The 44,588-nt window shown below is 38.7% G+C and carries 43 protein-coding genes (1 of these 43 running past the window's edge); 26 read left to right on the top strand and 17 right to left on the bottom strand.

From position 1 onward, the window contains the following. Positions 1-878: 878 nt before the first annotated feature. The 6 genes from U1E44_RS04860 to U1E44_RS04835 form a co-directional block, all read right to left on the bottom strand. Positions 879-2,042 carry a DUF3179 domain-containing (seleno)protein gene (locus U1E44_RS04860; protein ID WP_322929929.1) on the bottom strand — a complete coding sequence of 388 codons (1,164 nt, stop codon included), beginning with the start codon at positions 2,040-2,042 and terminating at the stop codon, positions 879-881. Positions 2,043-2,241: 199 nt separating this feature from the next. Then, the gene (locus U1E44_RS04855; protein ID WP_322929928.1) at positions 2,242-2,670 is read right to left on the bottom strand and encodes a DUF2147 domain-containing protein; all 429 of its coding nucleotides are present in this window, start codon (positions 2,668-2,670) and stop codon (positions 2,242-2,244) included. Positions 2,671-2,918: 248 nt separating this feature from the next. Continuing rightward, positions 2,919-3,071, bottom strand: coding sequence for an FAD-dependent oxidoreductase (locus U1E44_RS04850; protein WP_322929927.1), 153 nt, complete (start codon positions 3,069-3,071; stop codon positions 2,919-2,921). A gap of 87 nt (positions 3,072-3,158) precedes the next feature. After that, entirely contained in the window at positions 3,159-3,860 is a 702-nt protein-coding gene (locus U1E44_RS04845) for a YiaD family glycine zipper/OmpA-like lipoprotein (RefSeq protein ID WP_322929926.1), read from the bottom strand. Positions 3,861-3,984: 124 nt separating this feature from the next. Further along, positions 3,985-4,464 carry a lipocalin family protein gene (locus tag U1E44_RS04840; RefSeq protein WP_322929925.1) on the bottom strand — a complete coding sequence of 160 codons (480 nt, stop codon included), beginning with the start codon at positions 4,462-4,464 and terminating at the stop codon, positions 3,985-3,987. A gap of 111 nt (positions 4,465-4,575) precedes the next feature. Then, on the bottom strand, positions 4,576-6,552 hold the full coding sequence (locus U1E44_RS04835; RefSeq protein WP_322929924.1) for an alpha-ketoacid dehydrogenase subunit alpha/beta: 1,977 nt from the start codon (positions 6,550-6,552) through the stop codon (positions 4,576-4,578). A 120-nt stretch (positions 6,553-6,672) separates the two neighbouring features. Between U1E44_RS04835 and U1E44_RS04830 the strand changes: the two genes are divergently transcribed. The 6 genes from U1E44_RS04830 (at position 6,673) to U1E44_RS04805 (ending at position 11,379) form a co-directional block, all read left to right on the top strand. Continuing rightward, positions 6,673-7,623 (top strand): isopenicillin N synthase family dioxygenase, encoded by a 951-nt coding sequence (locus tag U1E44_RS04830; RefSeq protein ID WP_322929923.1) that lies wholly within the window; start codon positions 6,673-6,675, stop codon positions 7,621-7,623. 3 nt (positions 7,624-7,626) lie between these two features. Next, a complete protein-coding gene (locus U1E44_RS04825; RefSeq protein WP_322929922.1) occupies positions 7,627-7,956 on the top strand; it encodes a translation initiation factor in 330 nt (109 codons plus the stop codon). A 73-nt stretch (positions 7,957-8,029) separates the two neighbouring features. Continuing rightward, positions 8,030-8,962 (top strand): DUF1835 domain-containing protein, encoded by a 933-nt coding sequence (locus tag U1E44_RS04820; protein ID WP_322929921.1) that lies wholly within the window; start codon positions 8,030-8,032, stop codon positions 8,960-8,962. Position 8,963: 1 nt separating this feature from the next. Continuing rightward, positions 8,964-9,836, top strand: coding sequence for a nucleoside phosphorylase (locus tag U1E44_RS04815; protein ID WP_322929920.1), 873 nt, complete (start codon positions 8,964-8,966; stop codon positions 9,834-9,836). Positions 9,837-9,950: 114 nt separating this feature from the next. Further along, positions 9,951-10,802 carry a substrate-binding domain-containing protein gene (locus U1E44_RS04810; RefSeq protein WP_322929919.1) on the top strand — a complete coding sequence of 284 codons (852 nt, stop codon included), beginning with the start codon at positions 9,951-9,953 and terminating at the stop codon, positions 10,800-10,802. Between the two features lie 175 nt (positions 10,803-10,977). Then, the gene (locus U1E44_RS04805) at positions 10,978-11,379 is read left to right on the top strand and encodes a hypothetical protein (RefSeq protein WP_322929918.1); all 402 of its coding nucleotides are present in this window, start codon (positions 10,978-10,980) and stop codon (positions 11,377-11,379) included. A gap of 8 nt (positions 11,380-11,387) precedes the next feature. On the opposite strand, the gene U1E44_RS04800 is transcribed toward U1E44_RS04805, so the two are convergent. Beyond that, complete coding sequence (locus tag U1E44_RS04800; protein WP_322929917.1) at positions 11,388-12,053, bottom strand: uracil-DNA glycosylase; 666 nt, start codon at positions 12,051-12,053, stop codon at positions 11,388-11,390. A 283-nt stretch (positions 12,054-12,336) separates the two neighbouring features. On the opposite strand from U1E44_RS04800, the gene U1E44_RS04795 reads away from it, so the two are divergent. Both U1E44_RS04795 and U1E44_RS04790 read left to right on the top strand, forming a co-directional pair. After that, the gene (locus tag U1E44_RS04795; RefSeq protein ID WP_322929916.1) at positions 12,337-14,508 is read left to right on the top strand and encodes an endonuclease MutS2; all 2,172 of its coding nucleotides are present in this window, start codon (positions 12,337-12,339) and stop codon (positions 14,506-14,508) included. 223 nt (positions 14,509-14,731) lie between these two features. Then, positions 14,732-15,139 (top strand): thiol-disulfide oxidoreductase DCC family protein, encoded by a 408-nt coding sequence (locus tag U1E44_RS04790; RefSeq protein WP_322929915.1) that lies wholly within the window; start codon positions 14,732-14,734, stop codon positions 15,137-15,139. Between the two features lie 9 nt (positions 15,140-15,148). On the opposite strand, the gene U1E44_RS04785 is transcribed toward U1E44_RS04790, so the two are convergent. Continuing rightward, a complete protein-coding gene (locus tag U1E44_RS04785) occupies positions 15,149-16,321 on the bottom strand; it encodes a flavohemoglobin expression-modulating QEGLA motif protein (protein ID WP_322929914.1) in 1,173 nt (390 codons plus the stop codon). 174 nt (positions 16,322-16,495) lie between these two features. Here U1E44_RS04785 and U1E44_RS04780 point away from each other — a divergent pair, with 174 nt between their 5' ends. Continuing rightward, positions 16,496-17,263, top strand: a complete 768-nt coding sequence (locus U1E44_RS04780; RefSeq protein WP_322929913.1) for a hypothetical protein — start codon at positions 16,496-16,498, stop codon at positions 17,261-17,263. Then, complete coding sequence (locus U1E44_RS04775) at positions 17,260-17,742, top strand: PIN domain-containing protein (RefSeq protein WP_322929912.1); 483 nt, start codon at positions 17,260-17,262, stop codon at positions 17,740-17,742. The genes U1E44_RS04780 and U1E44_RS04775 overlap by 4 nt, the downstream gene beginning before the upstream one ends. 49 nt (positions 17,743-17,791) lie before the next feature. On the opposite strand, the gene U1E44_RS04770 is transcribed toward U1E44_RS04775, so the two are convergent. Then, complete coding sequence (locus U1E44_RS04770) at positions 17,792-19,111, bottom strand: dicarboxylate/amino acid:cation symporter (protein ID WP_322929911.1); 1,320 nt, start codon at positions 19,109-19,111, stop codon at positions 17,792-17,794. Between the two features lie 48 nt (positions 19,112-19,159). Beyond that, positions 19,160-20,221, bottom strand: coding sequence for a chorismate synthase (gene aroC, locus U1E44_RS04765; protein WP_322929910.1), 1,062 nt, complete (start codon positions 20,219-20,221; stop codon positions 19,160-19,162). 175 nt (positions 20,222-20,396) lie between these two features. On the opposite strand from aroC, the gene U1E44_RS04760 reads away from it, so the two are divergent. Continuing rightward, positions 20,397-21,245 carry a UDP-2,3-diacylglucosamine diphosphatase gene (locus tag U1E44_RS04760; protein ID WP_322929909.1) on the top strand — a complete coding sequence of 283 codons (849 nt, stop codon included), beginning with the start codon at positions 20,397-20,399 and terminating at the stop codon, positions 21,243-21,245. Here the strand turns inward: U1E44_RS04760 and U1E44_RS04755 are convergent. Next, positions 21,238-24,147, bottom strand: coding sequence for an FAD-binding and (Fe-S)-binding domain-containing protein (locus tag U1E44_RS04755; protein ID WP_322929908.1), 2,910 nt, complete (start codon positions 24,145-24,147; stop codon positions 21,238-21,240). The two genes, U1E44_RS04760 and U1E44_RS04755, sit on opposite strands and share 8 nt — an antisense overlap. Positions 24,148-24,219: 72 nt before the next feature. Between U1E44_RS04755 and U1E44_RS04750 the strand changes: the two genes are divergently transcribed. Together U1E44_RS04750 and U1E44_RS04745 are read left to right on the top strand one after the other, a co-directional pair. Next, positions 24,220-24,717: a hypothetical protein gene (locus U1E44_RS04750; protein ID WP_322929907.1), complete on the top strand. Its 498-nt coding sequence runs from the start codon at positions 24,220-24,222 to the stop codon at positions 24,715-24,717. Positions 24,718-24,958: 241 nt separating this feature from the next. Beyond that, the gene (locus U1E44_RS04745) at positions 24,959-26,068 is read left to right on the top strand and encodes a TlpA disulfide reductase family protein (protein WP_322929906.1); all 1,110 of its coding nucleotides are present in this window, start codon (positions 24,959-24,961) and stop codon (positions 26,066-26,068) included. Between the two features lie 316 nt (positions 26,069-26,384). Here U1E44_RS04745 and U1E44_RS04740 read toward each other — a convergent pair whose 3' ends face one another. Next, entirely contained in the window at positions 26,385-27,038 is a 654-nt protein-coding gene (locus U1E44_RS04740) for a rhomboid family intramembrane serine protease (RefSeq protein ID WP_322929905.1), read from the bottom strand. Positions 27,039-27,097: 59 nt separating this feature from the next. Between U1E44_RS04740 and U1E44_RS04735 the strand changes: the two genes are divergently transcribed. The 3 genes from U1E44_RS04735 to U1E44_RS04725 all read left to right on the top strand — a co-directional run bounded on the left by U1E44_RS04735 (position 27,098) and on the right by U1E44_RS04725 (position 30,115). After that, on the top strand, positions 27,098-27,985 hold the full coding sequence (locus U1E44_RS04735; RefSeq protein ID WP_322929904.1) for a lysophospholipid acyltransferase family protein: 888 nt from the start codon (positions 27,098-27,100) through the stop codon (positions 27,983-27,985). A 291-nt stretch (positions 27,986-28,276) separates the two neighbouring features. Next, positions 28,277-29,059: an alpha/beta fold hydrolase gene (locus U1E44_RS04730; RefSeq protein ID WP_322929903.1), complete on the top strand. Its 783-nt coding sequence runs from the start codon at positions 28,277-28,279 to the stop codon at positions 29,057-29,059. A gap of 72 nt (positions 29,060-29,131) precedes the next feature. Further along, positions 29,132-30,115, top strand: coding sequence for a sterol desaturase family protein (locus U1E44_RS04725; RefSeq protein ID WP_322929902.1), 984 nt, complete (start codon positions 29,132-29,134; stop codon positions 30,113-30,115). 59 nt (positions 30,116-30,174) lie between these two features. On the opposite strand, the gene glmM is transcribed toward U1E44_RS04725, so the two are convergent. Continuing rightward, positions 30,175-31,563: a phosphoglucosamine mutase gene (gene glmM / locus U1E44_RS04720; RefSeq protein WP_322929901.1), complete on the bottom strand. Its 1,389-nt coding sequence runs from the start codon at positions 31,561-31,563 to the stop codon at positions 30,175-30,177. A 92-nt stretch (positions 31,564-31,655) separates the two neighbouring features. On the opposite strand from glmM, the gene U1E44_RS04715 reads away from it, so the two are divergent. The 7 genes from U1E44_RS04715 (at position 31,656) to U1E44_RS04685 (ending at position 38,791) form a co-directional block, all read left to right on the top strand. Beyond that, entirely contained in the window at positions 31,656-32,249 is a 594-nt protein-coding gene (locus U1E44_RS04715; RefSeq protein WP_322929900.1) for an acyl carrier protein phosphodiesterase, read from the top strand. Next, positions 32,237-33,919: a gamma-glutamyltransferase gene (ggt, locus tag U1E44_RS04710; RefSeq protein ID WP_322929899.1), complete on the top strand. Its 1,683-nt coding sequence runs from the start codon at positions 32,237-32,239 to the stop codon at positions 33,917-33,919. The genes U1E44_RS04715 and ggt overlap by 13 nt, the downstream gene beginning before the upstream one ends. Positions 33,920-34,148: 229 nt before the next feature. Beyond that, positions 34,149-35,366, top strand: coding sequence for a glycoside hydrolase family 18 protein (locus U1E44_RS04705; RefSeq protein ID WP_322929898.1), 1,218 nt, complete (start codon positions 34,149-34,151; stop codon positions 35,364-35,366). An 847-nt stretch (positions 35,367-36,213) separates the two neighbouring features. Then, entirely contained in the window at positions 36,214-36,351 is a 138-nt protein-coding gene (locus U1E44_RS04700; RefSeq protein ID WP_322929897.1) for a hypothetical protein, read from the top strand. Between the two features lie 89 nt (positions 36,352-36,440). Further along, positions 36,441-37,085, top strand: a complete 645-nt coding sequence (locus U1E44_RS04695) for a hypothetical protein (protein ID WP_322929896.1) — start codon at positions 36,441-36,443, stop codon at positions 37,083-37,085. A 116-nt stretch (positions 37,086-37,201) separates the two neighbouring features. Next, positions 37,202-38,401, top strand: a complete 1,200-nt coding sequence (locus tag U1E44_RS04690) for an alanine dehydrogenase (RefSeq protein ID WP_322929895.1) — start codon at positions 37,202-37,204, stop codon at positions 38,399-38,401. Between the two features lie 3 nt (positions 38,402-38,404). Then, a complete protein-coding gene (locus U1E44_RS04685; protein ID WP_322929894.1) occupies positions 38,405-38,791 on the top strand; it encodes a hypothetical protein in 387 nt (128 codons plus the stop codon). Positions 38,792-38,807: 16 nt separating this feature from the next. Here the strand turns inward: U1E44_RS04685 and U1E44_RS04680 are convergent, their stop codons facing one another. Then, complete coding sequence (locus U1E44_RS04680) at positions 38,808-39,977, bottom strand: proline dehydrogenase family protein (RefSeq protein WP_322929893.1); 1,170 nt, start codon at positions 39,975-39,977, stop codon at positions 38,808-38,810. A gap of 91 nt (positions 39,978-40,068) precedes the next feature. Between U1E44_RS04680 and aroB the strand changes: the two genes are divergently transcribed. Beyond that, positions 40,069-41,130 carry a 3-dehydroquinate synthase gene (gene aroB, locus U1E44_RS04675; RefSeq protein ID WP_322929892.1) on the top strand — a complete coding sequence of 354 codons (1,062 nt, stop codon included), beginning with the start codon at positions 40,069-40,071 and terminating at the stop codon, positions 41,128-41,130. 99 nt (positions 41,131-41,229) lie between these two features. Next, positions 41,230-41,580 carry a hypothetical protein gene (locus U1E44_RS04670; protein ID WP_322929891.1) on the top strand — a complete coding sequence of 117 codons (351 nt, stop codon included), beginning with the start codon at positions 41,230-41,232 and terminating at the stop codon, positions 41,578-41,580. On the opposite strand, the gene U1E44_RS04665 is transcribed toward U1E44_RS04670, so the two are convergent. The 3 genes from U1E44_RS04665 to U1E44_RS04655 form a co-directional block, all read right to left on the bottom strand. Beyond that, entirely contained in the window at positions 41,577-42,098 is a 522-nt protein-coding gene (locus U1E44_RS04665) for a DinB family protein (protein WP_322929890.1), read from the bottom strand. The two genes, U1E44_RS04670 and U1E44_RS04665, sit on opposite strands and share 4 nt — an antisense overlap. A 161-nt stretch (positions 42,099-42,259) precedes the next feature. Next, the gene (locus U1E44_RS04660; RefSeq protein WP_322929889.1) at positions 42,260-42,739 is read right to left on the bottom strand and encodes an Lrp/AsnC family transcriptional regulator; all 480 of its coding nucleotides are present in this window, start codon (positions 42,737-42,739) and stop codon (positions 42,260-42,262) included. Between the two features lie 111 nt (positions 42,740-42,850). Continuing rightward, complete coding sequence (locus U1E44_RS04655; RefSeq protein WP_322929888.1) at positions 42,851-44,023, bottom strand: M14 family zinc carboxypeptidase; 1,173 nt, start codon at positions 44,021-44,023, stop codon at positions 42,851-42,853. Between the two features lie 212 nt (positions 44,024-44,235). Between U1E44_RS04655 and U1E44_RS04650 the strand changes: the two genes are divergently transcribed. After that, positions 44,236-44,588, top strand: partial view of a helix-turn-helix transcriptional regulator gene (locus U1E44_RS04650; protein ID WP_322929887.1) — the 5' portion only. It continues 22 nt past the right edge of the window; only the first 353 of its 375 coding nucleotides appear in the window; its start codon is at positions 44,236-44,238; the stop codon falls past the right edge of the window.

Genomic DNA, 44,588 nt, shown 5'->3' with positions numbered 1-44,588 from the left:
GCAGGCATCAAAGCCTTGGGGAAGAAACCCCTTCAACAATTTATCAACAGAGCAAGAAACAAGTCGCATGATGGTACCAAAGAGACAAAAAGGGTTTTCAACAAATCGGGCAGGTTATGAGTCTCCCCCCGGACCCCCCTCTTTCAACACCATCATAAAACTTATTTTTAAAGATTTATTGTCCTAAGGATGGGGGTAATTATAAACCTCATATTTTATCATCGCAAATTATTTATTTTATTGAATTTAATTGAAATACTTTTAGAACTATTTTGATTCGTTATTTTACCCTTTTAGATATAACACTTTGCAGAAATCCAATAATTCTAAAGCAACCAAATTTTATAGTTTCAAGTTATGAATATTGAAATAATCTTCTTGTGGCAAATGACTAACTAGTGGTTTTTAAAGTACTCAAAGAATTCACCTTACTCTCAACAAAAAAATAATTCAGTCTAAAGTCATCATTATTAATTCTAACTTTTAAAATTACCTCCAAAAAATGGCCATTTACGTAAAGTCTAAAATTTTTCACCTTAAAACGAAAACTAGAATCCTTAGCGTTCTCCGTTAATTCTTGTCGGTACAGTACAAAAACCCAGCTCTAAAGCATCATTAATATTGCATTTTTTACACATTATTCTCATTAATACATTGGTCGCTTTTTGGAATATATCCTGACTAAATTAGCTGAGGTAAACAACAGTATTTAATGTTTCTTGTATAGCGTTGTCTGGCTTCTTTTGAATAACCCTAACTCCAACCAAAAATATTTGGAATTAGTGTAAGGAATAAAGTATGATCCAAATCGCTGCTTATATTTTATGAAGAACAAATAGGCTTAACAATTGTCTTTTAAATTTTTAAAATTAGGACTTTTACAATCTTATCAATTCACTGTTGGGATTAAATTTTTTCCATGAAAACCAAAACTCATCAGATAAACTTAGATATTCAAGGTTTTTATTAATTTTACCATTAAGATGTTTGCCTTGAAGGTTCCATTCGGTTTTAGAAATCTCATCCCTTATTATATTGCCATAAAGTTTTAAATTCAATTCAGCAGTATTCAAAGTAGATTTGAATCCTATTACAGTGTCTTCAATAACTATTAACACAAAATGCATTGTATCATTTTGAACTATCTTTTTTTTAATTAGTTCATCCTTTATATAGGCTACTTTTTTCTCAAAAAAAGGATCTAAAAGTCCAATGACCCTAGTTCTTGCAGGAAACTCTTTATTTCTATTTTTTTTCGAAATCCCTAGGGTAAATTCCGTTTTTTGAATTTTTTTCCAAACCCCTTTAATAAGAATCTCAAAATCTTTTAGGTCCTTTTTAGTAACTTGTACAACCATAGGCTGAGGAGCCAAAATTTTCACCTCCCTCCAAGGAATTATTTGATATGGGATCATAGTTAATTCCGCTGGGTGTAATTTTCCTGCAATAGATTTAAAGGTAGCTTGCTGAAAAAAGGTAGCAGTTTTTTTATCAGCCACAATTAAATTACCACCTTTCATTGAGCCTGCAAATAATGGTCCAATAGCTGTAACATCAAAGGGTATAAAACCATTGCAATGTGCACAAAATGTTAGAGATACTATTTTGTCACTGAATTTATCATTTACAATATGATGTGTTTTTACGTAATTTAGGGGGTAACATTTGGTAATACCCCCATATTCTACTACTGCCATTTGCATCTGATCTTCTATAGGCAATTTAGCTATATCAACTGCCATTGGGGGAAAGTCTATTTCTTTGAATAATTGGGATTGATGGGCTTTATAGGCTAATAGTAGTCCAACAATACTTATGAACCAAGGAATAAAAGTCCAAATCTCGAACTTTCTATTTTGAACAGTTATAAAAACAGCTACTAAAAGTACCAACAGTACTATAGCCCAATTTATAGGTTTTTTAATTTTGTAGTGGTAATACACCCATTTTATAGGGAAGGCTTCTATTAAAGACATATATAAACCTGCTGGACCAAAAATTAGGGCAAAAATGGCCAAGATATAAGCAATAGTTTCTAGCATAGCATTTTATAGTGAACTGGTTTTGTTTTCTATTAGAATAACCTATTTTAAGTTACCTCCTTTTACTGCTACTTTCATATTTATGATAACATTTTCGACTAAGAGAACTTGTTGTCTTACTATTTTTGCTATACTAAACACCATAAAAATTTTAGAATACAACAAAGTGACGTGTTAATGCTAAATTTATTTTTAATTTTTAACTTTTAACTCTATACCAATATTCTGTTCTTCCTATGATAGAAATACCTATGTAACCGCGTAATTTCAATTTGTTATTGTCCTCAAGTTTAAGATAGCATTTATAATATTTCCCGCTTTTAGGGTCTAATATTTTTCCTCCACTCCATTCGTCACCATCTTGCTCTAAATCACTAACAAGAACCATCCCTAAAATTGGGGCGTTTTTATGAACACCTGTGCATTTATCACATAACCTATCTCTATCCTCTTTATTTAGAATATCAATAATCTTTGCATGGGCTTTTCCGTTATTTTCGTAGATTTCTACAACGGATTCGATTTTTCCAGTTTCGTCGTCAATAGTGTTCCATTTACCGAAAATAGTTTGCGCTTGGGTTAGTGAAACACTGCTTAAAAAGGCTATAAGAATAATATTTACTTTCATTTTTTTCTTTAATTGGTCGCTAAAATACAGACTTACTTAAATATTTTTTAAGTAGAAATAACATAAATCAAACAAAAGTCAATTATCTGTTTTTAAAGAATGCTTTAATTTAATGCTTTCAATTATTTATCTACAGCTGCCAAAACTACTCTTATTAGGTTAGCTACAGCGTAGTTTTAAGTATGTAGGGGCTAGATTTAAGCATAGGATTTAGACCTTGCAATAGTAGGCGTATCAATTTAGTTCGTCTATCTAAAAACACTATACTCTCCGCAAACTTTATGATGCGGATAGTGTCGCTGCTCTATAACGAGTACACGAAGTCCATTTTTACGCAAATGTATGGATGCTGTGAGTCCGGCAAGTCCACCTCCAATAAGGATTACATCAAAATTCTTCACATAGGTGAAGATACATATTCTAAAGCAAAAACCCCAATAGTAACATTGGGGTTTTGTAGCTTTTAAAATTGCAAAATTTTTCTATATCTAGTTGCTTCCTGATTCTTTTTTGGCGTCTTCTATCATACGCTCATTAGGTAAAATAGCGAGATTTACCCTTCTATTTTTAGATCTTCCTTCGGCGGTGCCATTATCATGTAAAGGTTGGGTTTCACCAAACCAGTTAGTAGTAAAGCGCGAAGAAACCAAGCCTTTCTGTTGTGTAAAATAATTGGTAACCGATTGTGCTCTTTGTTTCGATAAGGTCATGTTATAATCGTCCGGGCCGGTACTATCGGTATGTCCTACCACCAAAACATTTGTATCTGGATATTCGGCCAAGATGCCCGCTAATTTATCGAGGGTCACTTGCGAAGCTGCATTAATATTATGCTTGTTGGTGTCAAAATACACACCACTATTTTCATCAAAGGTTACTACAATACCATTATCTAACCGTTCTACTTGAGCACCCGGAATTTCTTCCTCAATACGTTCCGCTTGTCGGTCCATTTTTCGGCCAATTAGAACTCCGGCACCCCCGCCAACAACACCACCGATAACCGCACCCAACTCACCATTCCCGCCTTTTCCTATATTGTTCCCGATTATGGCGCCTAGAATAGCACCTCCGCCGGCACCGATAACACCTCCTTTTTGGGCATTATTTGCATTTTGTATGGCATCGCAGCCTAGGAGTAGTACTACTGCAACACTTAGGGCAAAACCTTTTTTTAAATTACTTTTCATCTGCTTTTTTTTAATGTTTATTATTTGTTTTATTCCTGCTAAACTTAATACAGAAATGGATTTCGCTACTACACATTTTGTTTTGCGTATACTTCTTGTTCTGTCTTGATGTAAAATATAATCTTTAATTTTTATAAAATTGATAGACTAAGGTAATTGGCTCCCCATCTACCGAAACATTAGATTTTAGGGTCATATTCTGTTCGCCTAATGAGGTGATGTCGAGACGATACCCTAACCCTCCCGAAATATCTCGGAATTTATCATCAGTAAATTTAAACTGAAGCTGGTTGTTGGTGCCCGGTCGTTCTACTACGGACCAACGAATGTAACGGGTAGTGGCACCACACGAATTATTAAGGCTGTAGGTGCCCGTGCTGTTATTGTGTCTAAAAAACCAGTTGCTGCCCTCGAAGCAAGTATCCTCGGCATCGTTGAAGATTACGGATTTGAATTTACCCTGATTTCCTTCGTATGATATTTGACTCAGAACCCAATTGCCATCGAGTACATTCCGATCTACGCGGGCACCTTTGGAAATAGAACATGAGGTAACTAGCAGGAAACTAATCCCCAGAAAAAGAAAATTTTTTTTTAAATGCATCTTTAAAAAGTTTAATTGTTAATCGATATACGTTCGTAAGTCAAAAATAGTTCTTTAACAGGACTACAGTGTGTTTAATTGCATGAGATATCTCACAATTATAATAAAATTTTAATATGCCAAAACTTCGGCCAGTACTTTTTCAAAACGTTGCTTCGGAAGATAACCGTTCTCTAATGATTTTGCGAAAGGAATAGGTGTCTCCAAACTACCAACACGTCGTACAGGCGCATCGAGATATTCAAAACAATGCTCCATGACCAAGGCCGATATATCGCTGGCAATACCTCCAAAAAGACTGTCTTCTTGCAAAATAACCAATCGCCCTGTTTTACGTGCCGAACGGTATATTGCTTCTGTGTCCAAGGGTTGTAGCGTTCGTAAGTCGATGAGATCGGCTTGTATTTCAGGATTTTTCGCTAAGGTTTCCAATGCCCAGTGTACTCCGGCGCCAAAGGATACGATCGTAACGGCCTCCCCTTCTTTTATTAGACTTGCTTTGCCAAAAGGCAGGGTATAATAGTCGGTGGGAACTTCTTGGTAGAAACTTCGGTACAAGGCCTTGTGTTCAAAAAATAACACGGGATTAGGATCATTTATTGCAGTAGCTAGCAATCCTTTGGCATCATAGGGAAAAGCCGGGTATACCACCTTTAATCCGGGCGTTTTTGTAAACCAGGCTTCATTGGTTTGGGAGTGAAATGGCCCTGCCCCCACTCCGGCACCACAAGGCATTCTAATGACCACATCGGCTTTTTCATGCCATCGGTAATGTAATTTGGCTGCATAATTAACGATAGGATTAAAACCTGTACTCACAAAATCTGCAAATTGCATTTCAACCATCGCTTTCATGCCGTTCATAGACAGCCCTATGGCTGCGGCTATAATACCGGACTCGCACAACGGAGTGTTCCTAACTCTTTCCTTGCCAAACGCTTCTACAAAACCCTCCGTAATTTTAAAAACGCCACCATAGTCGGCAATATCCTGACCCATGAGCACTAAATTATCATGTTTCTCCATGGATTGTTTTAAACCTTGAGAAATGGCATCGACAAGCCTAATATTTAAGGTGCTATTATTTGGTTTATATTGCTTGTATTCAAATTTTTGGAATACATCACTTAATTCATTAGTTTCATTAAAAGAAACCTCATCCTCTTCAAAAGCCTGCTGTAAATTTTGATCAATCGCTACCTGAAATTCTTTCTTAATGTCGTTAATATCCGCTTCTTGAATACTTCCGTTCTCCAATAGAAATTTTTCGTAATTCTGTATAGGGTCTTTTGCTGCCCAATCATTTAATAGTGTTTCCGGCACATATTTAATGCCACTTGCTTCTTCATGTCCTCGCATTCTAAAGGTTAAGAATTCTAATAAAACAGGACGTGGATTATGGCGCATACTTTGGCTGAGTTCCTTTATTTTTGAATAGACTTCCAAAATATTGTTTCCGTTAATCACATAGGACTCCATGCCATAGCCAATACCCTTATCTGCCAATTGCCTACATCGGTATTGTTCATTGGTAGGGGTAGATAGTCCGTACCCATTGTTTTCAATGCAGAACAAAACGGGTAACTCCCATACTGAAGCCACATTTAATGCCTCGTGAAAATCGCCTTGACTAGTGCCTCCTTCCCCGGTAAACACGGCTGTTACCTTTTTTTCCTTTTTAAGCAAATGCCCTAAAGCAATACCATTGGCAACTCCCAATTGGGGGCCTAAGTGCGAAATCATTCCCACAATTTTAAAGGCTTGGGTGCCAAAATGAAAACTGCGGTCACGCCCTTTGCTAAAACCACTTAATTTGCCTTGCCATTGCGCAAAAAGACGGTAGAGTGGAATATTTCGGGTTGTAAAAACACCAAGGTTACGATGCATAGGCAAAATGTATTCTGTGGCATCTAGTGCTGTGGTCACGCCAATGGAAATTGCTTCTTGCCCAATGCCACTAAACCACTTGGAAATTTTGCCTTGCCGCAGTAGAATTAACATTTTTTCTTCGATCATTCTCGATTTTAACATCGATTTGTAAAGATCGAGCTGAATTTCAAAAGGAACCTCAAAACCTGTATAGCGCATAAAAGTAACATCTTAAAAGCGATGTAAAATTAGCAAAAACTATCCATTAAAATGAGCTTAGATGCTGTAGTGCCATTCTTCATAATTTTGCTTAATTTTGAATAAACTAAAGTGAGTACTATGAGTGGCATTCCGAGTGTGGATCTGCAGGATTTTATATCCGGTGTACCGTTAAGAAAGGAAAAGTTTACCAAAGAAATTGGTAATGCGTTTGAAGAAATAGGGTTTGTGGCCTTAAAAGGTCATTTTCTTTCCGAACAGTTGGTTGCAGATTTGTATGCAGCGATCAAAGCCTTTTTTAATTTGCCTCAGGAGGTAAAGGATGCCTATGAGATTCCCGGTATTGGTGGACAGCGAGGCTATACTTCATTTGGAAAGGAACACGCAAAAGGCAAAAAAGAAGGCGACTTAAAGGAGTTTTGGCATTTTGGACAATATGTAGAAAATGACGAAAAATTAGCGCAGGAATATCCTCCAAATGTCTTCGTTAAAGAACTTCCGGCGTTTAATGAGGTTGGAAAAAAGGCCTATAAAATGCTCGAAAAGACGGCTAAATATGTCCTCCGCGCCTTGTCACTTCATTTACAATTAGAAGAAAGGTATTTTGATCCCTATATTGCAAACGGAAATTCGATATTGCGACCTATACATTATCCCCCGATTACTAGTGAACCCAAAAATGCAGTCCGCGCTGCAGCGCATGGCGATATAAATTTGATTACCTTATTAATGGGTGCACAAGGAAAGGGACTTCAAGTGCGAAATAATCGTGGGGAATGGATTGATGCCATCGCACAGCCTGATGAGTTAATGATTAATGTAGGAGATATGCTTTCGAGACTTACCAACAATAAATTAAAATCGACCATACATCAGGTCATTAATCCACCCCGAGAATTATGGGGTACTTCTCGGTATTCCATTCCCTTCTTTATGCATCCCATTAGCGAAATGCCCTTACATTGTTTACCGCATTGTATAGATGCCGCACATCCCAAACGGTACGAGGACATTACTGCAGGTGCATTTTTACATGAACGTCTTATCGAATTAGGATTGATAAAAGGGTAACGTATGGATTTAAAGAACCAGCTTAAAAATTTGTTTCCGGAACAAAACGTAGACGCTGAGGAAGAAACTACCGCACAAAAATCGGAAATTTGGCTTCAAGAAGATCCTATCATTTGCAAATACGAAAAACGGAAGGGGAAACCCATTACTATAATAGAGGGGTATTCCGGAGCCGATGACGATTTTAAAAAACTAGCCAAAGAACTAAAAACGAAACTAAGTGTAGGGGGCACGTTTAAAGACGGTGCTATCATTATACAAGGGGATTTTCGGGATAACATCATGGCCATACTAAAAGATAAAGGATTTAGTGTAAAAAGGGTTGGAGGTTAGTTTTTTGTTAATTATTTTTGAATTTTAGTTTTAAACAGTACTTTTAAAGTTCCTACCAACAACAACAACCGATATGAGTTCCCAGTTGCACATTACAAATGGTGATGTTTTCACCCAAAAACTAAAATCCCTTAACTTTAAAGGAGACATAATTACATGGCGAGAGATGCTGTGTGAAGGCAAAACGGAGACCAACGTAGGAAGTGAATCATTTTGGAAAACCCGCTTTGATTTTCTTCATAAAACCTACAAAATATCCAAGAATTGGTACGTAGAAAAAACACTAAAGGAGTACCGATCCCTTTGCAATCACAAGCAGCAAGACCAAATTGTATTGTGGTTTGAATACGATTTATTTTGTCAGATCAATATGTTGGCCGTATTAAGTTGGTTAAAAAACCATCGAAAATATGCAGAAATCTATTTGGCTTGTAGTGGAAAAATAGATGAGAGTAACACCTTATATCAATTGTCTGATCTTACTGACAATCAAATACTTGAACTACATAATAATAAAGTATTACTCACCCAAGACGACATAGAGTATGCCGATTATGTGTGGCAGTTGTATTGTAGCGACAATCCTATTCGCATTCAGAATTTAACCGATTTCGAGGGCTTTCAATTTGAATATCTATCGGACGCACTTCGGGCACACTTGATGCGATTTCCATCGATAAAAAATGGGTTGAACCGTGTAGAACATAATATTCTGGATTTGGCTGTTTCTAAAAAACCAAAATCCAAAACAGAATTAATGTCCACAGTCCTAGGAAATCAAGGGTTATATGGCTTTAGTGATACGCAATACGAGCGAATCGTAACAAAATTAAAACCCCTTTTCACCAACTTCAATCCGGTGCGACTCACCAAAAAAGGCAAGGAAATCCTAGAAGGAAAAACCAGTTATTACGCCTGTATTCAGGAAAACGATTCCTATTTGGGAGGTGCTTTAAAATACAATTTTCTCTACAATACAGAAACGAATCGCATCCTAAAGTTATAACATGCATTTAGGTGCCTCGGAGCTCGTTCTTAATCCGGACAACAGTATTTATCATCTTAATTTGCACTCTTCAGAGTTAGCCCCATTGGTAATTACCGTAGGCGACCCTGATCGTGTAGCAATGGTTTCTCGTTATTTCGACACGGTTGAGGTTCGAAAGCACAAAAGAGAGTTTATCACCCATACAGGAATCCTAAATAAAAAACGTATTACGGTGATTTCTACAGGCATTGGCACCGATAATATCGATATTGTGCTAAATGAGTTAGATGCTTTAGTCAATATTGATTTTTCCACACGCAGCACCTTCAAACGACATACCGCTTTAGATATTATTCGCATAGGTACTTCGGGAGCCATACAGCAAGACATACCGGTAGATTCTTTTTTGATGAGCGAATATGCTGTAGGGCTCGATAGTTTGCTTCATTATTATAAAAGTGAATCGGTTCGTTATCCGGAAATAGAAGACGCCTTTGTGTCCCAAATGCATTGGCCTGTTTCAAAATCCAAGCCTTACGTTACTTACTTTGATGCAGATCTTGCGACTCAATTGCAATCGGATAAAATTAAGTTAGGTTGTACCGCCACCAATGTCGGGTTTTACGGTCCCCAAGGAAGGCGTTTGCGATTAGAAACATCAGATGCCGATTTAAACAAAAAAATGACTGCATTTACCTATAACGGAATGCGCATTACCAATATGGAGATGGAAACCTCGGGCATATACGGACTTTCAAAACTATTAGGACATAGGGCTGTATCGCTCAATTGTATTTTGGCCAACCGGAATACAGGGCAATTTTCTAAAAACCCGGAAAAAGCAATAGATCGGCTTATAATGTATGCCTTGGAAAGGCTTACGGCTCATTAAAAATAGCATCGAAAGCCTTACTGTATTAAAGGAAATCGCCTTTTTAAAGCGTTAGCGCTATAGACTAACATGGTGTAGCATTTAAAATTAACCGTTTAACTTAAATTTATAGGAGTGCATAAAGTAACGATCATTGGGGTTCCCGAGCATTTTAATTTTCCATGGCAATTGGCTATAGATGAAGGTGCCTTCGAAGAACGCGGCATTGATCTTCAGTGGAAGGATATCCCTGAAGGCACCGGAAGAATGAGTAGCATGCTACAAGCGGATGAAACTGATCTTGCCATTATTCTTACTGAAGGAATTGTAAAAAGCATAAGTGATGGTACTTCGGCAAAAATTGTGCAGGAATATATTGCCTCGCCCCTTTTATGGGGTATTCATGTAGGAGAAAAAAGTAGATTTAAGACCCTTACGGAATTGGCCGATGCCAAAGTAGCTATTAGCAGATTTGGCAGTGGCAGTCATCTTATGGCCTATGTACACGCCCAACAGCAACAATGGAACTTTCAAGAACTTCAATTTGAGGTCGTTAACGATATTGAGGGTGCCGTTGAGGCATTAACGGAAGGACGAGCGGATTATTTTATGTGGGAGCACTTCACTACCAAACCTCTGGTAGATCGGCATCTTTTTCGTCGTTTAGGGGACTGTCCAACCCCCTGGCCCTGCTTTGTTATAGCCGCCACAAATCGTTTTCTAGACCAAAACAAGGATACGCTCCGGCATATTTTAGAGGTGATTAATCGTTATACTACCGAATTTAAGATCATTCCCAGTATCGATCGAACCATGGCAAATAGGTATGACCTGGCGCTAGAAGACATTCAAAAATGGCTCGGCAGTACACGGTGGAGTCAAAAACAAATATCTTCTAAAGTTATTGATAATGTGCAATCTAAATTACTTGATTTAAAGTTAATTCCGCATCGAATAGCAGCTGATAAAATTTTAGAAAAACTTTAAAATTTTAAGCGCTACAACTGATTTCTTATTTTTTAATTTTGTTGTACGTCGCATTCGCTTTTTAGCATCCTACGCCTAGTGATACTGGGAAAAACCAAGACCCCATGATTCAGGACAAAAAAAGATATGAAGTTGCGAAAGGCCAATTTGCATTGATTTATAAAACGGTATAGGGATGAAAAATTGGATTTTAACAAAAGGGATAACCCACCTATGTCTATTATGGATCCATCTCTGTTTTGGACAAGATCCATATGTGCAAAAGAGCAATCAATTTATTAGGGCTGAAGCGGTAAGAATAACAGCACAGTACCAACCGCGATTGGTTATGGGGGTAGATCAGGCACTGGCATTTCAGGAAAAGGTAGCTGAATATTTAATTCGACAAAAGGCGGTGCTCGATACCGATTTTTCGCCAAGAAAAAAGCGCTATTATTTAGAACGACTATCCGCTCAGGAAACGTCTGAAATGGCTGATATTTTAGAACGCTTTCGTTTGGAAGAATACATCCGCATTAAAAGCGATATTCAACCTTTACCTTTACTGCGCTCTGAGCCCTTAGATTCGCTACATTAAAAGAAGCATTACCACTGTATTTCTTTGATACCCTTTTGCCGTAGTATCGCATTGGTTTTACTGAAATGACCATTGCCAAACCAAAAACCGCGATTCGCACTCAATGGCGAAGGGTGACCGGAAGTTAATACTCGATGTTTTGTGGAATCGATTAAAATAGATTTTTTTTTGGCAAAGCCACCCCAAAGGAGGAATACAAGACCCTCTTTTTCTTGGGAAAGGGTTGTAATGACCTTATCCGTAAAGATTTCCCATCCCTTGTGCTGATGGCTTCCGGCTTCCTGAGCACGTACGGTGAGGGTGGCGTTCAGCAAGAGAACGCCTTGCGTTGCCCAATGGGTTAAATTACCACTTATAGGATACGGTTTGCCCAGATCGGTCTGTAATTCCTTAAAGATGTTGATTAAAGAAGGAGGATGCGGAACAGTCTCCGGTACCGAAAAACACAGTCCGTGTGCCTGATTGATTCCGTGGTACGGATCCTGACCAATAATAACCACTTTGGTGTTTTCGAAGGTGCAGTGGTTAAAAGCAGCAAAAATAGCGTCTTCATTAGGGTAGCAAGGATAAGTGCTGTATTCCTTTTTCAAAAAGCTGGATAACGCCAAAAAATAGGGTTGTTTCAGTTCATCTCCAAGGTAAGGCTCCCAACTGTTATGAAGGTGTATTTTCATGTTCACAACTCACTTAGTTACCTTCAAAAATAAGTAAATCAACCCAATATACCAGCACGTTTTTTTAAGGTGCTGTCTTTGGCAGAAACCATGCGCACTACAGATTTAAAAGCCGAAACCAAATCGAGGTATGCCTCCTTATTCCTACCTTTGCCTTTATTAAAAGTGAAAATAAAAATCGATACTCTGCTTAAATGGTTTAGGTGAGTGGGTATAAAAAAAATGAAACAATACCCTCAGAAATAAACAATGAATAACCAATGATTTGAAAATAGTTTTATAGATGAAGCAAATAAACCCTAAAACACTCCAAGATTTAGAGTTTTCAACCGTATTACAGCAGTTATCTGCCCGATGCAATACGGTTTTAGGCAAAGAAAATGCCTTGTCCATAGTGCCTTTTAAAAATGAAAGTACCACGATCCAAGCCCTCCAACAAACTTCAGAATACCTTTCTTCTTTTACCAATGAAAATCGTATTCCAAATCACGGCTTTGATGCCATCAGCAAAGAACTCACATTGTTAGGGGTAGAAAATACCACCTTAGAAATTCTGGGCTGTCAACGTATTAATGCGGTATGCACGGCAGTAACGGGACATTTGCGGTTTTTTAAAAAGTTTAAAACCTACTATCCATTGCTTTTTGAGGTTACAGCGAAGATTGAACTTCATCTCGAAATCACCGAGCAGATAGATGCTGTTATTGACCGATTTGGAGACATAAAAGATAATGCATCGGTTGCTTTAAAACAAATTCGTCAACAAATTCAGGAAGTACAAGGAAAAATTAATCAAAGTTTTGGCGCGGCATTACATCATTATCATACCTCTGAGTTTTTAGATGATATTCGGGAATCGGTAGTTGAAAATCGCCGTGTATTGGCCGTAAAGGCCATGTATCGAAAAAAAGTAAAAGGTACCATTTTAGGGTCTTCAAAAACCGGAAGTATTGTCTTTATTGAGCCCGAAACTACCTTGCGTTATTCCAGAACGCTTCACAATTTGGAGTTTGAAGAAAAAGAGGAAGTGCACCGTATTCTAAACACATTGACCCATTTTTTGCGGCCTTTTGCCTCGCAATTAGCGCAGTATCAAGATTTTTTAGTTTTTATGGATGTTACTGCGGCAAAAGCCAAATATGCTTTGGAGATGAATGCCGTAATGCCCGAAATTAATACCTCTAAAGAAATACGGTTACGGGATGCGTACCATCCCTTGCTCTATTTATCCAATAAAAGAAAAAACGAAAAAACCTTTCCGCAGACCATACTTTTGCATCCCGAAAATAGGATTATTGTAATTTCAGGTCCCAATGCTGGAGGAAAAAGCATCACCCTAAAAACCATAGGATTGTTGCAAATTATGCTGCAAAGTGGATTTTTAATTCCGGTACACGAGCGCAGTTCGCTTTGTTTTTTTGATGTAATATTAACCGATATCGGCGATAATCAATCTATCGAAAACCATTTAAGTACGTATAGTTATCGATTAAAGAACATGAACTATTTTTTGCGAAAATGCAATGATAAGACGTTGTTTCTTATCGATGAATTTGGCACCGGTAGTGATCCGGAATTGGGAGGCGCCTTGGCCGAAACTTTTTTGGAAGTATTTTATGAACGAGGAGCCTTTGGGGTTATTACCACTCATTATGCCAATTTAAAGTTGTTGGCCAATGAATTAGCGCACATTTCTAATGCGAATATGCTTTTTGATGGAAAAACGCTGGAACCAACCTACCAATTGGTATTGGGACAAGCAGGGAGTTCGTTTACTTTTGAAGTTGCTCAAAAAAACGGGATTCCTTTTAGTTTGATTAACCGTGCGAAGAAGAAAATTGAAGGTGGTAAAGTGCGGTTTGATGCTACCATAGCTAAACTGCAACAAGAACGTACTAAAATGGCCCTGACTGGGTCTCGGTTGCAAGAAGAAGAATCCAAGGCACGAGAGGAGGCCAAACGTTTAGAAGAACTCAACAGCAAGATTAAATCCAAACTGGAAAATTATCAGGAGCTGTTCGACTACAATCAACGTATGATTTATTTGGGCAATAAAGTAAATACCTTAGCCGAGAAGTATTTTCAGGATCACAAAAAAAGGGTACTCGTATCCGAACTACTTCGCTTGGTGGAGACAGAAAATAGTAAACGAAAGAAAAAAACAGTACAGGAAATTAAAGTTGCTCAGGTAAAAAAAGCGCATGTAGAACAGGAAGTCATCCAAAAAGTAGAGGTTATTCGGGAAAAGAAAAAGGTAGCCAAAAAGAAAGCGGAGGTACAAGAAAAAAACAAACCCAAACCCGTTTTTAAGGTGGGCGACCGGGTTCGGATGCAAGATGGAAAAGCTGTGGGCACCATAGATTCCCTCGAAAAAGGAAAGGCTATTGTCAATTACGGCATGTTTACGACCAATGTGGGTGTAGATCAGTTGGAATTGGTGGAAAAAAGCAAGTAGTTTTCGGTCGCGATTGGGTGCTGTTTGAGGTTCACTTAGAAATTCCGCTCTTTAAATGTCTCCAACATAAATGAGGGTAGCCTTGATGGTGTTTTGAGACAACACTTCAAAACAAAATGACGTCTAAACTAGAAATCAGATCCTTTTAGAATAAAAAGAAATCCAATTTTTGAAATACCCTTAAAAGCAAAAATTTACTACGTTGCTGTAGTATCTTTGTATCATGAAAATTCCAAACAAAATAATTCTTTTTGACGGTGTGTGCAATCTTTGCAATAGCGCCGTGCAGTTTATAATACAACACGATAAAAATGATGTGTTTCGATTTGCAGCCTTGCAAAGCGAAATAGGACGCAAACTTACCAAAGAACGTGGCATAAATACCGAAGAAGTGGACTCTATAGTACTTATTGTGCCCGGAGTGGCCTATTACACCAAAGCCACGGCTGCCTTGATAATTGCCCTAGAATTTGGAGGCTTATGGCAGGTTCTGAACATTTTTAGGTGGCTGCCTGAGCGTTTAACAAATCGCCTATACGATTTTGTAGCAAAGAATCGGTATAAATGGTATGGCAAAAAAGAGCAATGCATGATTCCGACGCCGGAATTAAAATCTAAATTCTTGGAATAAACCAAGAGCTTACTTTAAGTTATTCAGGATAAAATCTAACGTTTTGTTCGTGTTAAGATTTTGTGAGAAGGCTTTATTTTGATGGCTATTTTCTGTTACAAGACCCATATCTTTAAGATGCATTATGGCCGCTTCATATTCCATTGCCACTTTACCGCTTAGCAGGGCCACCATAGGCTCTGCCTGTAAATAGCGCTTATATATTTTACGCAACCCGCTTAGGTATAACCTATCCTTAGTAAAGCCACCACCTCTGTGCGCTCTTAGGGTAATGGTAAAAGCATCGTCCCTATTGAGTTTGTAGTAATTGTGTAGCAAATGAAAGGTATCAGAAAAGCTGAAATCTTTAATTAAGCTATCTGATGCTATTACTCTGTATGCCAATTCTTTGAGACGATTTAAGGTAAGTGATCCACACATGTATTCGCTAAAAACAGCCAATCCTTCTTGGGTTTCTACGTTTTTAGGAAAACCGTTGCTAAAAATTTTTAAAGGTTGGGCTAATCCGTTGTAGGTGGTAACCAAATGCACTCCTATTTCATGATTGGCAAGGGTTAGCAATTGATTCCTACTAAATTTTGCGTTCTTTTTAATAAGCAGCGTCTGTGTCCTATTGCTCACCATTGCATTGGCAGCAATGCTGGTAGAATATCCGATTTTTAGCGGAAAATTATAGTGCGTAATAAACTGTTCAAAATACGTTTTGGCCTCTGCTGAAGAATAATATTTTTCGGTTCTAAGTTCGGTTTTCTCATCAGCAAAATGCAGAATAAATTGTGCATTATGAACGTCTTTTTCCGTTGGTGTGCCGTACACGCGAAGGGAATTGTAGTAGAATTTTTTGTGATCGCCAATATGTTCAATACATTGTATCATATTGGAATAGTAATAAATAATATCTTGATAAAGTTGTTGTGCGGTGCTATCTTTTATCCTTTCCAATGGTTGCGCAAAGAACTTTCGCTGCAGTTCAAAAGGGTTAAACTTTAGTTTTGGATAACTAAACACTGGATTATCTATATATTTTGAAGTAAAAAAGCGCTGTTTTTCCTTCTCCATATTTATAGGATTTACATAGCTCAGGAGTTCAATCTTTTTCACTAATAGATCCAACTCCGTATCTATTTTAAACAAAGTAGGGTGTTCCTTAGTAAGAGTATGTGGAAATGTTGTTGGACTCATATATATATCGGTCTAGGGTATGAAAAGTAGATTGCAAATAAGTGATGCTTTTCGGTTAATAATTGACGTTTAAATATACTTAAAACATTGAATTCAGCAATTGATTAGTTATTTTTTATACCCATTGTTATTGGCTGTAGTTTTTTATATTCCGTAATTTTGTATTTTAGAAACATGGAAGAACAAGGATACATAGAGTTAAGAGTTACAAATAAGGGCAATACTTTAAGTCCTAAAGACATTGATATAAATGAGGTTAAAGATTTTATATCAGATGTAGAGTCTTTCTTATATCCTAACCGAAAGGAAAAGCAAAATCGACCGCATATTTCATATGATATTGAAGAAGGTTCTGCTAAACACAAATTCTTTTTGCCAATTACAGCAGTTATTTTATTCCATGGTTTAACAAGCGAGATAAATAACAGAAATAATCTTGATTTTTTAGATTATAAACGTCAATCAATTATTGACAAATTTCAAAAAAAGGCAATAAAAGAAGGTTATGTAATTGAGTTTAATAATTCATTGTCTAAAGAATCCTCTTTAGTTATTGATTATACTACTAATTTTGAGATGATTGCACCAACTTTTTATGAAAGTGAATTTTATTTATATGGTGAGATATATCAAGAAGGTGGAAAAAGCCCGAATCTTCATATTAGCACGAAAAAGTATGGAAATCTTACAATATCTGCTACTAAAGAGCAAATAATGGATGGTGAGAAAAAAACATATAAGCCATATGGGATTAAAGTTCGTGGGAAAAAAAGTTTTGAAGATGATTCCTTAACAGATTTGGAATTAATGGAATTTATCCAGTATAAGCCTGTGTTTAATAAATCTCTTTTAGATAAAGTAATTGAAAAAGCCTCTGTTAATTTAAGTAAAATTACAAACGTAGATTCTTGGTTAAATGATATTAAAGCTGAAGGAATATGAAAGGAATAGAGAGTGTTCTTTTAGATAGTTCCTTTTGTATTAGGTTATTGAAGTCAGATTCGGATTTTCATCAAAATACAGTAGATTATTTTGAATATTTTTTAGAAAATGGAATTGAAATGTATCTTTCTACAATTGTTGTTAGTGAGTATGCAGTTGGCGACAATCCAGATAATCTTCTTTCTTTAAATTCATTCCGCTTATTAGAATTTGATTATGCAGACGCAAAATTTGCTGGTCAATTTTTAGCAACTTTGAGAAGTCTCGGGAAATTTGGTGATTTTGGTGATAGAAAAGTAGTGATAAACGATATTAAATTGTTTTCTCAAATTCACAATAGAAATATTGATGCATTTATTACAAAAGACAGGAAATCATTACCTAAAATGATTGAGCCTTTGTTGGATTCTCACAACTTAAATTTTGAGTTTATTGACTTGTCTATTCCGTTAAATGATAAGTTAGGACGGTTGTTTTAAATTACAGCCAACAGCGGATTAAGAAAACCAGATCCTATTATTGGGGTGCTTAGCTAGACATCTCATCGTTCCAATTTTTAACTTTTGGTTTCCCTAATTTCCCTAAGGACTTGGCTACTATAACAGCGACTGATGCATCTCCGGTGACATTAACCACTGTTCTGCACATATCTAGCGGTCTATCTACCGCAAAAATGAGTGCCAGACCAATAGCCAATTTATCTGCGGGAAACCCTATGGCTTCCAACACAATAACCAACATTACCATGCCCGCTCCCGGAACGGCTGCCGAACCTATAGAAGCTAATAATGCGGTAAGCACAATGGTTAACTGGTCGGCAAAAGTCAGGTCAAAGCCCAAAGCTTGCGAAATAAAAACAGCAGCTACCCCTTGGTATAAACTGGTACCGTCCATATTAATTGTAGCCCCAACGGGCAATACAAAACTGGATACTTCTTTATCTACTCCAATATGTTCTTCAACACGCTCCATGGTAACAGGAAGCGTAGCCGCACTGGAACTGGTAGAAAACGCCAATAATTGCGCCGGACTTATCTTACTTAAAAAAGTGAGGGCGTTGTATTTAGTAAAGGTTGATATCACCAGCAGGTAAAAGCCAATCATAAGGGCAAGACCCAACACCACGACCCCTGCATATTTTAACAGTGCCAGTAATAAATCCGGATCACTGGAAGATACCACAACACTAGCTAATAAGGCAAAGACAGCATAGGGCGCACTGAGCATGATGAGGTCTACCATTTTCAGGACAACATCGTTTAAGGAATCAAAAAAATCCTTGAGGGGTTTGGCACTTTTTTCGCCAATAAGCAGCAGCGAAATACCCAAAAAAATAGTGAAAAATATCACCTGAAGCATTAAACTGTTATTGCTCATGGCGTAAATTGCATTATCGGGAACCATTTCTTCGAGAAACGTTAAGGGGCCGCTGTCTTTTTGCCTAGAGGCTTCTTCCAATTTAGAGGTTACCCCACTATCAGTGGCATAGGCAGTAGTTAATTTAGTGATAGTTTCTTCGGAAATGCCTTTTCCCGGTTGCAATACATTTACTAAGAACAATCCAATAGTAATGGCCACCACTGTAGTACAAATATAAATACCGATTGTTCTTAGACCAATGTTTTTAAATTTTGAAATATCCTTTAAGTCCGATATTCCTTTCACTAGCGAAGCTAGAATAAGTGGAATGGCTATAAGTTTCAATAATTTTACAAAAATGGTTCCAAAAGGCTGAATCCAATCAAACACGAATTGCGTTCCCCAGCTAATTTGTGTCATTCCGAAACCAAACAGGATGCCTGCGATCATCCCAATTAAGATTTGCCAATGCAATTCGAGTTTTCTCATAAAGTGTTTTTGAACATTATAAATTTAGTGCGCTCTAAAAGTTGGCATTTAGCCTAGGCTTCGGTTTATTAGGGTATAATCTGCTAATACCAGCGCAGCCATGGCTTCTACAATAGGTACCGCCCGTGGTACTACACAAGGATCATGACGCCCTTTGCCTTGTGCGTGCACTACATTTCCATCGCTGTCTATGGTTTCATAGGCCTGTATCACCGTAGCTACAGGTTTAAAAGCCACATTAAAATAAATGTCCATGCCATTACTAATACCTCCTTGAATACCGCCACTATAATTGGTTTTGGTAGAACCATCCGTATTAAAAGGATCGTTATGTGCACTACCTTTCATTGTAACGCCTTCAAAACCACTGCCGTATTCAAAACCCTTGACAGCATTGATAGAGAGCATGGCTTTTCCCAATTCGGCATGTAATTTATCAAAAACAGGTTCTCCGAGACCGATGGGTACATTTTGTAACACACAGGTAATAATACCACCGATGGTGTCGCCTTGTTTTTTAATTTCTTTGATATGGGCTTCCATAGCAGCAGCCACCTCAGGATCCGGGCAGCGCACCGCATTAGATTCTATAAGAGTGAAATTCAAGGTCTTGTACGCCTTATTAAGACGAATAGTACCTACTTGAGAAACAAAAGCATTGATTTTGATCCCTGTTAAGAACTGCTTGGCAATGGCACCGGCCACTACCCTACTGGCGGTTTCTCTGGCCGAACTGCGACCACCGCCCCGGTAATCTCGAAAGCCGTATTTTTGATCATATACATAATCGGCATGCGAGGGTCGGTAAGAATCGCGAATATGCGAATAGTCTTGCGATTTTTGATTGGTGTTATGAATGGCAAATCCTATGGGTGTTCCTGTCGTTTTTCCTTCAAAAATACCTGAGTAAAACTGTACTTCATCCGGTTCTTTACGTTGGGTTACTATAGCAGATTGCCCCGGTTTTCTTCGATCCAATTCTTGCTGAATTGCCGCTATATTAATTGGAATTCCCGGAGGACAACCATCTAAAACACCGCCAATTGCCATGCCATGAGATTCCCCGAAAGTCGTTAGTTTAAATAGGTTCCCAAATGTATTCCCCGCCATACTTGTGTATTTACACCAAAGGTAATTTTTAAATCAGAGAAACAAAAATTTAGGTTTGGCATAATATAGGCTTTAAACAGCTATTGGATTCTTAACCTTAAGATTACGCAAAGATGATAATTAATTGATTGCTGTTTTATGCCTTACGGGTTACCTTTAAATAAAATCGTAGGTATTGAAAAAGAGAAAGTTAGATATAGCCGTAATTTCCGATGTTTACTTAGGCTCGCATGCAGCCCATCCCGATGAGCTATTAGCGTATTTAAGTAGTATACAGCCACGTCTTTTGATTTTAAATGGTGCCCTCATTGATACCTCCGCAACAGAAGACCTAAATTTACCGTCTTCGCATTTTAAGGTGCTACAAAAAATCATCTCCATGGCTATCAATGGCACAGAGGTGATCTACATTACTGCCAATAAAGATGATGTACTTCGAAAATTGGAACGTATCCAAATTGGAACCTTTAAAATACGTAGTGAATACGTCTTACCCATAGCGGGTAAAAAAGCATGGTTTTTTCACGGGGCATCGCTAGAACCTTTAGGCATCTATAGCAAATGGATTTCGAAAATAGGAATTTTGGGATTTATCGTATTACGACGATTCCAAAACGTCAAGGATAAAATATTTAAATACATAGGAATCAACAAGATAAAACCTGCTAAAGATAATACTACTATAGATACGATTTCGGAAGAAAAGCTTCGCAATTTTGAAAAAACAGTTTTGGATTTAGCAATAGCTAAGGCATGCGATTATGTCATTTGCGGACATACACATCAACCTAAAAAAGCGGTTTTTAACCATAGGAACGGAAGTTGTGTTTATTTAAATTCCGGCGATTGGGTTCAAAATTTAACCGCTTTGGAATACGCTTTAAAACGATGGAAGGTGTACCGCTATTGCGAGGACAAACTCTCTTCTTTTTTTGCAGATGAGGATCTTAAGGCAATGGATCTAAATGAAATCAGTGCGCTAGGCAACCCAAAAAAAGCGAAAGAAAAAAGATCAATTAATTGAGTAAGGCCGCCTTTAAGATAGTGATTGGATGCAAAGCCGTCCGTTTGGTACCATCCTGTATTTGATGTCTGCAACTTGTGCCATTCGCAGCAATAATCACTTCCTGCCCAGATTTTCTTATGGCCGGAAATAATTTTAGTTCTCCTATTTGCATACTTATGTCATAATGCTCCTTTTCGTAACCAAAAGAGCCTGCCATACCACAGCATCCGGAGGCAATGATAGAGACCTCGTAATTTTCAGGTAAATTCAAAATGTCGAAAGTTACCTTTTGATTACTCAGTGCCTTTTGATGACAGTGGTTGTGAATTTTGACCGTGCGCGCTTCTGAAGTAAACTGATTTTTTTGCAATTTTCCCTGTGCAATTTCCTGAGCCAAAAACTCTTCAATTAAAAACGCATTATTAGCAACTATTTCTGCCGCTTCTTTATCGGCTACCAATCGTTTATATTCATCGCGGAATGTAAGTACGGCAGAGGGCTCTAACCCAACCACCGGAATTCCTACTTCCGCAAAGCGCTTTAATTGCTCCGTATTGCTCACGGCTAACTTTTGTGCCTGTTTCAAAAACCCTTTAGAAAGAAAAGTACGCCCGCTTTCGGCATAAAAAAGCTGAACATCGTACCCTAGCCGCGTTAAAACTTCTATAGCATCCTTTCCCAAATCCACATCCAGATAATGGGTAAACTCATCAATGTATAAAACTATTTTATCTTTTGATATAGCATATTGATTTTTAATTGATTTGAGGTGTTTATCAAAATCAACACTCCAAACCTTGGGAAGGGATCTTTCTAACGCAACACCCGACCATTTTTTTGCTATGCCCGATAAAAATGAAGACCCGTAAACAGTGTTTGTCATCCAAGAAATTGCGCTCCCTAATTTATTTAATTTGGTATTGTAGGCAAATAACCTGCTCCGTAACGAATACCCGTTAGCCTCTTGGTATTGGTACAGAAATTCCGCTTTTAAGGTGGCCACATCAACATTGCTGGGGCACTCGCTGGCACAGGCTTTACAACTTAAGCAGAGGTCGAATACTTTTTTTAATTCGGGCTGGTCAAATTTATTGCCCTCAGCTCCGGTAGTCAAAAACTCGCGCAAGGCATTAGCTCTTCCTCTTGTGGTATCTTTTTCATTTTTTGTAGCGTGGTAACTGGGGCACATGGCACCAGACATTACGGCGGTCTTTCTACAGTCGCCGCTACCATTGCATTTTTCCGCAGCCTTTAGAATTCCTTCGCTATCCGAAAAATCCATTAAGGTAGTAATTTGGGGCTCTTCCCTATCAATTTCATAACGCAAGGCTTCATCCATGGGGTAGGCATCTACAATTTTTCCGGGATTAAAAATGCCATTAGGGTCAAAATACGATTTTATGCGTTTTAGTAGTTCGTAGTTCTTGGCACCGATCATTATAGGTATAAATTCGGCACGTACAATGCCATCACCATGTTCTCCACTAAAGGAGCCGTTGTACTTCTTGGTAAGCTTGGCTACATCCGAGGTAATCGCCCTAAATAAGACAACATCGGTCGATTTTTTAAGATTAAGAATTGGTCTTAGGTGCAATTCACCGGCGCCGGCATGGGCATAGTACACCGCATCTTGATGATACGCTTTCATGATCTGGGTAAACTCGCCAATAAAATCTTTGAGGTCGGGTAAGGCTACCGCAGTATCTTCAATACAAGCTACAGCTTTCATATCGCCCACAATATTACCCAAAAGACCCAAGCCTGCTTTTCTCAGCTCTATGGCCTTATGGATATCCTCTCCTTTTAAAACAGGATGGGCATAGCTTAGCCCGGATCGTTCAATAGTATTCAACAGTGATCGGAGTTGCTTTTCCAGCTCTTCTTCGGTGTTAGCTTTTACCTCCAACATAAGCAACGCTGCTGGATCTTCTTCTACAAAAAAGCGATTTTCCAGTTGTGCCCTATTATTTTTTGTGCAATCCAAGATTACCTTGTCCATCATCTCACAAGTATGCAAGTCATGCTTCATCACCGGAACCACATCAGCCAAACAATCTTCTAAGCTGCGATAATGAGTAACCACCATGGCCGCTAATTTTGGCGGTAGCACATCGAGTTGCAAGGTAATCTCGGTCGTAAATGCCAAGGTACCTTCACTACCACTAAGTAGTTTGCAAAGATTTAGATCATCATTTCCTCCAAAAATTTGGGCGTCTAAAAGTGCATCAACAGCATAACCCGTGTTGCGCCTGTGGATTTTTGGTTTTGGAAAATTTGTTTTTATTTCAATTTGTACATCCTTATTTTTTAGTTCTTTATATATCTTTTTGTAAATTTTTCCTTCAAGGTTTTTAAATTGAATTTTATCTTCAAATTCCGATTTTGAAATGGCTTTAAATTCCGCTTCAGACCCATCAGACAAAATGGTTTTCATAGACACCACTTTATCCCGGGTAACGCCATATTGAATAGAGGTAGTTCCCGAAGAATTGTTGCCTACCATACCCCCAATCATACAACGATTGGCGGTAGATGTATTAGGACCAAAAAAAAGTCCGTAAGGTGCTAAAAAAAGGTTTAACTCATCTCTAATGACCCCAGGCTGCACCGTCACCTGCCTTTTGGCTTCATCCAAATGAACTATGGAAGTGAAATATTTAGACACATCAACCACTATACCTTCACCAACACATTGACCTGCCAAAGAGGTGCCCGCCGTTCTGGGAATGAGCCCTATAGCGTGCTTTTTGGCAAAAATAATAAGATTTTTGATATCCTTTTCGGTTTTAGGAAAAGCCACTGCCAGCGGTATTTTCCGGTACACCGAAGCATCGGTAGCATAGAGCGTTGTGCTTAATTTGTCTGTGAGCAATTCGCCAGAGAGTGTGTTATGAAGCTCCTTAAAAATATTTTTATCCAACCTAAACAATTTTGAGAACAAATTTAAGTTTTATTGAACAATGAACTAAAATAAATACCTAAAAAGAAATTTATGAAAATGCAGAAGCTGATTTTATGTATTGCCCTTATTGGATCGTTTAGTGTTGGTGCGCAACAGATTGCAGATCATGCTTTGGGTCTTAGGTTGGGCGATAGTGATGGTTTTGGAGCCGAAATATCGTATCAAAAATCAATTGGTCGCTACAACAGGGTTGAGGCCGATTTAGGCTGGCGAAATAATCGCAATTTTGACGCCTTTAAGCTCACCGGATTGTACCATTGGGTACGAACGCTTGATGGCAATTTTAATTGGTATTATGGTGTTGGAGGTGGATTAGGCAGTGTCGATTTCAATTCCTTTCCTAATCAAAGTACTCCAGATGGCGGATTGTTTGTATTTGCGGCAGGTACTATTGGTGTTGAATATAATTTTGATATTCCGCTATTGTTGTCGCTCGATTTTAGGCCTGAGATTGGTCTGGTTGGTTTTGATGATTTCTCGGATAATTTTGATTTTGATATCGCCCTCGGTATTCGGTATCAATTCTAAAGGAAACAACCACCGAATAAGCCCAAACGTTACAAAAAAGAACATGTACGCTACATTGCCAAGTCCGCATGTCCATCTGCACCACAACGGAAAGTAACACACGGGCAAGCGAATGCCCCCGCATGCATATCACGATTCTTGTGTAACTCCGATATTGCGTTAATGCGCATACTGTTTCATAAATGTTAAGGGCTTTTTTTATACATGATATATACCTACATTTGCAAAAAAATATATTCAAATGAGGAAATTCGTATGGATTTTAGTATTAGGTGTAGTACTATTTGCTTGTAAATCAAAGCCAGATGGTTTTGAAATCTCAGCCACTTTAACCGGTGAATTGGAGGATGGCACCTTGGTTTTTCTTAAAAAAATTGGGGATAACAATCAGCCCGTAGATGTAGACACAACAACCGTTCAAGGTAATACATTTTTTTTCTCGGGGGCTGCCGATGTGCCGGAGCTTCACTACATCTTTATAGACAAAGGATTGGGGTACGGAACCGTAATCGTGGAAAAGGGTGAAATTAACGTTCAAGGACATAAGGATAGTCTCGGTCTTGCGAAGATAGAAGGCACTTTACAAAATGATATTTTTGGAGATTATTTGGAGCAATCCAGAGAAATTTCAGCAAGGGCAATGTCTATTAACAGCGATCTGCAAAATGCCAATGCGGCAAGAGACACCATAAGCATAAAATCTTTGCGCGATGAGTTTTTTGAATTGCAAGAGGAATATAAAAATTTTGAAATAGATTATATCAAAAAACACCCCAATGGATTGATTTCTGCGTTGCTCTTAGATCGGGCATTTGCGACTAAATCTTTACCTGAAAATGAAATTTCGGAACTTTTTGAAGCATTAACCCCCGAAATAAAAGCCACTAAAGTAGCTAAGAGCATACAAGAGCGTTTGGGTAAAACTAAAGACACCTCCATAGGTGCTGTCGCTCCGGAATTTTCGGCACCCACTCCGGAGGGTGCAGAATTGGCATTAAAAGAAGCTATGGGCAAAATTACAATTGTCGATTTTTGGGCGGCATGGTGCAAACCTTGTCGAATGGAAAATCCTAACGTAGTGCAAGTGTATAACAAATACCAAGATAAGGGATTGCGTATTCTCGGAGTTTCTTTAGATAAAAATGCAGCCGATTGGCACAAGGCCATTGCAGACGATGGTTTGGCATGGCAGCATGTTTCTAACTTGGCCTATTACGATGATGAAATAGCCAAACTTTATAATGTAAATGCCATACCGGCTACATTTATTTTGGATGAAAACGGGGTTATTATTGCCAAAGACCTTAGAGGTCCGGCCTTGGAAGAAAAAATAGCTGAATTGCTGCAATAATGCAATTTAAAGGGTCAAATCCTATATGGCTGGTAGCTTTGTAAGATTCATAAATAAATGATTTTAATAGAATAAGCCCGAATTCCAATTTTCGGGCTTTTTTGGTTCTAGTGAAAATCTATTGCGTCCTCAGCCCCGTTTAAACCGGAGGCTTTAAATGCCAATGTGTACGTTCTTAATGGATTTACAATACCATGTAGTATCCGATTTTAAAAGTTAGTTTCAAAATTGTTAAACCAGTTTGTCTGTCCTGAGGCTTATACATAACCCGTGGACTAATATGTACGCTATGCCATTTTCGAGACAAGTAAAAAGGCTATTGAAGCTTCCCTGTTTTTTCCAACACAAAAAGAAAAACGATCGGTATAGCCAAGAGAAATACCATCAACGTATCTGTTACTAAAAGCGAAGGTCTAAATAGCAGCGTACAAAGGTAACCCCCTATGGCACCCCCAAAATGAGCCGTATGGCCAATATTGCCCAGCCTACTTTTCATGCCGTAAATAGAATAGAGCAAATACCCAATCCCAACCACATAGGCGGGCACTGGAATAGGGATAAACATGAACCCCAGTTGCATCTCAGGGCGCAATAGTATAGCAGCATATAAGATACCTGTAACCGCACCACTGGCGCCCACGGCACTGTAATAGGGTTCAGTTTTATGAAAATATAGTGCCAATACGCTACCTGCTAAAAGGCTCACAAAATAGATGAAAAGGAATAGCGACTGACTAAAATCGGTAATGACCACATTTGCAAAAAAATAAAGCGTAAACATATTAAAGAATAAATGTGTTATATCTACATGAAGAAAACCGGAGGTGATCATCCGTTCTTTTTGTCCGGATTGTATTTGGGCAATCCCAAATTTATAACGGTCAAAAAACGACAGGTCGTTAAAACCTTTTAATGAAATAGCGATGTTAGCAGCAATGATGGCAATGGTAGCTATATGAAGTTGGTTCATTTTGTATTGCTAATTATGTAATGGTTCAAATATAGCTATATTTGCCTAACTTTTAAGACATGCAGCTACTTGTATTTGTATTGGCGTATCCGCTTTTGTGGCTCATTTCCGTGCTCCCGTATTCCTTGTTTTATTTTTTTTCTGATGTGATTTTTATCCTTGTATATCCAATTTTTGGGTATCGCAAAAAAGTAGTTTCGGAAAATCTTAGACTCGTGTTTCCCGAAAAATCGGAAGCAGAGCGAAAGCACATTGAGGTTACCTTTTACAAACACATGTGCGATATGTTTTTGGAAATGATTAAAACCATGAACCTTTCTAAATCGGAAGTAAAAAAACGCTACGAAGTTATCAACATTGAGGTACTTAGAGAACTGGAAAAATCTAAGAGTATCCTAATTCTTTGTGCCCATTATGCCAATTGGGAGTGGAATGTGAGCCTCAACAATTATGTGCAATCCAAAGGCTATGCAGTATATCAAAAAATAGAGAATGTATATTTTGACCGGCTCCTTAGAAAAATGCGGGCTAAATGGAATACCACGCCAATTACGCAAAGCGATACGGTAAAAGTCATCATGCGCAACGAGCAAATGGGAATCCGAGCCTCTTATGGAATGGTTAGCGACCAGTCGCCCCAAAAACATAAGGCGCAGTATTGGAGCGACTTTATGGGGATTAAAGTGCCTGTTTTTAACGGTGCCGAAACCATTGCGCGCAAATTAGATTTGGCGGTTGTTTTCTTAAAAGTGACAAAAGTAAAGCGAGGGTATTATCGGGCAGAGCTTATTCCAATTACTACAGCAGCTTCAGCAACCGAAAAAAACGAAATTACAGATCGATTTTTAAGAGAAACCGAAAAACAAATTCGTGAAAAACCCGAGTATTATTTTTGGACACACAAACGGTGGAAACACAAAGACAAGGTGCCGCTAAAGTTTGTTTAATCTAAAGAATTCCCCGAGGCAAGCCATAGCCATAGTCAGTATCAAGAAATTATTTATTTCTGATATTTCAGCTACCTTATAGTTAAAAAGGCATGAATGAACATTCACCGCTTGATAAGGTAGTTTTTAGCAAGAAACAAAACCACGGACAGCGATGTAAGTTTTTGAGCAACAATAGACTTACAAAACGTAAAGTACATTGGCCGTATTGAAATGAGAATCTTCAAGAAAAAATACCTTATCCTAGCAGGAATTTTATGCTATTTGCTGTTCAATTATTCGTGTTTTACGATGCGAAGTTCTAAAAAGGAAACTGCTGAATTTTTTGAAAATAAGAAGGTCTCCTTTGTAGATACAACACTTCAATGGGAAGGGCGGCGCATTCATTATATTGAAACAGGGACACCTACGGCACCTACTTTGGTTTTTATTCACGGTTCGCCCGGCAGCTGGGATGCCTATAAGACCTACCTTACAGATGCAGAATTGCTTGGCAACTTTAGAATGATTGCGCCCGATAGACCCGGATTCGGATTTAGTAATTTTCGAAAAAGCCTTAATTTGGAAGCACAGGCTCGGCTGCTCAACAAACTTATTTCGGAACTAACTAATGGACAAGCGATCACTTTAATTGGTCATTCCTATGGCGGTCCACTAATCGTGGCCATGGCATTAGAACGGCCAGATCTTTACCGTAATTTGGTGGTTTTAGCAGGTGCCCTAGACCCCACTGCGGAAAAACCGGAACGATGGCGGTATCCGTTTTACTATTTTCCACTAAAGTATATTGTGCCGGGATCTTTAAAACCCGCCAACGATGAATTGATCTATCTAAAAACCGATTTAAAACAACTGGAACCTAAATTGGAATTCCTTTCGCAGAACGTACTCCTTATGCACGGTACCCGCGACCGTTTGGTGCCCTATAGTAATGTAGCTTTTATGCAACGTAAATTTACGGGTGCAGCTACCCTAAAGACGATTAACCTACCCGATGAAGATCATTTTTTTCTTTGGGAAAGGGAGGCCGACGTGAAGCGAGCCTTACGCAATTGGTTATCTACAGTGCCGTAATTCACTTAGTTTTATATTAAAACACGGTGCTGCGTATTTTTTTAGTATTTTTCACAATCAAAATTAATACGCATGGAATTTTTGGAAACCATCTATACCGAAGTCATTGGTTTTTTGGGAATTCAACAGGCTTGGAATCTCTTGAAAGCCGGTAATTACGCCGCCTTTACCACCTACGAAGGTATAGTAGCCTTAGTTTACCCTATTATTCCCTTGCTCGTTTTACTGGAATTAGGGCTGGGAATTATTTATAAAAGACCACAGGCAAAAGTATATAAAGTCAATTTTTTGATCTACATTTTTAATCGTATTGTAGGGAGGTTTATAGCCATAGCACTGGTTGTGCTTATCATTGGGTGGCTTCAAAAATATGCCCTTTTTCAAACTACCTTAACCTGGTACTGGTTTATCTATGCGTACATTGTTTGGGAATTTGGACATTTTATATATCATTACTTGGGGCATAAAGTGCGTCTTTTTTGGTGTTTGCATAGCACCCACCATGCACCGGAAGATATGAATCTGTCGGTTACTTACGCCCATTTTTTTCTGGAAGCCCCTTATGCCGATAGTATTCGTACCACGGTGTGTATCTTGTTGGGGGTACAACCGGAATTGTTATTTATGATTATGCTGGTAGATGGTACTTGGGGCGCATTTATACACGTAGGTGAAAATCTTATGCGTGACGGGCGAATGGGATTTTTAGAAAAATGGATTCTTACACCCTCACATCACCGAGTGCATCATGCTCGGAATCCGCTGTATATGGACACCAATTTCTGCAATTTGCTCAATATTTGGGATCGGGTTTTCGGCACCTATCAATTGGAACAAAAAGACCTTCAAATTGAATATGGCATTACCCGAAAAATGGATTCCGGTAATTTTTTTGACGTATACTTTGGCGAATTCATTGCCTTGGCAAAAGATGTTTGGAAGGCTCCCGGAATAGTCAACAAATTAAAATATTTGGTATTCCCTCCGGGTTGGAGCCATACCGGAGCGCATCAAACTGCGAAAATGGTGAGAAGTGCGTATCTAAACTCCCAATAAACTAAGGTTTTTTCGTTTGCAGACTGCCATGGTTTAAGGGAAGCAATGTATCTTCCCTATTATATCCCGGCCACATTTTTGATGTCGCTTATGATACGATCGGCCAAGGCATCAGCCTCAGGTTGACTTTTTGCTTCGGTGTATATACGAATGATAGGTTCGGTGTTCGATTTTCTCAAATGTACCCATTGTGCTTCAAAATCGATCTTAACGCCATCAATAGTGTTTACCTTTTCTTTTTTATAACGTGCTGCCATCGCTTTTAAAATACCATCTACATCTAATTCAGGAGTCAACGCAATTTTTTTCTTACTCATAAAATAACTGGGGTAGCTATTTCGAAGCTCGGCTACCGTACCACCGCGTTCTGCCATCAACATTAAAAACAACGCAGTACCAACCAACGCATCTCTACCATAATGGCTTTGCGGATAAATAATGCCACCATTGCCTTCGCCCCCAATTATAGCATTATTCTCTTTCATTTTTGAAACTACATTTACCTCCCCAACCGCTGCTGCCTCATAGGTTCCGCCGTGTTTTTCGGTAATATCGTGTAAAGCTCTGGTAGAGGAAAGATTAGAGACCGTATTTCCTTGCGTTTTGCTCAACACATAGTCGGCACAAGCTACCAGCGTATATTCTTCTCCGAACATAGCACCTGTATTGCTAATAAATGCCAAACGATCTACATCAGGATCTACAACGATACCAAAATCGGCTTCCTCTTTTACAACCAAAGCGCAAATATCGCCCAGATGTTCCTTTAGAGGTTCGGGGTTATGAGGAAAATGCCCTGTAGGCTCGCAGTACAATTTTACTACTTCAACACCCAATTCTTGTAAAAGTTTGGGTATGGCAATGCCACCGGTAGAATTAACCCCATCAACCACAACTTTAAATTTAGCGGCCTTTATCACGTCAGCATCAACCAAGGGAAGGTTAAGCACCTCATCGATATGAATATCAATGTACGCATCGTTTTGAGTAATCGTTCCTAATGCATCTACCTCGACAAAGCTAAAATTCTCATTTTCTGCGATTTCAAGAATAAGTGCTCCTTGTTGTGCATCTAAAAATTCGCCTTTTTCATTCAGTAATTTTAACGCATTCCATTGTTTGGGATTGTGGCTGGCGGTGAGTATAATGCCCCCGTCTGCATGTTCCATAGGTACCGCTATTTCTACAGTAGGCGTGGTAGAAAGACCTAAATCTATGATATCTATTCCCAAACCCACCAAAGTAGAGACTACTAAATGTTGAAGCATTTCACCGGACAAACGCGCATCTCTACCAATAACCACGGTGAGTTTTTCCTTCTTTGCGTACGATTTTAGCCAAGTGCCATAAGCAGCTGCAAATTTTACGGCATCCAAGGGGGTTAAATTGTTTCCGGGCGTTCCGCCAATGGTACCTCGAATACCAGAAATAGATTTAATTAGTGTCATCAATCAAAAAGTTTCTACAAATATAATCGTATAGGTAAGAAATCTAGCGTGCTATTTCGTATTTTCCGTTTTTATGTGAAGGCATACACCCTATGAATTTTTTGGCTCATATTTATTTATCCTTTGATGACGATGAAATAACCATTGGAAATTTTATTGCTGACAGTATTAAGGGCAACAAATTTCAACATTTATCCAAAGGAATTCAAAAGGGAATTCTACTTCATCGTGCCATAGATACCTTTACCGACGCGCATCCAACGGTGCGCATAAGCACCAAACGTCTTCATGCGCATTACAGTCATTACAGTAGGGTTATTGTCGATATTTTTTACGATCATTTCTTAGCCGTAAATTGGCAGTTGTATTCCCAAACACCACTGCCTGTTTTTGTAGATCAATTTTACGACCTGCTGCAAGAAAATTTTGAAGTCCTGCCCGAGGGCACCCAACGTATGATGCCTTATATGATATCGGATAATTGGCTTTTAAATTATGCTAAGATGGAAGGGATTGCCAAGGTGTTGAATGGGATGAATAGACGCACACAGCACAGATCTAAAATGAATTTGGCGATTTCCGATCTGGAAACACATTATGAAGAATTTCAGAACGAGTTTTCCTCCTTTTTTGAAGAATTGATTATCTTTTCAAAAATTAAATTTACGTCCCTATGCGAAGATTAGTGCTCCTCCCCTGCTTTTTTTTATTGCTACATTGCGGAAAAAAAGAAGCCCATCCCACTGGTTTAGTTACCGAACGCGCCATGGTGGTATCTGCCCGTGAAGAAGCCTCACAAATCGGGGTGCAGATTTTACAAATGGGAGGCAATGCCTTTGACGCCATGGTAGCTACGGAGATGGCTTTGGCAGTTGCCTATCCCTTTGCCGGTAATTTGGGCGGTGGCGGATTTATGGTGTATCGAAAAGCCGATGGCAATGTGGGTAGCCTGGATTACCGAGAGAAAGCACCTTTGGCAGCGCATAAGGATATGTATCTTGATTCGTTAGGTACAATAGTTCCTAAAAAAAGTACCTTGGGTGCCACTGCCGTGGGCGTGCCGGGTACGGTAGCCGGGATTATTGAAGTACATCAAAAAATGGGCTCCTTACCTTTAAATGTAATTCTTCAACCGGTCATAGACCTCGCAGAAAAGGGAGTCGTAGTTACGGAAAAACAAGCTACCCGGCTAGCGAATGCGAAAGCCCTTTTTATAGAAGTAAATGGAGATAGTACGTTTTTTGCGCAAGATTTTAAGGCGGGAGATACTATAAAATATACCGCTTTAGCCGCTACACTGCAAAAGATTGCTTCTATGGGTAGAGACGGTTTTTATAAGGGGGAAACGGCGGAAAAATTGGCTCGTTTTATTCAAGAAAAGGGCGGGTATGTAACCGAAGAAGATTTAGCCTCCTACGAAGCCGTATGGCGACAACCAATACAGTTTAACTATAAGGATTTAAAAATCATTTCTATGAGTCCACCCAGTAGCGGCGGTGTTACCATGAACCAAATGTTTACAATGATGGCTTCGTATCCGTTGGCAACGTACGGACATAATTCTGCGAAAACAATTCAACTTTTTACCGAGGCGGCAAGGCGAGCCTATGCCGATCGTAATTATTTTTTGGGCGATCCAGATTTTGTGTCCATTCCTTTAGACGTGCTTCTAAGCACACAATATCTTACGCAGCGCATGGCCAATTTCTCTTTTGATAAAGCCACTAAATCCGAAGATGTAAGTCATGGGGAAATTGAAATTATAGAAAGTGATGAAACCACGCACTATTCCATAGTAGATCAAGAGGGTAATGCGGTTTCGGTAACGACTACTTTAAACGGTGCCTACGGTTCCAAACTATTTTCGGACGAACTCGGTTTTTTTCTAAACAATGAAATGGACGATTTTAGTGCGAAGTCCGGAGAGCCCAATATGTTTGGGCTTATTGGAGCCGAAGCCAACAGTATTGCGCCTGGAAAGCGCATGCTGAGTAGTATGACGCCGACTATTGTAGAAAAAGATGGAAAACTGTGGATGGTAGTAGGTACCCCCGGCGGATCTACAATAATAACCGCTGTAGCGCAGACCATTTTAAATGTGTACGAGTTTAACCTGAGCATGCAAGAGGCTGTAGATGCGCCCCGTTTTCATCATCAATGGTTACCCGATCAGATTGTGTTTGAGCCCGAAGGATTTTCTAAAGAACTTAAACAGCATCTTGCCCGTAAAGGGTACATCATCAATGAAGAACGCACCCCTATAATAGGAAAAGTAGATGCCATTCGCAGATTACCCGATGGGCGATTGGAAGCCGGTGCCGATACGCGGGGAGACGATACCGCTATAGGGTTTTAGGCCGTTTGTTTAGAATCTTTTTCGCTAAAACGTACTTAAAGGTTTTGGCTAATGTCTTTGCTTTTTTCAGATTTAAATAGCCGTACTACTTTAGAGCCCTTGAAGTGCTGCCCCGGCAATCAACCCAAAAAAAAGGCACCTATTCTTGTAAAAAAGAATTATATTAGAGGTAAAAGCTATCCGGATTGGGTTACAAGGCTTACTAGGTGGAGTCAAAAATAAATACAGTATGAGGTATAAACATTTTGCCTTAGGGCAGCTATTCAGCTTTATGGTTATGATAAGTTGTGCGCCGCAAGCTAAAAATCAAAAAACCGGAACGACAGACGAGGTAGTAGCCTTAAATCCTGTTATTATGGCCTACTATGTGCCAGAGTCACCCTATGAACCGGAAAAAATCCCGGTTGAAAAGTTGACCCATATCATCTATTCTTTCACCCATGTTATAGATGGGGAAATGAAATTTAGAAATCCTGAAGAAGCAGGGCCAAAGCTTGCGGCACTCGTGCAACAAAAGGAACGTAATCCTGCCCTAAAGGTGATGATAGCCTGTGGTGGATGGGGTGCCGATGGATTTTCGGATATGGCATTAAGCGAAGAAAGTCGAACAAAATTTATTAAAAGTGCTGCCGATTTTATAGAAAAATATGAGCTCGACGGGATGGACATGGATTGGGAGTATCCGGGCATTTCCGGTGCAGGTACCAAAGCACGTGAAGTAGATACAAAGAATTTTACTGCACTCATGAAAGGTTTGCGCGAGATGCTGGATACCTTTAATACCCCTAAATTATTAACCTTCGCTTCGGCCGGATGGAAGCGGTACTACGACCATATTGAGCTCAATGAGGTCATGAAGTATGCGGATTTTACCAATGTAATGACCTATGATCAAGTTTCCGGCGTTTCTATCTATACAGGACATCATACGCCATTAGGCGATGTAAAAAGCCAATCCATGCAAGGCACACCATTTCATGCGCATTTGGATAGTTTATATCAAAGGGGTCAAAATCGTGATGCAGACCCTCATTCCGCCGAAAAAATTGTGGATTTTTTGATCGATGAAGGCGTTGATCCAAAACAGATCGTTATCGGAAGTGCATTTTATGGTAGGGTGTGGAAAGGTGTTCCGCCGGCCAATAATGGTCTTTACCAGTTGAGTACAGGGTTGCATACAGGGTGGATGGCGTATCACGAAATTAGAAACTCATTTGAACCCAATACTGATTTTCAGCGCTTTTGGGATTCTGAAGCCAAAGCACCCTTTCTGTATCATGCGGCGGACAGCTTATTTGTATCGTACGACGACACGGTTTCTGTGGCATTAAAAACCAAATATACCATAGATAAAGGTCTCGGCGGAATCATGTTCTGGGAATTGGGTAATGATACCAAAGAAAAAGGGAGTTTGCTGGACGCAATTTATAAAGCCACTGCCAAATAAGTCTGTTAGCCCAAATCGCCACTATGGGCTCAAAAAGGTTTTAGAGCCCCAATACAATTGGGAGCTCACTAAACAAAAACCACCTCAAAAAATCATACAATATATTTTCATAACAGTGCTATAGCCCATGGCTTAACCCATGGGCTTTTTAAAAATTACAACGTGGCCAAACTGTAGTAAGAATACAATCTAAGGGCAATCCCCTGAGTTTCCATATGGATCCCACCTTTGGAGCGGTCCAAACTGCTATTGGTAATTTTGGGTGCCGTAAAATAATGAATTTGGGAATAAAAAATTTCTTGAACCTGACTATCCCCGAGGCAAGCCATAGGGGTATTTCGCCAATTTCATTTTGGCCTTTGGGCCAAAAACCGAAATTTTGTATTTCACCTCACCCTGTACTGCAAAAAGACAGTTCCGACCTCTCCAAAGGAGAGGTAAATAGGAAACCCCGACCCTTGGGTCGGGGAATCTTTAGATTGACGACCTTAAGGTGAAAATGAAACTGGTAAAACTTGCCCTGATCACTTCAATAAACGCAGTATGGCATTTAGCTTAGGGATTTGCCCCGGGGCTAGTCAGGTTCAAGAAATTCTTTGTTTTTCCTTTTGATAAAAAACCAAATAAACCACAACCTGAGAAATTGTGAGCCCAAAAGAGCGGCAAACAGATACGCTTGGCAATTGGAAATATTGTACAATCGCGTGCTAAAAAGTGTTAAAATCGATAAAGTGAGTGATTTTTCTGTTAAAATGTGTAATTTTATCGATGAATCGCATGGATGAAGTGATTTTTTTCCTACATTTGAATTGAAAATGAATCCAAATTTTAACTAAAATCGTTTATTATGAACACTAAAAAAATCGTTTTTGCCGTTATGGCCGTTGGTATGTTGGTAGCATCAACTTACATCCCTAGCAATGATACCGACGCACTTGGAGTTGACAGAACAAAAGTTATCAAAAAGGCTCCAATCGCAAAATAATTCACATATTTTGTCCAAAAAATTTTTAAGGCAATAATTTCATTGCCTTTTTTTCGTTGTATTAGAACAATATTGCTTCTAATTAAAACATGCGAAAGAAAAATACGTTTAATAAGTTAGCAAAAAAAAGGCTAATTATAGAGACTATGATATTTATTTCTATAGTTATCTCTCCTTTCGTATTTAATTTGCATGAATATTTGCCTACAGATCCAGAAGCCGAAATAAAAATATTTTGGTTTTCAATAGATAATCATGGCTTCGCAGATGTTTCGACTTATGCTTGGTTTATGCTAACTAAATTAGTTCCTCTTTATCTTATAACGCTTTGGTTTTTTACATGTAAAGAATGGTGGTATCATTCTATTCTAATTCCATTAATGATGTATGCGTTTCAGATATTTGAAGGTATATTTTCAAATGATCGTAATGTAGATACTGAGAATATTCTATGGTTGCTTCCAGTCTGCATGGTAGTAATTCCCTTTGTTTATTTTATCAGAATAAAGCTTTACGATAAACATGTTCACGGTATAGACCTAGAAGCCATTGATGCCGAACTAAAAGCCTATAAAGAAAAAGAAGAACTAAAAAACGGCAATACTCCTCGCAACGATCCACAAACAGACAATCAAACGGTAGCCCCATCCGAAAATACGTCTTCCGGCAAGTTAGATCAATTTATCGCTGAGTTTCAAGGAAAAGTGGAAAGATTGTTCGATATAAAACTGTAGCTACTTCCGCTTACAGCATGGCTTTCCTTCTAATATTCAATTTAAAGTTGCGCTAAAAGTTGTAAATTAGCCCCGACTACGTAGTAGTAGTATGTAGCATAAAACCGTTTCGGCGCATGAACCAACCTTCTTCTCCTTTTAGCAAGCAGCAACTACTTCCACAGGAAGAAACCTTAGAAATTTTTAAGCAAAAAGGAGAACTTTACATTGGTATCCCAAGAGAGAATCAATACCAAGAAAAACGTATTTGCCTTACTCCCGACGCGGTGAATGCCATTACAGCCCATGGTCATAGAATTTTGATAGAGGCCGGTGCCGGCGATGGTGCCAATTTTAGTGATCTGGACTACACCAATGCCGGTGCCGAGATAACCCGAGATACGAAACGGGTATTTTCCTGCCCATTAGTGCTAAAAGTAGAACCGCCCACCCTGTCCGAAATAGCACTACTGCATCCGCAAACGACCATTATATCGGCCTTGCAAATAAAAACTCAGAACAAAAAATATTTTGAGGAACTCGCTAAGAAAAGAGTTACGGCCATTGCCTTTGAGTATATCAGAGACGAAGATGGCAAATACCCTGCGGTGCGTTCGCTAGGGGAAATTGCGGGAATTTCTACCGTCTTAATTGCGTCCGAAATTATGGCGGCAACCAACAAGGGAAATGGTCTTATGTTTGGCAATATCAGTGGCGTTCCACCGGTAGAAGTGGTCATTATTGGTGCAGGAACGGTAGGCGAATTTGCCGCTCGCTCTGCTATTGGCTTAGGAGCGAATATCAAAATATTCGATAATTCCATTTCAAAATTACGCACCATACAGACCAATTTAAAACAGACCGTTTATACTTCTACATTGCAACCCAAAAACCTATTGAAAGCACTGAAAAGATGTGATGTGGCCATTGGAGCCATAAGAGGCAAAGACCGTTCGCCTGTGGTTGTTTCTAACACCATGGTGGAGCATATGAAAAAAGGTGCTGTAATTATTGATGTAAGTATCGATATGGGCGGCTGTTTTGAAACCAGTGAAGTTACAAGTCATGATAAGCCTACACGCGTAAAATATGGCGTTATCCATTATGCCGTTCCCAATATTCCATCGCGCTACCCTAAAACCGCATCCATATCAATAAGCAATATTTTTACCCCTTATTTGCTAAAAATTGGGGAAGATGGCGGTATTGAGAACGGTTTGCGATACGATAAAGGGCTGCGAAACGGTTTGTACCTCTATCGCGGTATTTTAACAAATAAGTCTGTAGGCGAGTGGTTTGATCTTTCGTACAGTGATATCAACTTTCTTATATTTTAGACAATGGCATTTTTAAAGCGTTTGGGCTTTTATATCATCGGTCTTGCTATAGGCCTTATTTTCTTAACTTACTTTTTAAAAGGCAAAGCAGACGAAGCGGGTGTAGAATTTTGTTATTTCCCCAATTGTAGGGTACTTAAAGATATCCGCTCCAAAACCTTGGCGTATGCGCCTGTAGTACAAGACTTAATAGATAGGCAACAATTAGACGCTACCACCATTGCTTATTTTTTAAAGGACGGCACTATAAATTTTAGAAAAAGTGATACACAATCACAACCTTGTAAAACATACGTCATAGAAGGGAACTCTAAAGGAACAGACGCTTTTATGGAAGTTGTAAATTGTGACTCGATAGCGACCATTCAGCATTTTTCATCTTCACGGTAAAACGTTTTGGGGCTGTTTATATTTTTCGTCGTTTGCGTTCTTTTTTGAGCAAATCTAATTCCCTGCTGGTTTGTCCGGCCACAGAGGTATTTTCTTCGGCCCTTCTAATTAGGTATGGCATGACATCGCGGACGGGGCCAAAGGGCAGGTACTTTGCCACATTATAGCCTTTTGCTGCCAAATTAAAGGTAATATGGTCGCTCATTCCATATAATTGTCCAAACCAAATACGAGGGTCATTTAGGGCAATTTTCATGGTATTCATTTGTTCCATGAGCTTATACGTACTACGTTCGTTATGCGTTCCGGCAAATAATGCAATGCGTTCCAAATGGGCTAAACTATAGGTGATACAGGCATCAAAATTTTCATCCGTTGCTTTTTTAGAGGGACAAATTGGCGATGCGTATGCCATTGCCTCTGCCCTATCGTTCTCCTTTTCTAAATACGCTCCACGAACTACTTTAATGCCTATTTTAAATCCCTGTTTTTCACTTTTATGGTAAAGCTCTTTCAGGTAATCCATCCGATCCCAACGGTACATTTGAAGCGTATTAAAGACAATGGTTTTTTCGGTATTGTATTTTTGCATCATTTTTTCTGCCAGCTCATCTGCTGCCTTTTGCATCCAGCTTTCTTCGGCATCAATTAAAAGCGCTGCATCTAAGTTTGAGGCTTCTTTGCACACACGCTCATACCGTTGCACTACCTGAAGCCATTCTACATTCTCTTTTTCGGTTAATGGTTTTGAGGCACCCACTTTTTCAAAAAGTGCCAATCGTCCAAAACCTGAAGGCTTAAAAACAGCAAACGGAATAGCTGCTTTTTCTTTCATAAACCGCAACATGTTCAAGGTTTTTTCCAGCGCAAAATCAAATTGAGCTTCTTCTTCCTTACCTTCCACAGAAAAATCCAATACCGATTTTACACCCTTATCGCACATTTTATCAATGACAGGCAAGCAGTCTTCCTCCGTGACACCTCCGCAGAAATGATCAAAAACCGTAGCTCGGATTAGACCTTCAATGGGCAGGTGCGCTTTAATAGCAAAATGGGTTACCGCCGCACCAATTTTTACCAAAGGTTCATTGGCTATTAGTTTGAATAAAAAGTAGGCACGCTCCAATTCGGAATCCGATTTTAAGGAAAAAGCCGTCGCCGTGTCTTCAAATAGGGTATCAATCATTACAAAATGGACATTTGATCAAATATAACACGGAAATAATGTTTCCTAGCTTGAAAAATAATCTTTATTTTGTGGTTCAGATCAATTTCGAATGGATTCCATTATTACCGATTCTTACGCTGTACATTTTAATGAAACGGCCTATGCTGCACTGCATCAACACCTACAGCAAACGCACTATTCTAAACTATTTATTCTGACAGATGAGAATACAAAGGAATTTTGTTTGCCTAGTTTTAAGTGCAATTTAGGAGGCCTCGACGATGCACAAGTGTTTTCAATTACAGCCGGTGAAATTCACAAAAACATAGCCACCTGCACCAAAGTTTGGCAATGGTTGTCCGATAAGGATGCCGATCGCAAGAGTCTGTTGTTAAATTTAGGAGGCGGCGTGGTCACAGATTTGGGTGGCTTTGTAGCTTCTACCTTTAAGAGAGGGATTAACTTTATTAATGTACCTACTTCACTGCTCGCAATGGTAGATGCTTCCGTAGGAGGGAAAACAGGGGTGGATTTAGGTGCCCTTAAAAACCAAATTGGAGTAATCAATCAGCCTAAAATGGTTTTGGTTATTTCTGATTTTTTAAAAACCCTGGATGAACGACAACTGAATAGCGGGTATGCCGAAATGTTAAAACACGGACTTATTAGAAATCGAGGCTATTGGGAGCACCTAAAGACATTGGATGGCTATGACGCCTTAGACGCATGGATATATGCCTCCGTACAAATAAAAAATGAAATCGTGTTACAAGATCCAACGGAACAACATCTCCGAAAAAGCTTAAACTTCGGACATACTTTAGGGCATGCCGTGGAGTCCTTTTTTTTAGAAAGTAAAGATCACGAGCTATTGTTGCATGGCGAAGCCATTGCGGTGGGAATGGTTATGGAAGCCTATCTTTCTTATAAAGCATGTGGACTTTCCAAGGCTGATTTAGACGATATTAGAACCACTTTTTTAAACCGTTATAAAAAAGTGGATTTTGAGGGCATTGATTTCTCTGAAATAATAACCTTACTCCAATTTGATAAGAAAAATTCTCACGGCAAGGTAAATTTTGCCCTGTTAGAAACTATTGGTCATACCGTAATTGATGTGCAAATTTCCAATGAGGTACTACAGGACGCATTGGCATACTACAAAGATTAAGCGGTAGACCTACTTGTTTTCAGTGTTTTACAACTCTTTTGTAGCGCCGATGTAAAAAAAATATAGTTTAGAGATTGTAAACCTTCTAAACTATATTTTATGAAACGTGTTCTTGTAGATTACAAAAAATTAAGCCTTGACGTGGCTGCGCTTTTAATTGAGAATTACCCCTACGGTTATGGAGACGAAGATATAATTACCTTTAAGAATAGTCAGGGTGAAATTGTTGAAGCCGTAGAAATACGTACCACCGATACGATTTATTTAGTTAAAATAAGCAAAAGCTTATCTCACTTCATTGCTAATTTTGACGAAAAACTGGAAAAAGAATTGAGTGCCAAAACCGTTGAAGTGAAAAAAGGAGATATCGATTTTGATGATGATAGCGATGACCCTATTGCTTTGTTGAATTTAGAGCCCGAAATGGACGACGATCTAGACTACAATTAAGCCCCAAGATACCGCTCTTCCAAAATTCGCTTATGGTGTGCTTGGTGTCCGCTAATTACAAAACCCAAACCGGCTACACTCCAAGGTATTTGGCTGGCTATGCCTCTACGATGTAATTGAGCCTCCGTAAAATTCTGGAATAAGGTGATGGTAGACTTTCGGACAGCACTATATTCTTCCACAAAACTTTCGGCCGTTCGTAGCTTGTAATCTGCAGAAAACACAAACAAGTCTTGATCAAAACCCGGTAAAGGCGTACTGTCATTCCTAGAAAAACGCAATGCACGGTATTGAAAAACACGTTCCGTATCTATAATATGCCCCAAAACCTCCGCCAGTGTCCATTTACCTTCCATATAGGTATTCTGAAAACAATCTTTTGCTATTGAACCTATAAAATGTACAAACTCGTGCATACCTTCCAATAAGCTATTGTGCAATTCTAGATCGTCTATTGCATTAAGGTATGTGCTATAAAAATGTTCAAAATGATAGGGCGCTAAATCCGATTTTTTCACAGTAATTAAGGTTTAATTGTTTAATTAATCTTGAAGCACTTTGCATCATAAATAGGAGTTACCCGTGAATAGGTTCTTAAAAACACGCATCGGTATAAAAATAAAAATCCCAAACGCGATACGGAATGGGATTATAAAAGATGATTCGAAAACAAAGAAGATTACAACTCGTTAAATATAGTATGCATTAATCGCTTTTTGTCGTTAATGCTCTCCTCTAAAGAAATCATGGTTTCGGTGCGACTTATGCCGTCGATATCGTCGATTTTAAAAATAATATTTTTGGCATGATTGGTGTCTTTGGCTCGTATCTTACAAAAAATATTGAATTTCCCGGTAGTAATGTGTGCTACGGTTACAAAAGGAAGTTGATTTAATCGCTCCAAAACAAATTTGGTTTGATGTGTTTTTTCTAGAAAAATTCCAACATAGGCAATAAAAGCATAACCCAGTTGCACATAATCCAAGGTGAGCGAAGAACCTTTAATAATTCCTGCCTCTTCCATTTTTTTTACCCGCACATGCACCGTACCTGCGGAAATAAGAAGTTTTTTGGCTATATCTGTAAATGGGGTTCTGGTATTGTCGATCAACATATCCAGAATCTGATGATCTACTTCGTCTAATTTAACTTTGCTCATGGTTATTATTTTTGGCAAAAGTAAAGAATTAGGAAATTAAATTCAATAAAACTTCAATTTTTTTAGTAAATCTGTAAAGATTGTTCCCTTCTTGAAGAAATATTTTACATATTACCTTAGCAATTTACCAACAAGATGCGTACTTTGTTGTAGAACTGAAAGATCTTCTGCCATAGTACAATCGAAAGTTTTATGTCCGAAATACCCTTCTAAAAGACCTAAATCCGATAAAACCGGTTCAAAATGCACCAAAGTACCATGAAGCTTTTCCTTATACAAGATACCGGCATGGACTCCCTGATCATATTTTGGATTTAAAAGATGTACATTTTTCACCACAACATCAAAAAACAGGGTATTGTTTTCGGGGATGCTCAGATATTCTTTAAAATCATACTCCCGCAATGTGTCGTTTGCAATGGTGTCTAAGGCCTTGTACAAGGCCCAAAAAATATATTCACGTGTTTTTTCTCTTTCGTAATCCTCATGAAAATGTCCAGCTTCAAACAAAACGGTTGGGGTGTGTAACATTTGAAAACAATCGCCCACACAATTGGGATTAAAAGAGTCATCGAACCGCCCTACTTGACCCGGAATCATTTGTTGTAAGCCTTGGTTCATGGCTGCAATAAGTTGCATACTTAAGCGTCTGGAGGTTGAAATGCTTCTTTCTTTATCCAGTGCGGGAGCCAGAAATGATACGGTTGCAGGTTTTGGCGTTAGACCTACGTTAAAAATAGTGCGCTGATCGTGCAAATTGAAGGCAAAATCGGGTCTACAGGTATCAAAAAGCGTTCTCAAAATTCGGCTTTCCGGTTGCGACTGCTGCTGCGCATCCCTGTTTAAATCTACTAGATTGGCATTAACCCTGGAAAATACCAAAGCACCATCCGGATTCAGTTGAAGTATCATTTCTAACGTACAGCGATTCGCAATTACAGCAACTAATGGGTGATCTGTTTTTAAAAAATTTAGAAGATCAATAACCGCTTTGGTAGTTGTAGCTTCATTGCCGTGCATCTGAGACCACATCAAAATTTTAGTATCACCTTTTCCGAAAGAGACTTTATATATAGCTCTACCCTGAACCGATGCGCCCAACTTTACGGAGTTAAAACGAGAAGGTAAACTGTCTACATAGGTTGTAATCTGTTCTGGGTGCACATACCTACCGCTAATTGCGCTTTGTTTGATTTTGGTGTACGCTATCTCAGGAGCCTTCATTACGGATTCTTTTAAATTCCATACAAAAATACCTTCAAAATAATTTACATTTGTAAACAATTTAAGCTGATTAATTGGTATTTTATGATTTCAAATTATTACAAATGTAAACGATTGTACAATAGAAATTTACTAAAATAAATAAATGCATTTAATAGACTCTATATCAATTGTATGAATTTTATTATGTAAACTAAAAAATTAAATATTACATATCGATTTATAGGGATTTAGCAACAAAAAATACTGTGATTGACTGAAAAATAAATACAATGATACATACGGATGCTATTGTGCAGCGATTAACGCAACTACAGGAATTCTACGGGCTGTCTGCCGCTGCTTTTGCAGATAAAATACAGGTACAACGCTCTAGTATTTCGCATTTGCTTACGGGTAGAAATAAACCAAGTTTGGAGTTTATTCTTAAAATTATTGCAGCTTTTCCCGAAGTCACTTTAGATTGGTTGCTATTGGGAAAGGGAAATTTCCCAAACGAAACACCTTCAAGAAGTCTCCCTTTAGGATCGGAATCCGCACCCGAAGAAGTAAATGATTTTCGCAGCGTTACAAACCAAAGGCAACTATCGCGAATTATACTGCTATATTCCGATGGCAGCTTTGA

The sequence above is a fragment of the Aurantibrevibacter litoralis genome (genome assembly GCF_034651555.1).
Lineage (GTDB): Bacteria > Bacteroidota > Bacteroidia > Flavobacteriales > Flavobacteriaceae > Aurantibrevibacter > Aurantibrevibacter litoralis.
The sequence above is the reverse complement of the archived record's forward strand: the minus strand, read 5'-3'. Positions and strand labels throughout refer to the sequence as shown.

Excerpts from the sequence above, each read along its gene's own strand:
- U1E44_RS04745 (WP_322929906.1), top strand. The coding sequence starts at position 24,959 with ATGAGGAAATTCGTATGGATTTTAGTATTAGGTGTAGTACTATTTGCT.
- U1E44_RS04855 (WP_322929928.1), bottom strand. The coding sequence starts at position 2,670 with ATGAAAGTAAATATTATTCTTATAGCCTTTTTAAGCAGTGTTTCACTA.
- U1E44_RS04750 (WP_322929907.1), top strand. The coding sequence starts at position 24,220 with ATGAAAATGCAGAAGCTGATTTTATGTATTGCCCTTATTGGATCGTTT.
- U1E44_RS04825 (WP_322929922.1), top strand. The coding sequence starts at position 7,627 with ATGGATTTAAAGAACCAGCTTAAAAATTTGTTTCCGGAACAAAACGTA.
- U1E44_RS04775 (WP_322929912.1), top strand. The coding sequence starts at position 17,260 with ATGAAAGGAATAGAGAGTGTTCTTTTAGATAGTTCCTTTTGTATTAGG.
- U1E44_RS04830 (WP_322929923.1), top strand. The coding sequence starts at position 6,673 with ATGAGTGGCATTCCGAGTGTGGATCTGCAGGATTTTATATCCGGTGTA.
- U1E44_RS04660 (WP_322929889.1), bottom strand. The coding sequence starts at position 42,739 with ATGAGCAAAGTTAAATTAGACGAAGTAGATCATCAGATTCTGGATATG.
- U1E44_RS04730 (WP_322929903.1), top strand. The coding sequence starts at position 28,277 with ATGCGAAGTTCTAAAAAGGAAACTGCTGAATTTTTTGAAAATAAGAAG.
- U1E44_RS04795 (WP_322929916.1), top strand. The coding sequence starts at position 12,337 with ATGAAGCAAATAAACCCTAAAACACTCCAAGATTTAGAGTTTTCAACC.
- U1E44_RS04700 (WP_322929897.1), top strand. The coding sequence starts at position 36,214 with ATGAACACTAAAAAAATCGTTTTTGCCGTTATGGCCGTTGGTATGTTG.
- U1E44_RS04780 (WP_322929913.1), top strand. The coding sequence starts at position 16,496 with ATGGAAGAACAAGGATACATAGAGTTAAGAGTTACAAATAAGGGCAAT.
- glmM (WP_322929901.1), bottom strand. The coding sequence starts at position 31,563 with ATGACACTAATTAAATCTATTTCTGGTATTCGAGGTACCATTGGCGGA.
- U1E44_RS04705 (WP_322929898.1), top strand. The coding sequence starts at position 34,149 with ATGAGGTATAAACATTTTGCCTTAGGGCAGCTATTCAGCTTTATGGTT.
- U1E44_RS04685 (WP_322929894.1), top strand. The coding sequence starts at position 38,405 with ATGGCATTTTTAAAGCGTTTGGGCTTTTATATCATCGGTCTTGCTATA.
- U1E44_RS04835 (WP_322929924.1), bottom strand. The coding sequence starts at position 6,552 with ATGCGCTATACAGGTTTTGAGGTTCCTTTTGAAATTCAGCTCGATCTT.
- U1E44_RS04740 (WP_322929905.1), bottom strand. The coding sequence starts at position 27,038 with ATGAACCAACTTCATATAGCTACCATTGCCATCATTGCTGCTAACATC.
- U1E44_RS04815 (WP_322929920.1), top strand. The coding sequence starts at position 8,964 with ATGCATTTAGGTGCCTCGGAGCTCGTTCTTAATCCGGACAACAGTATT.
- U1E44_RS04790 (WP_322929915.1), top strand. The coding sequence starts at position 14,732 with ATGAAAATTCCAAACAAAATAATTCTTTTTGACGGTGTGTGCAATCTT.
- U1E44_RS04770 (WP_322929911.1), bottom strand. The coding sequence starts at position 19,111 with ATGAGAAAACTCGAATTGCATTGGCAAATCTTAATTGGGATGATCGCA.
- U1E44_RS04680 (WP_322929893.1), bottom strand. The coding sequence starts at position 39,977 with ATGATTGATACCCTATTTGAAGACACGGCGACGGCTTTTTCCTTAAAA.
- U1E44_RS04670 (WP_322929891.1), top strand. The coding sequence starts at position 41,230 with ATGAAACGTGTTCTTGTAGATTACAAAAAATTAAGCCTTGACGTGGCT.
- U1E44_RS04715 (WP_322929900.1), top strand. The coding sequence starts at position 31,656 with ATGAATTTTTTGGCTCATATTTATTTATCCTTTGATGACGATGAAATA.
- U1E44_RS04860 (WP_322929929.1), bottom strand. The coding sequence starts at position 2,042 with ATGCTAGAAACTATTGCTTATATCTTGGCCATTTTTGCCCTAATTTTT.
- U1E44_RS04820 (WP_322929921.1), top strand. The coding sequence starts at position 8,030 with ATGAGTTCCCAGTTGCACATTACAAATGGTGATGTTTTCACCCAAAAA.
- aroC (WP_322929910.1), bottom strand. The coding sequence starts at position 20,221 with ATGGCGGGGAATACATTTGGGAACCTATTTAAACTAACGACTTTCGGG.
- U1E44_RS04785 (WP_322929914.1), bottom strand. The coding sequence starts at position 16,321 with ATGAGTCCAACAACATTTCCACATACTCTTACTAAGGAACACCCTACT.
- U1E44_RS04695 (WP_322929896.1), top strand. The coding sequence starts at position 36,441 with ATGCGAAAGAAAAATACGTTTAATAAGTTAGCAAAAAAAAGGCTAATT.
- aroB (WP_322929892.1), top strand. The coding sequence starts at position 40,069 with ATGGATTCCATTATTACCGATTCTTACGCTGTACATTTTAATGAAACG.
- ggt (WP_322929899.1), top strand. The coding sequence starts at position 32,237 with ATGCGAAGATTAGTGCTCCTCCCCTGCTTTTTTTTATTGCTACATTGC.
- U1E44_RS04725 (WP_322929902.1), top strand. The coding sequence starts at position 29,132 with ATGGAATTTTTGGAAACCATCTATACCGAAGTCATTGGTTTTTTGGGA.
- U1E44_RS04800 (WP_322929917.1), bottom strand. The coding sequence starts at position 12,053 with ATGAAAATACACCTTCATAACAGTTGGGAGCCTTACCTTGGAGATGAA.
- U1E44_RS04805 (WP_322929918.1), top strand. The coding sequence starts at position 10,978 with ATGAAAAATTGGATTTTAACAAAAGGGATAACCCACCTATGTCTATTA.
- U1E44_RS04845 (WP_322929926.1), bottom strand. The coding sequence starts at position 3,860 with ATGAAAAGTAATTTAAAAAAAGGTTTTGCCCTAAGTGTTGCAGTAGTA.
- U1E44_RS04840 (WP_322929925.1), bottom strand. The coding sequence starts at position 4,464 with ATGCATTTAAAAAAAAATTTTCTTTTTCTGGGGATTAGTTTCCTGCTA.
- U1E44_RS04735 (WP_322929904.1), top strand. The coding sequence starts at position 27,098 with ATGCAGCTACTTGTATTTGTATTGGCGTATCCGCTTTTGTGGCTCATT.
- U1E44_RS04690 (WP_322929895.1), top strand. The coding sequence starts at position 37,202 with ATGAACCAACCTTCTTCTCCTTTTAGCAAGCAGCAACTACTTCCACAG.